A 57,671-nucleotide genomic window follows, 5' to 3' on the forward strand; every position below is an offset into this window, starting at 1 on the left:
TTCCAGATTTTTAAGAATAATTTATTTGCTGATGAGATGTTCATTTGTCCTGTTGTTTACTAAGCTGACCATGGTAGGTATGCTGTATGCCAACACCGTAACTGGCCAGGATCTGAACCGAAAGGTGGATCTGAAACTGGAAGGAGTTGGGGTAAAAGAAAGCCTGCTACATATAGAAGCCAAGACTGGCGTAAAGTTTCTGCTTCCACAGAAGGTGCTGGACATCAGTACCAAAAAAGTAAACCTGACCACAAATGACATGACCGTTGCGGAAGCCATTAAAAATGTGCTTTCCAATTCCGGTTTAAGGTATAAAGTGGTGGAGCATTATGTAGTGATTGAAGCCATCCCGGTTCAGCAGCGGATCACCGGCAGGGTAACTGACGCGGCAAACAAAGAAAGTTTACCAGGCGTATCTATTCAGATCAAAGGCCAGCAGCGCGGGACCTCCACAGATGTAGACGGTAATTTTAGCCTTACCATTAGCGAAGCAGAAGTGACCCTGGTATTCAGTTACATGGGGTACAATAGCAGGACCGTTAAAGTGGATAAGAATAGTGTGAACCTGAATATCGCCATGACTGCTTCCTCTAATGCCCTAAACGAGGTCACTGTGCAGGCCAGAAGAAAAGCGAATACAGAAGTTGCCGTATTGGACGAAAGAAAGAAATCTTCCGTGATCCAGGACGCGATTTCTTCTCAATTGATAGAACGTACCGGAAGTATCACTACTACGCAGGCTTTACAGCGCGTATCAGGGGTAACGGTAACCGATGATAAATATGTAGCCATCCGTGGTTTAGGAGATAGAAGTGTCATCGGACAGCTGAATGGTGTTCGCCTGGCTTCTTCAGATCCAGACCGCAGTACCATTCCTTTAGATTTAGTTCCCGCTTCCTTATTGGACAACATTACCATTTATAAAACAGTCACTCCAGATAAACCTGCAGACGCAGCAGCGGGTATCGTGGAACTGAAAACCAAATCTGTCCCTGAAAAGGAGACTTTTGAAATCATCGCCCAAAGCGGACTGAATTCAAATGTTGGTTTAAATGGACAATACAATAGCTTCTGGAACAGTGATATGGGGACTTTTGGTGGAAAGATCAAAGACAAGAACCTCAGCAATGATTTTAAAAACCTGGCCAGGCAATATCCTGATGGATTAGGTGCTATTCAAAGCATGATTGCCAATAGCAATTATAGCCCAACCGCTTACCAGGAGGTCAACCGCATCAATAAAATCATGCAGTCATTTGATCCGGTAATGACTACTCAATACAAAAAAGCACCTTTAAACCAGTTGTATTCGGCAACTTATGGCAACAGTTATGAGGTGTTTAAAAAACATAAAATAGGCTTGATCCTGGGGGGGAATTACTACCGCCGCATTACCGATATTTCAGGGGGAGATCTAACCCAATACAGTATTTATCAGGGGGTAGTAACCGGTAATCCGGATGTGTACAGCCCACGAAATATTCCAAACTACATCACGCCAAACAGTCTGTACATGGGTAAATACCAGACCTATAAAGAAAATACTGGTGTGGAAACGCTCAATTACGGTACGCTGGCAGGTTTAACCTATCGTTTCAACAGCAGAAACGAAATCAGTATGCAGTATCTGGGCAGCTGGGGCGGAGAAAGTAAGGCAACAAACCTATACGGCCGTTATGAATATACCGGCTTACCAGGAGAGGTATATACCACTACTTACTCCCTGAAACAGACTTTCCGCAACCTGAACACTTTCAACTTACAGGGAGAGCATAAATTTCTGGATACAGAAATGTCGCCCCGTTTAAGCTATAATGTGGCCAGCTCCAGGTCTAAACAAAACGATCCGGATTTCCGTTTCGCAAGTTTAGTAGACTATATGCCAAGAGGCGGTGGCTGGTATACGAGACCAGGAATTGGTGCCGGAAGCAGCGCTGAAGGCCCAACCTATACGAAACATCTTTACGCCTTAACCTCCGGTTATGTGAATGGATTTGGCCCTTATGGGATCATACAGGCCGAGCCAAACGGACGCAGATGGCGTAACCTGGATGAGAAAAATTACAACTATAAAGCAGATTTAAGCATCCCTTTTAAATTATTCGGACAAACACAGCAGTTTAAAACAGGGATCAACTATTTGTTCCGCGACCGTTCTTTCACAGAGAATCAGCTGTTCCTTCCAGGCTCTAACTTTACGACGAATAAATCTATCCCATTGTACGATGTGGAAGGCGACCTGAACCGACTGGTGAGCAGTCAGATCATCGGTGTAAAGGCACCTGCAGCCAATCAGGGCGAGGGCATGCTGCCTGTTGGTGGTTTCTTATACAACACCCAGAAATCCCCAAACAACTATACCGGCTATTTTGAAACCAATGCCCTCTACGGAATGGTAGATCTGAAAATCACAGAGAAACTTCGTGTAGCGGGTGGTGTACGTTTTGAAACCACCAATATCGGATCGAAAGTGGATACCGCAGGGGTATTTCTAGACCCTTCATTAACTGCCGGAGGTGCTGGTGGCGGAAGGATTCCATTGAATCCAATCAACCCGAATTCCGTGTACAAAACAGGTTTCAAACCTTATTACTCAGTCAACGCCACCTACGCCTTAAACGACAAAATGAATTTCCGTACGGCCTACAATACTACGTTAGCCCGTCCAGAGTTGAGGGAAATCACCAACGTGTTTGAATTCGATGCTTTCCAGATGGGATTGGTCGTAGGTAATCCAAACCTGAAAAACCAATCTACGCAAAACCTGGATTTCAGATGGGAATGGTTCCCGGAAAAAGGAGAGGTGCTAGCAGTTTCCGCCTTTGGAAAACGTATTGAAAACCAATTGGTAAAGGTGTTCAGCCTGCAAACCGCAGGCTTAGCGGCAACCTATCCGGAATTTCCAACCATCCAGTTTCAGAACGATCCTAACATCGGTAGAGTATGGGGATTGGAGTTAGAAGTAGTGAAAAGTCTGGGCTCTTTATATGATCCTTTGAAAAACTTCTATTTCGGTTCTAACTTATTGCTGGCACAGAGTGACATCAAGAAAACACCGGAACGTTATGAAGCGATTCGTTCACTGGATCGTTATACGCCAAAAAACTCTCCGCTTTTTGAGCAGGCACCTTATTCCATCAACCTTTGGTTAAACTATGAGAACCCAAAATCGGGGACTGATTTAACCATGACTTTTAACATGGTAGGAGAACGTTTGGTACAGATCAACCTAACCGGTGAACCTGATTTGTACACCCAGCCAGTACCCGTATTGGATTTTGTGTTCAGTCAGCGCATCACCAAAAGCGTGAAATTTAAAGGATACGCCAAAAATATCCTGAATCCGGATATCAAAACTGTTTACGCAAACCCGCAAACTGGTGGTAAATGGTACGGTAACGAATACATCAACCGCAGTTTTACCCGTGGTGCAGAAATTATGCTGGGCTTTACCTATAACCTTCTTAAATAATGAATAAGCTAAAATATAAATTCCTCCCCCTGTTTTTCCTGACCGCAACGCTCTTATTGCAGGCTTGTAAAAAGGATAAGCTGAATTTTGAGACGGATAACCGCGTTTTAACGGAAAATCGTGCAAATTCTACCGCCAGGGTGATCAATTTTGCCATGTATAATCAGGTGATTGCCAATGGAGATAGTCTGACCAGTTTCCTTACTCCAGCACCAACTCCGGGATCGCCGCCTAAATTACCAGGAACGGACTATTTTCCTGCCAACGGCTACCTGACTAAAATCTGGAATGTGCCCCAAGACCTTTTTAATGCACAGGAAGTGGTAAAACTGGACTTTATGACCAGGTCTTATCAAGCCACATTAGGTGCTGATATCAAAATCGAAATCAAAAATGATGACCATAACCCTACGGATTATTTCCTGATGCCCAGCTTTGCGATGGAAGGACAGCCGGATGTAGTTCCTGTGAAAAGAGGGGTTTCGGCACCTTCAAAACCGGATCATTTTAAAATCAGGATCGTCAACCTTTCCGGTAAAATTAAAAACCCGGCTTTCAACAGCAGTGGTGCCCTGGAAGATTTAGCGGGCCGTGTATCGCTGGCTTATTCAGATGGAACCTTAGTAAATACGCAGACCAGCAATATGAACTCCGTTGATGTGGCTTCTGAATATATAGAGCTGCCTTATGGTACTTACCAGTTCAAAGTACTGATGCAGGACGGCCGACAAATGCCTGCGCTAGGATCTGAATTGAACCAGTTCACCATCCTGGATCCACCAACCTCCACAATTCCAAGAACAATCAGCAATTCTACCGCTTTAGTTTATGCGCCGATTCAAACCTATCAGCCTGGAGGGATTTACACGATCTTAATCGCACCACAGCGTTTTAGTTATTTAATTAATGAGAATTCGGAAACCGCTGATACGTACCAGAATTCCTTCCAGATCCTGAATGACAATACGCCTGCCGTTAACAATACCTATTTCCGAGTACAAGGCGTGAATGCCTTGAACACTGAAAAAGTAAGCTTCAGAGTAGATGGCAAAACCATTTCAACAGATCTTGGCTTCGGCGCTGCTGGTGCCTATAGCAATTTCATTCAGGGAACACATACCATCGAAGCAGTAGATGCCTCAGGTAAGGTCATTGCATCTGGCTCACAAGTACTTCGCCCGGCGCAAAATTATACCGCCTGGTTATCTCCAGATGCTGCTGGAACGCCTAAATTATTAATAGTAGCCAACGATTTGAGTGGAGCAACTTATACTGGTGGCCCTGCACAGGAAGATGCTACTTATGCCAGAAATCAGTTCCGCTATTTCTTCTTTAAAAGGTTTTTAAACTTGTCGACCGGCAACCCGTACCTCACTTTTACGCTAAACAACGGACAGTCTATTTCCACTAACGAGGACAATCCCAATGCTGGTGTGAACCTGCAGCCTGGGATGCCAATTTTTGAACGTCCTTACCTGAGCAGCAGTTATGCACAAACTGCTTACGAAGTAATGGCTTACCGCTCTAAACCTAACGTGGTTCCAGGTATTTGGGCTAGCGATATAGAAGTACTGAAAAGCGAGGCTTTTATCGCCAATAAAGACTTGTATCTGAGGCCAGGAAGGGCATTGCCTGTACATGAGCCGGGCATTTACACGGTGAGTTTAATCGGGCAATCGGGAACAGGAGGCACGCCAGCTACCAAAGCAAAAATGATCATTGTCAAACATAACAAATAATGAAAGCAGCAAAAGCCCTAATGAATCCGCTGATGATCGCTTCATACGCTATAAAACAATATAATCTGATGAAAAAGAATAGATTATTTCAAATGAACAACACATTCGTCTGGCTGGTCGCTTGTAACTTCCTGCTATTGACCTCCGGTTGTGTAAAAGTCGAATACAGTAAAATTAAGGAGCCTGCTTACCTGCGCGTGTTCAATAACCTGAACTACGTGCAAACCCTGGGCAGCAAAGACAATAAAGTGCCATTTTTCTGTATGTTCATCAACCCGGTAGTCGATGCCAGCGGTATGCCCGTTAGTGCAGAAATTGTAGGTGATTTTCTAGATCAGCGGGATGCTTATGCACCGCCATATCCTTCACATATCGGAAACAGTACCTCGGTGAACAATCCAGAGTATCCTGGTAAAGAAAATGTATTGGTAGGGCCGATTTTAAACGGTTTTGATTTGAGTAGCTGGGCACAGGTGCCATCCGGGAAAGTGCGCATCATGTTCGCTTACCGACCTAAAAATACAGTGCCATTTTTCCAATTGGAAAACCACCTCAAAAAGGACATTCTGATCGATACCACCATCAATTTAACCAATCAGGAGGTGTATACACTGCACCTGCTGCAGAAAGATTTTGTGACTAAAAAAACTGGTATTCTACTGCGTCAGGAGATCTTCCATAAACTCCCGCTGTCTGACTCACTGGCTTATGTGAATTTCTATAACATGAGTGCGAAAGGATATTGGGAAGCCGACAAATCACTTAAAGAAGACAATTTCCTGCTGGCAAGTTTTCAGTGGGGAATGAAAGACGACATGAACGTTTACCTTTCACTGTTTGAAGATCAGAATGTACTGAGTGCACAAGGGGCTACCATACCAGGATTTAAAGGGAAATACTTCGCCAATGTGAAGTTAAATACCGAAAGTCCAGCAGTGAACCCTTATTCCAGCTTCCCGATCTGGGCCAGTAAATCATCAAATGGCATCAGGACAAACATCTGGCCGAGGTTCGACTTTTTTGTTCCGGGGATGGACATCACCACCAATCCATACTACAGCGGTTCTACGGATAATGGTGGAAACTGGGTTGCTGTGAATTGCCTGCAAAATGGTAAAATCAGGATGACGAGCAATGATAATGCGGCAATACTGCCTAACGTATTGGTCAACATCCACTCTGGCAAAAACAATCCAGCCACATTCGCAACGGTAAACACGATTGAAGTAGTAAATGGTAAGGTTTATTTAACCACCATTCAAAGGAAATATGCACCGCCAATTTATTAAGAATATGATTTTCATGGAAAAAAGAAAATATAGGAATAAAATGCTGATGATACTGGCCATAGGAATGCAAATCTTATTGCTGGCTTCCTGTAAGCATGAGGATTTAACGATTGCTGCACCTAATGAGAACATCCGTCCGGCAGGCGATTTTGTGAAGAACAATTATGAAATGCGCTTGTTTTACGCAGCCCTTTTAAAAACAGGATTTGCAGATCAGCTTAATGGAACCGGTCCATTTACCGTATTGGCACCTACCGATGAAGCCTTCAATAGGATGGGGGTTTATAATCCTTCAGATTTTAATAAAATGAACCTAGATAGCCTAAAAAAGGTGATCGGGTACCATTTAATGCCCCGTAAATTGAGGGTGAGCGATATTCCAAATAATGGAATAGACGTGCGTTATGCTACTTTATCGGATGCGGATCTTTATGTTTCCAGAGCCTCCACAAATCCAAATGGAGGTGCAGAAAATGAGCTGTATTTTTCTGGATCTGAGGTGACGCGACAAGATGTGGTGCTGGCCAATGGCAGCCTGCATGTGCTGGATAACGTGATGAAACCTAATTTCAATAAAACAGTACAAGCCTGGCTGGCCGGACATCCGGATTACAGCGTTTTTGTAAGTGGTTTAAAGAAGTTCAACCTATGGGATCAGCTCGCCGGAACAGCAGAATTCACTGTTTTTGCACCCAATAACGAAGCCCTTAAAAATGTAGGGATTACCGCCGCTTCCTTAAATGAAATGGATGCCAGCAAATACCTGGGAGATCTGCTTTTTGGAGTTTACCTTTTATACGACAGACACTTTTTTGTGTCCGATACGGAGGTGTTCGCCAGGATCAATTCGAATGGTGCATTTAACTATTTCCTAAAGAACAGCAGCTATTACATGACCTTCGGAGGTGGAAAACTATACCCCACTTTTAAGCTCGGTTATGGCTTAACCCTGCGTCCAGGCAATGGCCCTGCGGATAATCCGATAAAATCAGCGACTAGCAACATCGTCGCGAAAAATGACAATTTATGTAGCAATGGGCTTGTTCATCACCTGGCTGATGGAATGGTCACACCAGAACAAGCGATAAAAAAATAAGATATCATGATGAATATGAGAAATTTAAGGTCAGTGATTTTATGCTCAGGTCTGCTGCTGTTTGCCGCTTGTACCAAAAGCGAATTTTTACCTGATCCGGCAGGAAGCCAGGTTCCTTTTCAACCTGAAGCCACAAAAACTGTAGAAGAACTATTAGCCGCATCTCCGGCAAAACTTTACTACAGCGCCTGGCAAAAAAGTAATATCAAAACGATCCTGAAAGCAAAGAGCAGTAAATTGGTATATACCGTTTTCGCCCCGAATGATGCAGCGATGCAGGCTGCGGGTTTAACCGCCGATGCTATCGGTCAGATGCCCGTCGCAAAATTGGATAGCTTAATGATGTTTTACACTACCCTTGGATTCGTTACGGAGAGAGAATTGAAACAGCGAACTGACAATTTTGTGGTGAAAACCCTGCTGCAGCAACCAGGTCTTTACCTTCCTTATTTTGAAAATCCAAACTCAAATCAGTACGACCTCTATTACTATAGAAACTATGTAGGGTTGAAAGGAGAGTCCCTGCTGGTTAATGGCAAAAACTTAGGTAAACTGAACTATGCTCCGGCAGTTGATGGGGGGCTTTATATCCTGGAAAAAGCCATAGAAAAGCCAACCAAAACCATTTTAGAAGCTTTAACAGCAGATGGCAGATTTACCATATTCCTGGAATCTCAGCGCCTGGCCGATGAAAGTTATATCGAAGCAATGATCAATGATATGGAGCCGCTTTTCGGATATAGACCTGAGCCAGAAGAAGTGCTGATTTATATCACCAGTCGGAAGCTGTACACAGTTGGCTGGGGTATCAATGCGCCAATTTATCAAGGGTATATAGGACCAAATATCACAATATCTACACTATTTGCACCCACAGATGAGGCCTTTCATAAAGCAGGATTTCAAACGCTGGCCGATGTGATGAAATTTAATGAGCGAGGTGCGAGCTCAATTCATTTTGATGAGAGCTTGTTTACCGGAGTGGGTGGCTTTCCAATGGATACCGTGTACAACTTTCACCGCGACTGGGGAAGGATGTTCCAGCCGCAAACGACTGGTGGTGATAAAGCCCTTGCAAATACCACCATATTTTATGGCAATGTGCTCAATGCTGAGCTGAATGATTACATGGTGAATGTGGGCGGAAATGCTCCTGCAGAATTTGCCTATAAAATGCCAATCGAATTTTCATCAGTAAATAACAGCGTTCAGATGAAGGCAAAAGGTTCCAGCTATCCGGCAGCAACGGTTACAGAAACGGACATCAATACCTTAAACGGCCCCATCCATGTGGTTGATCGCCTGATTTTTCCTAAAGGATTTAAATTAAACTAAACATGGCAAATTTATATAAAAAGAACGCCTTACTTTCTTTGATGCTGATGACCATATTGGGCACATCATGCAGTAAAGATGACCAGCAGAATAGCGAATACGATAACAATAAAATCAACCTGGTCATTGCCGACAACTTTAATCTTTCGGCATTTAGTGCAGCCTTAAAACGCAGCGGATTAGACAAATCTTTACAGCAAGGTGCAGGTCCTTATACTGCTTTGGTCCCTTCAGACGCGGCATTTTCCGCTGCAGGGTATTCAGGTGCAATAGGGGTCATGACGGCCAATCCGACCATCATTTCCAGGATTGCCAATTACCATACCCTGGACGGAAAGTACGAACTGAACAAACTTCCTTTCCTGTTTAATCAGGAACTGCGCTCCCGCGGTGGTAAGTTATATGCCACACACTGGATCAAAGGGCAGGACACCATCCTGACCCTGAATGGTTCCAGAGTCATTTCGCAGAATATCCCCGCTTCCAATGGGTTGATCCAGGTGGTGAATCGTGTACTCAGCCCATATCTGCATGATTTATTGGGCGATGCCATCGCCGCAGAAGCCAATACCACGCTTTTTACCCAGGCTTTAAGAACTTCTGGTGTGTTAACCACTATTAATGAAGCAGGTCCTTACACGATTTTTGCCCCTGATAATGCCGCAATGCAGGCCATAGGTTATGGCAGTATCGAACAAATCAATAACACCGATCCGGCTGTTTTGAAGCGCTTTGTGAATTACCATATCCTGAAAGACAGAAGGTTTATTTACGACTATATCTTGAGTACCGGGCCCGCTAACATCAGCTTGCAAGCCATGCTGGACGGCAATTCTGTAACGATGAGCCTGGTGCCAGATGAAACTGCAGCAGGTAGTTTTAAAGGAATTACACTGAAGGGAATCGGAAATACCACTCAGATCAAATTGGTTAAACAGGATGTCCTTGCTGGAAATGGGGTATTACATATTATTGATGGCGCTTTGCGAATCACCCAATAAGACTTCGTAAAACAATTAAACTTAAAAAATGAAGAAAATATATTCAGTCGTTATGCTTTGCGCCCTGATGTTGGTGTCGTTTTATAGCATGGCGCAAGAAACAAGTGGTTCCTTAACCGGACAGGTGAAAGATGCCAAAGGTTTAGCGATCCCTGGTGCTACTGTGGTGGCTATCCACACGCCATCGGGTACCCGTTACGCCATGTCGGCGGATAAAGATGGCCGTTATTTCCTGAACAATCTCCGCATTGGAGCACCTTATCTGGTGACCGTTTCTACCATGGGGATGCAGAATGCAGTGCGGAACGACATCGCAATTCGTCTGGGCGGTAGTCAGCAGCTCAACTTTGTGCTGTTAGAAGATGCACAGGAGCTGAAAGGAGTAGAGGTTTCCGCAAGGAAAACGGTCCGCCAAAAAGCCGACAACTACGGAACAGGTAAAAATATCAGTGCTGAGCAGGTGAAAAACATGCCATCGATCAGCAGAAGTATTACTGACATTACCCGTTTGACGCCTCAGGGCAGCCGCGACAATAGTTTTGGCGGTACCAACTTCAGGTACAACAACGTGACTATTGATGGTGCCGTAAACAACGATGCCATTGGTTTTAGTCCTTCACAAGGCGGGCAAACCGGTACTTCAGGCATGAATGGCAGCAGTACCAGAACCAATCCGGTTTCTTTAGACGCCATTGAAGACATGCAGGTTTACCTGGCACCCTTTGACGTGAAAATCGGAAACTTTACCGGTGGATCGGTCAATGCCGTGACCCGCAGTGGTACCAATACGGTAACAGGTTCCGTGTACGGATTAGGAAGAAATGCCGCATTAACCAGCAAGGATCGCGTAGGTGGTCTGGGTAAAATGAACTCAGATTTTTATGATTATCAGGCTGGTTTTCGCGTCGGTTTCCCGATCATTAAAAACAAGCTTTTCTTTTTTAGCAACGAGGAGATCACCCGTCGCCAGGATCCCACACAATTGTCGGTAGGTACTGCAGAGACGGATGCTATTTTCAGTGTAGCAGACGCGCAGTCGATTGCCAATACGGTGAAAACCAGGTACGGAAGCATTTTCGATGCAGGTACTGCCGATGTATATACCAACTGGAGCAAATCGCAGAAGTTCTTTAACCGCTTAGACTGGAACATCAATGATAAACACCAGCTGGCGATCAGGAACAACACGATTTTCAGTAAAGCCACACACATGGACCGTGATCAGCAGGATTTCCGTTTCAGCAGCATGGCTTTCCTACAGGAAAACAACCAGACGAGTACGGTTGCCGAGCTGAAAAGCAGGTTCAATAATGAATTGTCTGGTAATTTGTTAGTCGGCTTTACCCATGTAAATGACAACAGGGATCCATTAAGTGACCCTACCTTGCCGCAAGTGCAGATTATGGGACGCACACCAGGAACTACCATTTATTTAGGTACAGATCGCGAAGCGAGTATTTTCAATATGAAACAGAAAACCTGGGAATTTACCGCAAACTTAAACTGGACAAAAGGTCGTCACAAGTTCTTAATCGGTACACATAATGAGCTCTATAACATTCAATATGGTTTCGTCAACTCCTGGAATGGTCGTGTAGATTATCAGAGTATCGAAGATTTCACCAACAACAATCCTTACCGGGTAAGAGGCAGTTACAATTATTTCAACAACAGCAGAGATTACCTTTTGGACAATCCGGCAGCAGATTTCAACGTCAATATGTACAGTTTATATGTGCAGGATGAAATCAGGATCAGTGATAGATTCCGCATCACGCCAGGATTACGTGCAGATTTCGTGAATTTACCTACCATGCCGACTTTAAGTGAAAAAGTCCGCGATATTCTCGCAGATCCAAATTTTGGTAATACCTACACATATACCCCATTGAACCGCATCAACAATAAGTTCTTAAACAAGGTGCAATTCTCGCCGCGTTTAGGTTTTAGATACGATGCCTTGGGTGATCAGAAGTTAATTTTAAGAGGGGGAGTAGGGATGTTTACCGGCCGTATTCCTTTTGCATGGTTAGCTTATGCTTATTACAACACCGGAAATTCTTTTGGAGCGATCGATCAGCGGGCAGATCAGCAGGCTTTCTTACCGGGTACAGATCCTATTAAACCCAGCCCGAATGGTATTGGTGGATTTATCGAGCAAAATGGAACGGTGATCAATAACCCTAATAGCGGTAAGACACAAGTCGACCTGGTAGATAATGGTTTTGAAATGCCGCAGGTATTGCGTGGAAGTTTAGGAATTGATTACGAAACTGAAAACAACTGGCGCTTTACTCTAGAAGGAATGTATACGAAAAACTTAAAAGACGTGTTGTTCCAGCAGTTGAATACCAAAGACAATCCGCTTTATTATGGTTACGATAAAGAGAAACAGCAGCCAGTTTATGGTGGCGCAGTGGATCCGCGTTTCTCTAATATCTACTTGCTGAGCAATACCAAAGAAGGTTATCGTTACAGCTTAACGGGTACTATTGCCAGAACATTTATCAATGCGCTGAATGTGAGTGCTTCTTATACCTACGGACAATCAAAAGATTTAAGTAACGGGGTACGTAACTCTATGGAAAGTAACTGGCAGTTAAACCAGGCTTTGATTCCAAACAACCCAACACTAAGTCCAAGTAATTTTGACATTCGCCACCGCATTGTATCCACCATCAGCTATAATTACGAATGGAACAGAGCGGGTAGAACGAACATCAGCTTGTTCTTTAGTGCACAGTCGGGCAGTCCTTTTACTTATGGAATTGTGAATGGAAATATCCAGGGCTTGCCACAGCAGGTGAGTTTAACCTACATCCCATTAAGAGAAGAAGCGATCCGTTATTTCAAAGACATTCCAACGGCAACTGCGGCGCAGCAGGCAGCCGCATTTAATCAGTTTATTGATGGAAATGAATACCTGAGCAGCAGAAGAGGCAGATATACAGCGCGTAACAAAGGAAGGACACCATGGAATGTTCAGGCAGATTTACACCTTTCCCATGAGCTGTTTGTGAACGCGGCGAAATCTCAGTCTTTGAGCTTTACAGTAGATGTGATGAATTTGACCAACCTGATCAGCAAGACCTGGGGGATTCAGTATTTCTCCGCAAACACGTTCAATTCTACGAGCAGTGTTGGCTTAACACCTTCGCTGTTCCCGCCGCAGCAAAATGAGGGTAATTATCCCGTGTTTACTTTTAATAACCCTGGTCAGCCATACAGCATCGATTATTTTGGATCGAGAGCGCAGATGCAGTTAGGATTGAGGTATACCTTTTAGTTCAAATAGATTAGAAATTAAGTCATAAAAAAGATGAATATTCAACACAAATGGAATTTTAGTATTGGCATCATGCTGTGCTTCCTGCTGTTTATTGGTGCTTGTAAAAAGGATAAGGTAGCCATACCAGATGTGCCTTTCAAAATAGACAGCTATTACCCGAATAGTGGGAATGCAGGAACCCTGGTTTCCATCGTTGGAGCCGGTTTTGGAACCGAACTTGGTAAGTATTCGGCAAGCATTTCCGGAAAAGCTGCTGAAGTCATCAGTGCTACGGAAAACACAATCGTCATCCGCATGCCGGAAGGTGGCGTAACAGGCGCCTTAGCCATTACGTATGATTCCAGAAATTTTGACCTCGGACCATATATTTATCAGGCATTAAGCGTGAAAACCGTATTCCCCGCCAATGGTCCTGCGGGCTCTCAAATTCGGATTACCGGAGCTGGTTTCAGTAGCACCACTGGACCGGCGACGGTTTTCATCAACGGAAAACCGGCATTGGTGGTGAGTGTATCTGATGAGATTATTGTGGCTGAAGTGCCAGCAGAGGCTGGTTTTGGTCCGATTACGGTAAAGGTGGATGGTAAAGAAGCCAAAGGTCAGAACTTCACTTACCAGGCAATTAGCAGCATCAAACCTTTAAGCGGTGGTAAAAACACAAAAGTGACGATCAATGGTGTTGGTTTTGAAGAATTAGCGGAAGGCAACTTAATCGAGTTCAACGGAACCAGCGCCATCGTTCTGGAAGCGACAAAAGAGAAATTGATTGTACAGGCACCTGATGGTGTCAATACTGGACCACTTTCTGTAAACATCAATGGGCAAAAAATACCTGGACCGGTATTTACGGTGGTAGCACCACCAACGATTCAAATTGTGACACCCTTGAGCGGTCCGAAAGGAGCAGAGATGACGATTTCTGGTGTTCAGTTCAGTGCGGTATTGGACGAAAATAAAGTATTCATTAACGGGCAGGAAATTCCTGTTCAATCGGCTACGGAAAGCCAGATCAAGCTATTGGTGCCAGGCGGTACAGGAACTGGATTGGTAAAAGTAGTGGTGAATGATCAGGCGACAAACGGGCCTCAGTTTAAAGACCAGACGCTTGGGATTACCTCGGTAAGCCCGGATAATGGGATTGCAGGAACAACCGTAACCATTAAAGGATCAGGCTTTAGCGCCAGCGCTGCAAATAACAAGGTATACTTTAATGGTTTACTGGCCAGCGTGAAAACCGCGACAGAAAACACGTTGGTATTAGACGCACCATCAGGATTAAGTACTGGTGATTTAAAAGTAGTAGTGGGCGGTCAGGAAGCATTGGCGCCACAGGACTTTAGAAGAGCTGGAATGGTCACCCTCGCAGGTGGTCCAAACAGTGATACATTTGGACGTTTTAATGTGGGCATAGCGGTAGACAATAGTGGTAACGTTTACATCGCAGACAGACTGAATCACCTGGTGAAAAAAGTCACGCCAACAGGTACCGTAAGTGTTTTACAATCCAATGGTGCTGATCTTGTTTTTGATACACCTTACGGAATTGTGATCGATAAACAGGATAATATTTTTGTGTCAGACATAGGTCGTAATCACATTAGAAAAATCACACCATCAGGACAAAATACGGTGTATGTTTCTGGTTTCGCACCAGGATTAATGACATTTGACAATGCAGGAAATATGTATGTGAACGTTGTAGCTGCTTATGGAGGAATGTACAAGGTGAATACAGTCGGCATTGCTACTAAAATAAACGGACCATCGTGGCCGATGTCCAAGCCTGTAGTAGATGCAGCTGGAAATCTTTACTATGTAGATTCTGGCTCAAGCAGTAACAATGCGATTTCACGGATCCCTGTTGGAGGTGGAAATGAAGGCTATTTTGTGGGCTCTTCTGATTCAGGATATCAGGACGGAACTGGGCTCGCTGTAAGGTTCAACAGTATTGCTGGTGGATTGGCCTTATATGGTACCGGAAAATTAATCGCAGGAGATAGGTACAATTATGCCTTGAGAGAGGTTGATGTTGCCAACAAAAAGGTTTCAACAATCATCAAACTAAGATCTGGTTTTGCTGACGGTGCATTCACTGATGCGAAACTCGGTTCAATGGAGGATATGGCCATCGATAAAAATGGAAATATTTACATTCTGGATGCCGAAAATAAGGCGATTAGAAAAGTGTTTCTGAAGTAATTTAAAGGATTGATACTCCTGATAAGTGAAAACGGCTGTTCATCGCAAGATGAGCAGCCGTTTTTTTATGAACAGTTATTTAATTTTGGCAACTTTGTTGCATTAGTCTTGCTTATTGCAAAATAATAATGCAACTTTGATGCAGTTGTGAGAAGAAGTAAAAAACAAATACAGATCAGATTAAAGCAGGGGGCATCCTTCCTGCTGCTGCTGTTGTTTTTAAGTATTGCTGCTGCTCCGGTTTTACACGATCACAACGAAGGTCATGTCAATCCTAAGGAACAACAGAAGGGAGCAAAACAGTCTGGTACGCAAGAACAGTTACAGCTGTCAGATAAATGTTCCATCTGCGATTATTACCATCATATCCAGGGCAAGCAAATCTTTTCCCATTACCTTTTGGAGCTTCCTGGAATTTTCTCAAAAGTAATCAGTACGAGTCCGCATCTCCTAACCGGAAACTATAAAATTACAGTTCAGGGTTTTACCAATAAAGGACCGCCTCCAGCTTTTTAAGCTTTTGACCGTTTGCTATGCGGTCATTTTACACCCAAATTTTACACCATCCGGATGATGAATTTCTATAGGCTCTTTACTGGGTTCTAAGACTTTGTGCATCCCTTTTTTCCAACATTTTAGATTCAATGAAGAAATTCTACAGGCTATCCTTTTGCCTTTTAACTTGCTGTGCCCCGGTTTTCGGGCAAAGCAATCCGGCTGTTCAAGATACTACACTTAACCCTAAAAAAGCCTCGCCAAAACAGCTTAAAGAAGTCGTGATTAAAGACCGCAGACCACAATTACGCAAGGCAGAGGAGGCCTTAAATATAGAAATTGTGAATAGCAGTTTTATACAGCGAAACCTGGGTGGGAGTCTAATGAAATCTCTGGAGCGATTGCCGGGCATTCAAACTATTGGCATAGGCTCGGGGCAGTCTAAACCATTGATCCGCGGACTAGGATTTAACCGGGTATTGGTGGTGGATCAGGGCTTGAAACATGAGGGGCAGCAATGGGGTGCAGATCATGGCTTAGAGATCGATCAATTTGCCATTGGCGAAGTAGAACTGATCAAAGGTGCCGCTTCATTTAGGTATGGATCTGATGCGATAGCAGGTGTGATCAACCTTAACCCTCAGCCCATTCCCGTTAAAAACTCCTTTGGCGGATCGGTAAATCTGTTGGGCAAGAGTAATAATGATTTGTACGGCAGCTCGATTAATTTGTACGGACGTCAGGAAAACTGGTTTTTTGATACCCGTTTTACCTATCAGAATTACGGCGATTATCGGGTGCCTGTAGACACCATATTCGTATATGATTATGCGGTAAAATTACATAACCGGCAATTGCGCAATACCGCGGGTAGGGAAACAGCCCTGCATTATACCACAGGCTATATCGGGAAGCGTTTTAAATCCCTGGTTTACCTGAGTAATGTGTACAGCAAAAGTGGTTTTTTTGCGAATGCACATGGTTTAGAGCCGAGAAATGTAGATGAAAAAATGCATGATGCTTCCAGTAGGGATATCCAGATGCCCAGTCAGGAAGTGAATCATTTTAAGCTGATCAGTCGTACGGAATATCAGGTCAATGCACATCAACTGGCCTTAGATCTAGGTTATCAGCGCAACTTCCGACAAGAGTTTAGCCAGTATGTGAATCATGGTTTTATGCCGCCTTTGTATCCAGATACCATGTCGGTTTCTCCAAATCTGGAAAGAGAGTTTGATAAACACGTGTACAGTGTCAACCTAAGAGACAAAATCCTGTTGGGGAAACACGAAATCACCGCAGGTTTAAGTGGAGAATATCAGCAAAACACCATCAATGGATGGACGTTTTTAGTGCCTTCTTTTCAGCAGGTTTCTGCAGGAATCTTTGCCTATGATAAATATAGGGTAAACGAAAATCTATTGCTTCATGCCGCCTTAAGATACGATTTCAGCCATATCCGGATGTTCAAATATACAGATTGGTTCGAATCTGAGCGAGGTACTCAGCCTACTGCTTCCTTTGAAAAACTGGTGCGTTCGGAAGACCTGAACCGGGCATTTAACAGCCTGGTTTGGTCGGCCGGATTGAATTACAATCTGGAACAGTTTTCCTTGAAAGCTAATGTGGGTAAAAGTTTCCGAATGCCAATTGCAAAGGAACTCGGTGCTAACGGGGTAAATTACCATTATTTCAGTTTTGAAAAAGGAGATCCGACATTGAATGCGGAACAGTCTTATCAGGCAGATTTAAGTCTGGGCTGGACTGCGGATCGCTGGTCTGTTTTACTCAGTCCATTTTACAATTATTTCCCGAATTACATTTACTTAAATCCGACTTCCGGTCATGATGATTACTATGGTGCCGGCAACCAGATTTTTCAATATGCGCAGAGTAAAGTGATGCGTTATGGAGGAGAATTGCAGCTTAAATTGAAATTGCTGGAAAGTCTGAGTACTTCCTTTTCCGGGGAGTATTTGTATGCCCGACAATTGTCGGGGGACAAGAAAGGTTACACTTTGCCATTTTCCCCGCCAGCCTCCGCATTATTTAACCTGAGCTGGTCGCCGGTCATCAATGAAAAGTTCCAGAAAACCTATTTTTCTATAGATTACCGGCTGACTTCCAGTCAGAATAACATCGTTCCACCAGAAAAGAAAACGCCAGGTTACGGCTTGATCGATCTGCAGATTGGTACGGAACTAAACTTTCAGAAACAAGCCCTACTGATCAGTCTGCAGGCGCAAAACCTGATGAATACGCGGTACTTAAATCATACCAGTTTTTACCGGTTAATTGGGCTGCCTGAATCCGGCAGGAACCTCATCCTTTCGATAAAAGTTCCTTTCCAGGTCCCATTGAAGAAATCATAAAATCGTCATACCCTCAATTCCTAAAATCACCATCATCCCCATTATAAAAACAACAGATGAACAGCAACAAAATCTTAAACACCAACAAATTATTAAACATGAAAACAACTAGAATGATGACCGTTCTGCTATTATTTTTCACTGCTTTTTCGGCATGTAAAAAAGAGGAGCGGATAGAATTGGCAAAGCCAACAGCCGACAATATTGAGATCGGCACTGCGAATAACAAACAAGCTTTAAAAGGAAGAGATTTCCATTTCAATGCTGACGTCGTTGCTGCCAGTAAAATAAAGTCGGTACAGCTTAGAATCCTGCAGAAAAGTACAGAAACCTATAGCAAGACCTGGAAACTGGAGCTCGACTGGCGGGAATACATCGGTGCAAAAAATACGAATGTGCACAAGCATTTTACCATGCCTGCGGATGCACCTGATGGAAAGTATGATTTCTATTTTATTGTACTTGATGAAAACGGAACGCAGCTGGAAATTAAGGAAGAAATTACCATTACCGATCCTGCAAATATGCCGGTAGATCCTGTCATCGGCCGCGATATGATCTCCCGCAATGAGACCATGATCTATTACATGGATACTTGGGTGGAGCAAGAATTGATCTTCAAAAAAGGAGATGAAATGACGGCCCATGCTCAGGTTTCCCAGCTAAAAGGCGACGGGATTCTATATACTTTATTGATCAAGAAAAGCGCTAATTATTACCCGGAATCTATTGATAAGCTTGATTTTAACAAAGTAATTGTGATTTCAAAAGTAGAGCATCAGGACTTACCAGCGGCTTCAAAAATTACTACACTAAAACAGGTAAATGGCGTTTATGGTGGAGAGAAAATTGTCATTGGGGCAGATAAAGATGGTCATGAGCCAGTTTCAAACCCGATCGGCGGACAAAAAGCATGGGAATCCGGTAAGTATAATCTGGTGATTTTATATAAAAATACCAGCTATAACAGAAGTGTGTACAAGGTGATTCCAATCACCATAGATTATAAATAAGATGAAAAAACTGAAAGTATTAGTCTGCTGTTTATTGCTGGTGACAGCTTTGAGCAATTGCAGTAAAGATAAGGCAGAGCCAATTGATACCACTTATCCTGAAATTAATACGGATATGGCGCAGGCATTTCCAAAACAATGCAGTGTATTAAAAAGAGGAGAGAAGTTCGTGTTTAAAGTATTGATAACTGATAACGCTCAATTGGGTTCTCTAAGTGTCGATATTCACCATAATTTTGACCACCATACCCACAGTACAGAGCTGGAAGAATGTGAGATGGCACCCATAAAACAAGCTGTAAAACCATTTTTGCTGATTAAAAATATTGCTATTCCTGCCGGGCTGAAATCTTATGAGGTCAATGCAGAGATAGAGGTTCCCGCAGATGTGGATCCTGGAGATTATCATTTTATGATTAGACTTACAGATAAGGAAGGCTGGCAAACGATCAAAGGATTGAGTATCAAAATTAATTAACAAGAGCAGATAGGGGGCTTTACCGTATGACTTAAGATTTGGCCCCCTGTTTTATTCTGTATTCATCCGGAGAAGCGCCTATTGCAGTCATATTTATGAGTTTTTCCAGTGTATTAGCTGTATGGGTAACCTGAATGGCCTTGCAGAAAGCGAGAAAGAACAAGCAGAAAAGAAGCATTACATGGCAGTTAAAGCGCGTTTCGGCCGGTTGAAGCAGATTATCATCAAAAAATAATCGCTCATGAAGAGGGAAGGATCGGCAACAAGGCTTTCAGGCGTATCGCAAAAGAATATGACGAGCTAAATAAAATAATCTGTACAGTTAAAAGACAGACTTTAATCTCTTGTCGTAAATGTAGCTCTTAAATAAGCCATGGTCCCTAAAAATGGAAGCCATACGATGATAGCAATCCAAACAATTTTATCCAGGAGGCTAAGTGTTTTGTTTTTTATCGCTTTAACAATGCCATAAACTAAAGAGAATAATGCTAATAACAATAATAGCGTTTCGAGAATCGTTATATACAAAGGTAATTATTTCATCACCTGATCACCTTCATTTTTTCTCTTGAAAAGTAAACCGCCTAAAGCAACGATTGTACAGGTCCACATCGTGAATACCATCGGATAAGCGGTGTTGTTATGGAGTAAACTTAAAACCGAAGTAATTAGAAATGCTGATAAATAGCTTAAGGAACCGATCAAGGCCGAGGCAGAACCTGAAAATGCAGGAAGTGTAGCCAGATATAAAGCGGTTGTATTTGGTAAAATAGGACCAAGCATCGACAGGAACAGAAAAGCAAAAGTCAGCAGCAGATAGAAAGGGCCATTAAAGTAAATCACTAAGATCATTGCGGCCCCGGTAATCAATTGAAAAATCAGCGCGTATTTGGTAATGACTTTGACTTCAAAGTATTTCAGTAACCGGGTGTTGATGATGCCTGTAAAAATAATCCCTACGGCCAGCATGGAAAATATAAATCCAAATTGCTTCTGGCTAACCGCGTAGATCTGAGTAAATACAAATGGAGAACCGGTGATCATCGCAAATGCTGCACTGTTACTCACTGCTCTGACTAAAGCATAGTTGACAAAGGAAGGGCTTTTTATACATTGGCTGTAAGCGTTTCGAATACCTTTGAAATTTAGTTGCTTGATGGCTGTACCGGGTTTCCCATCTGGCAGCACCGTTAAACAGCCTAGTAAACCCATTCCCGAAAGTATTGCCATAATCAGGAACAAGTACTTCCAGGTAGATGCATCGGAGAGCAGGCCGCCAACCATTGGGGCAAGAATGGGCGAGACCCCCATCAATATTTGCAGGAGTGTAAAAACGTGTGCCGCACGATTGCCCTGATACAGGTCATTTACCAATGCTCTGGAGATCACCTGACAAGCGCTTCCAGCCAGGCCCTGAATGAATCTTAAGGCCAGTAACAGCATGAAAGAGCTGGTCAGCATGCAAGCCACACTGCACAATATGTAAACCGACAGCCCTATTTTTAAAGGTAATTTTCTGCCCCATACATCAGATAGGGGGCCAATGAACAACTGACCAAAAGACATCCCGAAAAGAAATAGCGTTACGGTCGTTTCCATTCGCACCATCGGTACCTTAAAATACGAAGACATCACGCTGAAAGCAGGCAAATACATGTCTATGGAAATAGATCCTATGGCCGTTAAAATACCTAATGTGAGGGTAACGAGCAGCGGATGCAGTTTGCGCTTTTGCATGGTCAAATATTCATTTGTATTCTACAAAACTAAGCTTACATTGGTTCTGTAAAAAGAGCCATTATATAAGTAATTCATAGAGCCAATTTATGGGCAAAATATCACCTGAAATCCTGCTGACTTTCATCCATCTGGATCGCAGACTTAAAACACCGCTTTACATTCAGTTGTATGAGGCGATGAAGCAAGCCGTATTTGAGGGCATGCTGAAGCATGGCGATCGTATGCCATCTACCAGAAGTCTGGCTACAGAATTTAGTCTTTCCAGAAATTGTGTGTTACTGGCATTTGAACAGCTGACACTGGAAGGTTTTCTAAATGGTAAAACGGGTAATGGTACTTACGTTTCTGAACAAGTCAATGAGCTAAAACCCGATAACAGAAAATCCAGGAAACGCTTATCCCTGGAAGAAGAGGTCTTGAAGCCTATTGAGATGACTGATCTTCCTTCACATACAAAATATGTGGTCAATTATGTAGGGCAGGAAGCGATGCTGCCATTTCAACCCTCTATACCTTCGCTGGTTGATTTTCCATTCCAGATCTGGGCGAGAATTGCGGCCAATGTGTACCGGAATATTCATCAGTTACATTTGGGCTACGATAGTGCACAGGGTTATCTTCCGCTGAGGGAAGCCCTCACAGATTATCTTCGGATGAACCGCTCAATCAGCTGTACTGCGGATCAGATTGTGCTGGTCAATGGCTCTAGTCAGGCGATGCAGCTCATCGCAGAACTGCTGTTGAAAAAAGAAGATCAGTGCTGGATGGAAGATCCAGGCTATCTGCGGGCGAAATCTGCTTTTGCCCGTTTCGGTGCTCAAATCTGTCCGGTTCCTATAAAAGATTCAGGCATGGATCTGGATTACGCCATGCAGCATTTTCCAGCAGCAAAACTGGCGTATGTGACGCCCTCACATCAATATCCGTTGGGGGAGACCATGCCTTTAATGGAAAGAATAAAACTCCTGAAATGGGCTGCACAGCAGGATATGTGGGTGATAGAAGATGATTATGAAAGTGAATTTCGATATGTAAACAGACCAATACCGGCACTCAAAGGACTGGATACTTTTGGAAAAGTGATCTATGTGGGCACCTTCAACAAGACCTTATTTCCTGCACTAAGAATTGGATATATGGTACTGCCTTCAGCAGCCATTGCACAGCAATTTACCATTGCCAAAGCAGTGATTGATCGCCAGAGCCCGGTTATTGACCAGGCCATTTTAACCGGGTTTATTCTCGCAGGACATTATACCAGGCATTTACGAAGGATGAGGCTGGTGTATCGAAAAGCACAGGAAGAGTTAATTCTATTGTTGAAACAACACCTTGGGAATCAGCTTCGGATTGCATCAGCAGAAGCGGGAATGCACCTGGTGGCCTGGTTGATGAGCAATCAGGATGCCACAGCTATCGCACTAAAAGCAAGAGCAAGCGGTGTCTTTATCTATGCTGTGGATGAGCTGGCGATAGATTTTAAGCACCCCAAAGCCTTGATTATTGGTTTTACCGGATTTAGCCATCAGCTCATGGAAGCAGCAGTGCTGATGTTGAAAAGCATTTTGGAAGAAGAATAAATTCAACCATGATTTATTCCTAAATTATGTATAATATTGATTTCTCGTAAATTATCGATTAGCGCAATCAAATGAATAGAAGTCATTTTTTAGATTATTTAAAAGGCATAGCCATATTTTTAGTGGTTTGGGGCCACTCCATACAGCATTTTAGTACAGGTTACGAGACTTCGGAGAATGGCTTGTTTATGTTCATTTATTCCTTCCACATGCCTTTATTCATGACGATCAGCGGCTTTCTATTCGCTTTCAGTAAGAAAAGGAAGGAGCTGGAACTGATGGTCAAAACAAAAGCGACTCAGTTGTTGATCCCTGTATTCAGCTGGGCAATTCTTATGGTCGTGCTTTCCTATTATAAAGAGCTGTTTTCCACTGATCTGAAACATGGTGTCCTCCTTTTTATTAAATCTTATATCAGTATTCTTCCCTACTATCTATGGTTTTTATGGGCACTTTTTGTGATTTCCATATTAGTTTCAGTGATCGCCAGTAAGTTTAAGGATAGGGTCACCTTACATATTCTTGTATTTGGCTTGCTACTGTGTTTAACGGATCGATTTGGCCTGATGTACATCAAATTCATGTACCCATATTTTCTATTTGGCTATTTTTACAACCTGTACCGCGAGAAGTTTGTCGCCTGGGAAAAGCCGCTGACTTATTTGAGTTTTGTAGTCTTTCCTGTTTTATTGGTTTTCTTTTGGGCTAAAGAAGATCTGATCTATCAAAGTGGCATGTCTATATATAAGCCAGAAGTACTCAAAGTAGTCCTGATTTCATTGAAGCGATACGTGATTGGATTTACAGGTATGGTAGTGGTCGTAACGATTTTAAAGAGAGTGCTTTACTTCCCAAAATTCACCTTTATTACTAAAATGGGTACACTGAGTTTAGGGATCTATATTATTCAAACCATTCTCTTTCAAGGAATAGACATTTTTGCACCGGTCAGTACGATGAACGATTACCTCTATACTTTTGGGTATACGCTGGCATTGTCGGTAGTCATGGTTGTGATCTGTATGTACCTGACTTCGATCATCAGCAAAATTCCAGTGATTGGAAAAGCCTTATTTGGAGGGCGATATTAAATATAACCCCCAAATTAATACGGCTTATGGGTTATTTTTATGGAGCGGATTGAAAAACATTAAATGGGATAGACCTACCTTTTAGTTTTAAAGTAATTACACCATGTGCCGGAACTTCATAGCTCAATTGTTTGGATTTAGCTGTTGGTAAATCCTGGTGCTTCCATAAATCACGGACCTGATAAGGCTTCGAAGTATCGATTCCTAAACTATCCGGTTCAAAGCTAATGCTTGCCGACTGTTTGGACCTGTTGAATAGGGTTACCGCAACTTCTCCGCTCATGGTAGAAATCAATGGTTTTGCCCAAACTTCCAGATCTCCTGTTTTTTTCAACCTGCGGGATTGATAACCTAGTGGATCCTGATTGAGCGCGATGATCTCCTTATTGGTTACGAGTTTTAAACTTTCTTTAGACATCGTTCTTAAATCATTCCCTAACAATAGGGGAGAGTTGAGGATACACCACATGGTAAAGTGTGATTTGTCTTCTTCTGCACTCATGCCGCGGCCCACTTGCAGCATGTCCATATCATTGACATGCCCCGGAGAACTGTATTTCCATAAATCTGCATTTTTATCGATAATATGTAGAATGGATTCAAATTTATTGTCAATGTCTCCTGAAATACGCCATGAATCTGCGATATTCACTGCCCAGATTCCTGGAAACTGCCAGCGGCAGATGTTAAAAATAACCCCAGGTTTTATACTTTTAATATGGTTTGCAATTTGTGTGTAGCGGATCTCTTCATTTAATTTCAACTGCTCTCCACCACACCAATCGATTTTGATAAAATCATAACCCCAGGTGTTCAGCATCAGGTTTAAATCCCGTTCATCATGACCATACAATCCTGAACCTACGCCTACAGTATCTTTATCCCAGATGGACGCACAGGTGTTTATCCCTGCCTCCGCATAAATTCCTGCTTTCAAACCCTTGCTATGGATATAGTCGGCAACTGTTTTCATGCCATTAGGAAAACGTCCGGAATGAACCAATAATTCTCCTTTTTCATTTCTGCCTCCGAAAAAACCATCGTCAATATTTACAAAATGATACCCTGCTGCTTTAAGTCCGGTGGAGATCATGAAATCAGCCTGGGCTTTGATGATCTTTTCATCAATTGCGACACGGAAATTATTCCAGCTGGACCAGCCCATAATCGGTGCTGTCGGTTTTGAAGTTTTAGTTTGTGCAGTAAGATCTGTGCTAAAAAAAGAGAGTAAAAGAAGGAAAGAAAAAACTAAGGATAAAGGTTTACGCTGCATTGATGTAAAGGTTTATGAGGCTAATATAGAAATTAAAAGGATTTGATTTAAAAAGGGTGGTTTTTATACTAGTTCCGAAACTCAGAAAGGAAGTCAAACAGGCTTAGCTCTGCTGGAATTTGAAGCTTCTTCCTTAGTCGGTAGCGACTGATTTCAACCCCTCTTGGCGAGATCTTCATCAGTTGTGCAATTTCCTTGGTAGACAGCCCCAGTTTTAAATAGGCCGCTAATTTCAAGTCGTTATTGGTCAGGTTGCTGTATTCCGCTTTTAAATCCTCCAGGAAATTGGCATGTACCTTATCAAAGTAGATAGAGAACTGCTCCCAGCTTTCTCCGTTTTTTTCTTCGGAAGACAACAGCCTGATGATTTTTCTTAAATTATAAAGGTTCTCATCGGAAGGAATATTGGTATTTAATTTACTGAGGTCGTTTTTGATTTTCGTGATCAATTCCTGTTTTTGAACCAGGTGCATAGAAGTAGAGGCCAGTTCAGAATTTTTGATCTCTATTTCCGTGATCAGCCTTTCATTTTTAAGTTTAATAATCTCCTGTTCAGATTTATCGATTTCCAGCTGGTGCAGGTATTTCATTCTGTCCTGTTCTTTCAGGAATTCCTCCCGCTGTTTTAAAAACTTCTTTTGCTGTCTTTTATAGATTAAAAAGATCAGCCATACCGCAAGTGCAGCATAAAATAAGTAGGCATAAATGGTTTGATACCAGGGTGGTAGAATCACAAATTCGTAGTTCGTAACCGCAGATTCTTCCCCGAAATTATTCCGGGCCTTTACCTGAAAAGTATAACTGCCATAGGGTAAATTGGTATAGTCTTTTTCCGTTTTTCTACTATACTCAGACCATTTACTATCGAATCCTTTCAGGTAATAACTGTAGGTAATATTGGTCTGGTTTTTCTGCAATACTGCTGCAAATTCAAAATGGAAAGAATTGGAACTGTATTTAATTTCCGGGATATGCTGCTGTGTTTTCAGGTCGTTCACTTCTCCGTAATAACCGGCAAAAAGCAGGCTGTCGGTCTTGCCAATGGCTTTTACCACATTGATGCGGACTACTGGTTTACTGAGGCCTTTTAAGTACTTTTCATAATTGATGTGGTAAAATCCCTTCTGTGAACCCACCAGAATATTGTTTTTATTGATCGGGTTGACATGCTCAAATCCGCTCACCAGTTTCCCATTCATTTCCGGAATATAGATGAGCTTCGGTTTGCCGGAAGAGAAATCACAGACCCCTAATTTCTTGTCCTGCACAAACCAGACATTCCCATCTGGATCTTCTTTTAAATAGCGGATGTATAAGTCGCCGAAAACGGAATTGAACAATGGGGAGGGTTCAAAACGGTCGCTTTTCTTATTGTATTCATAAATGCCTTTTTCTGTGCTGACAACTACACGGCCTTTCACTCGGTAAACATGGTTATTATAAGTAGAAGGGAGCTGATCTGCCTGGGTGTACAGCTTGATTTTCGGTGCATTTGCTGTGCTCAGGTCAATTCGGTATACGCCTTTATAGGGTTGTGAAGCCCAGATCACCTGATCTTTGTCTACAGTGGTAAACCTCGCTGATTCATTAAAACCTTCAATTTTTCCGATCGGGGATAAGGCTTCATTAAAAATATCGATGCCATTGTAATTGCCCGCCAATATGACCGGCTTTCCTTGAAGCTGGTAGCTCAAAAAGTTCCAGTAACCTTTGCCCTCCGCGAATTTAACAGCGCTATTGCCTTTAACCTCAAAAGCACCTTCGTGTTTTCCAAGCAGCAGGCGATCATTTACGATATTCATGCCCCAGGCTTGTCCTTCAGAATGCTCCAGGAATTTAAAATTATCTTGCAGCAAGCTGATGTCGGCACCAGGTTTTACCGGGATTTTAAAGAGTGAACCGGAAAGGCCAAGGTAAAGGTTGTCCTGGTACAGCATGGAAGTATGGCCTACACCTTCACTGAAAACCTCTGGATTCAGGTGCCTGATCGCATCATTATTTGCGATGAAATCAATGCCATTGTTCAGTCCGAGCCAAATGTTTTGCTGCTTGTCTTTCAGCATACTCAAGATCACATTACTCTGGAGACCTAGTTTTCTGGAAAAATTATAAAGAATGTCGCCTCTTTTGTTGACGATGTAACAGCCGCTGATATTGGTGGCCACCACCAGCATGTCGTTATTCAAACGGAAGGCTTTGGCGACTTGTTTGTTGCTGTATTTTTCCGACTTATAGCCCGGTAATTTGCTTAAAGTATTGTTGCTGATGGTGTATAGTCCATGCTGCCAGCTGGACAATAACAGCGTATCTGGCGTGTAAGCAGATATAGAGGTCGCCCAAAATCCCCCTTCAGGGATCGCATTATTTAAAAAAGGAAGCCATTGCTGGTCTTTATATTGCAGCAGTCCTTTCTTTTTATCCTGTGCGATAATGGTTTTATTGGCCATTCCCAGGAAGATCCATTCCGATTCATTTGGGTAGACCGTGATTTTATTTCCAGCCAATTTGAAGATGCGTTTTCCGGAGCGGAAGAACACTTCATTGTTGAGGGCCACGATGTCCCAGATGTCGGCAAAAGATCGGTCGGCAACAGGAATTTTATCAATCAGGCTGTGGTATTGCAATTTCCCATTCTCCGCAGGAGAAAAATACCCGAAATCACCTTGTGCACCAACGTATATTTTATGGTCGTCCGCAATAGCGAGGGAGCGGACGATTGTTTTATTGGAGATGGGATAGGTCTTCCAGTACGTTCCATCAAAGCTGAGCAGCCCTTCATTATTGGCAAAATAAAGCATGCCATTCCGGTCCTGCTGGATCGCCCAGTTTTGAGTGCCCGCACTGTAAGCCGTTTTTTCATAATGACTGATATCCGGTAAGCCAATTGGATTTTGTCCGAATGAAAAGCTGCTGAAAAGAAAAAAAAGGAAAGTGAATAGCTGGTTTAGTTTGGTCATAATGGTCGAAATAAAAATAGCTATAAATTGTAGAGTTTTCTTGGTTTAGGAAAAAAAACCTTGTTTCTAGCTATTTTATCGAGGTATGATGTAGTATTGATGTACCCCTAAAAACACTGTGGAAAGGAACACTTGATACCTTTACCCTTCAACAAACCAAATATAAACTTTATGAAATTTCTAAAATCTTCGTACCAGGTGAAGACCTTGTACCTGCCGGTTTTGCTGGCTTCGTTTTTAATTTTCGGCTGTAAGAAAAAAGAAGGAGAACTTGGAGAAGCGGCAAAAGCTTCCTTTAAGGTGACTCAGGTTACAGGCAAAGCGAATACCTTTTTACTGCAAAGTACTTCAGAAAACGCTTACCGGTATCAATGGGATCTGGGCGATGGACAAGGGCTTTCGGCGGGTACTGCAAATAAGGAAGCTTACTTCTTAAAAAAGGGGGATTATAATGTGAAACTCTATGCTTATGGTCAGGGTGGTTATGATATCGCTACGGCAAAAGTTACGGTGGCTAATGATGACCTTTCTCCAATTTTAAACAGTGAGACCTTTAAAAAACTGATCGCTCATTCCTGGAAATTGGATCCAAATTCCCTGGCGCCAATTACGGTAGGTACGGAGAACAATCCTGCAGAATATTTTGGTGGTGGTTCATTAGCGGCTTGTCAGGCAGATGATGTTTATACTTTCTCTTTTGTAAACAATGATTTTAAGATTACTTACAATGCGAATGGGGCAACCTTTAATGCGGGAAATGTGCAGCCGAATTATGCCTGCGGCGCTGACCGTTCTTACAGCAATGTTTCCTTTAACTATTCTACGGTAGTTGCAGGTGCTGGTTTAGCGACGATTACCCTTCCGGGAGCTGTTCCTACTCAATTTATCGGTGTCACTGATGTGAGTTCGAATAATTATAGGATCATCTCGATCACAGATACAGAAATGGTCCTTAGAGGTGGAAAAGCCAATGAAACCGTGTTTCAGTTCCGCTTTGTGAAGCAATAACCCCTTTTGTTTAAGTTTTAAAAATAAAGAAATGAGAAGAATTATACAATTAATAGTCTTTTTGATCGGTACCTGTTTTTTGCAGGAGGCTAATGCCCAGCGTTGGTCTGTATCTGGAAAGGTAACCGACCCAACCGGCGTTCCTATGCCCGGTGTATCTGTATTGCTGAAAGGCTCAACTGTAGCCACTTTATCCGATGGAAATGGCAGCTATACCCTAAGTATTCCTGAAAAAAGTTCCATCCTGGTCTTTAGCTATATCGGCTCGAAAACCAAAGAAGTAGTGGTTTCAAAAGCAGGAGTGTACAATGTGACGATGGAAGATGCCGCAAACGACCTGAATGAACTGGTGGTAGTCGGCTATGGTAGTCAGCGGAAATCAAGTGTAACCGGATCTATCTCCACACTGAACGACAAGGAATTATTACAGAGCCCGGTGGGCGATTTAAGTAATGCATTAGCCGGGCGTGTTCCGGGGGTAATTACCAAGCAGCCAGCAGGTGAGCCTGGTGCAGATGCAGCGCAGATTTACATCAGGGGTAACGCCACTTTCGGCAATGCCACAATGGAGCCATTATTTGTGATCGATGGTATCGTGCGTTCCTTCCGTGATTTTTCACAAATGGATGCGAATGAAATTGAATCGGTGAACGTCTTAAAAGATGCCTCTTCTGCTGCAATTTTCGGTGTGAAAGGTGCGAATGGGGTGGTGTTAGTGACTACTAAGCGTGGTAAAATAGGTAAAGTGAGTGCCAGTTATACCATGAATTATGGGGTGTCGCAAGTGACCAGACTGCCTAAAAATCTAGGCTCTTATGAGTACGCGGTTTTGTTTAACGAGGCAAAACTGAACGACAATCCAAATGCAACTCCTGAGTTTTCTCTGGAAAGACTGGATGGTTTTAGAACAGGTTCAGATCCTGAATTGTATCCAAATACCAATTGGATGGATTTAGTACTTGGTGGAACTGCACCAAGAATGCAGCATAACGTTTCCCTGAGCGGTGGTACAGAAAAGGTGAAATATTTCACTTCATTGGGGTATTTGAATGAAGATGGTTTGTATAAATCATTGAATTACAAACGCTATAACGTGCGGTCTAATTTAGATATTCAGGTGACCAATACGACTCGTTTCTCTGTGGATTTGTCTGGCAGAATGGAAAACAGACAAGCACCGCCTTCAGGTGGAATATTTGAACACACTTTGCGTAATCCGCCGATTTACCTGGCAAAATTCGCAGACGGACGTTTAGCTAGCCCGGGCTCTTACCCAAATCCATTGGCAATGATCTCTGAAGAAAGCGGTTACAACAGAACTTCCAGCAATTACCTGCTGAGTAATTTTCAATTGGTTCAGGACATTCCTGGCGTAAAAGGATTGTCTGTAAAAGGGGTGATGGCATTTGACCGCAACTTCAGCTACAACAAAACCTGGAATGCATTCGTGCCTTTATATGTGAAAAATGCAGACGGAACTTTTGAGAGTTCTGCACCTTCAAAATCTTCTCTTTCTAAAGATTTTGGTGAGGGACAAGCCTTAGAATTTCAGGCACATTTAAACTATGAAAACCGTTTCGGTAAACATGGAATTTCTGCCCTTGCTTTATTCCTGCAAAAGGAAAATCAGAGCAGCGGTTTGCGTGGCGCCAGAAACTCTTATACCAGTTCTGCATTGGAGCTGATCAATTTTGGCCCGGCAGAGAATGAAGTGCTTTCTGATCGTGAAGATAAAACAGGTTTAAGAAGTGCGGCAGTACGTGTGAATTATGATTACGACAATAAATACTTTATCCAGGGTAGTTTAAGACGCGATGAGTCCGAAAACTTTGCTCCTGGTAAAAGAACAGGTTATTTCCCGGCAGTATCTGCAGGTTGGTTAGTAACGGCAGAGGATTTCATGAAAGGGATTAAAGCAATTGATTACTTAAAAATCAGGGGATCTTATGGTCAGCTGGGCAGTGATCGTATCCCTAGTCGATTTGGGTATTACAACAGGTATGATCTAGTGCCAAATAATTATCCTTTTGGCGGTACGCTATCCAATGGCTTAATGCCAGGTGCTGTAGCCAACGCCGATGTAACCTGGGAGACTTCCACTAAAACAGATATTGGTTTTGAAACCAGGTTCCTGAACAACCTGATCGGTGTGGATTTCACTTATTTCAATGAAGAACGTAAAAACATTCTGGCCACAAGAAGTTTATCCGTGCCCTTGTCTTTTGGAGCGAACCTGCCTACGGAGAATATTGGAAAAGTACGGAATAGGGGTGTCGAATTGGTGTTGAGCCATAACAACAGGCTATCCAATAACTGGTCATACTTCCTGAGCGGTAATTTGACTTATGCAAAGAATAAGATTATTGAAGCCGCAGAAGCTTCGAATGTTCCTCCAGGGAAGAAAATAACTGGTCGCCCGAACGGTGGTCAGTATGGCTATAAAGCAATTGGCATTTTTAAAGATATGGAGGATTACAACAACTCTCCTAAAACCAGTGCCTTTATGTCTTCGACCGGGCCTGGCGACATCAAATATCAGGACATCAGTGGCCCGAATGGTGTTCCAGACGGTATCATCGACGATTTTGATGTGACATATTTAGGAGGAGGCTCTCTACCTGAAATCATGTACGGTATCAGTGGAGGTGTGAATTACAAAGGTTTTGAGGTCAGCTTTTTATTACAGGGTGCGGCAAGATCTCAGCAGATGCTGACCCAGAATTCTGCATGGGCATTTTATAATAGCGGAACGGTAACGGAAGAATGGCTGGACAGATGGACGCCTGATAATACCAATGCCAGCTTACCAAGGTTGGGACTCAATGCCAATGGAAACAATTATGTAACCAGCAGCTTCTGGTTAAAAAATGCAAGTTACCTGAGGTTAAAGAACGTAGAAGTTGCTTATACCTTCAAGAATGAGTTTTTAGCGAAGCTGAAATTAACCGGGGTAAGGGTGTATGCAAATGGACAAAACCTGTTTACCATCACGGATATGAAGAATGTGGATCCTGAAAATACCAGCAGTTTAGGTTGGTACTATCCACAGCAAAAGATCTTCAATTTTGGGTTAAATGTTCAGTTCTAAGCCCTGCGGTATAAATAATAATTCATATTAAATCAGCATATATTATGATGACTAGAAAAATAAAATGGCTAATCTGCTTCGCATTTGTCGCTTCAGTAGCCTATTCCTGTAAAAATGTATTAGATGTAAAGCCTACCAATTTCGTGTCTGATGAAGCTGTTTTTAAAGACATTACTTTAACCAATCAGTTTGTCACCAATATTTATTCGAGTTTATTGAGCGGTTTCGACCGCCGTGATGCCGGATTGGGACAGGATTGGTCGGTCGGTTTTGGCTTGCTGGATATGGCAACCGACGACATTGAAGGGCATGCTTCCCTAAATGTAAACCTGATCCAGGCCGGAGATTTGAACAGCTCTAATTTTAACTTCTCTACAGAAATGTGGCAGGCCAATTATGTGCTGATCAGAAAGGCAAATATCTTATTGGCTAGAATTGACGCAGTGCCGACAACAGAGACGGCATTGAAAGCCAGATTAAAGGCTGAAGGACGTTTCCTGCGTGCTTTTGGTTATGCAGAGCTGATCAAAGCATTTGGCGGCGTACCTTTAATTGTCACAGAGCAAAAGATTTCTGAGGATCTGGAAGTACCGAGAAATTCTTATGAAGAATGTGTTAAATTTATTGTAGCAGAATGCGATGCTGCGGCGGCTGATTTGCTCCCTATCTATGGTGAATCTGACCTGGGCCGTGCTACTAAAGGTGCCGCATTGGCACTTAAAGCAAGGGTTTTACTCTATTATGCAAGCCCGCTGAACAATCCTGCAAACGACCAGACGCGCTGGGCAGATGCCGCTAAAGCAGCAAAAGAGGTGATGAATCTGAATGTGTATGATACCCATCCTGACTTCTATCGTCTTTTTATGGACAAGCAAGGGAATAAGGAAGTGATTTTTGCCAAAAAATATGGCAGACCGGGCAGGATTCATGAAACTGCCTGGAAACTGGCGATGAGTATTGAAGCGCCTTCTGTAATTGGTGGCGCCTGGGGTGGTTTTCATGCCACTCAAAATCTGGTTGATTGTTATGAGATGAAAGATGGTAAATCCATCAATGATCCTTCCAGCAGCTATGTGAAAAATGACCCATATAAGGACCGCGATAGCCGTTTGGACAAATCCATATTGAGAAATGGATCAAGCTGGAAAGGGGTAACCGTAGAAACGTTTGAAGGTGGAAACGCCAATAAAGTCTCTAACGGCGACCGTACCAAAACCGGTTATGGCTTGAAGAAGTTCATTGATGAGAAGTATGTGACTGCTGCTGATGTATACCAAGGTGCGGATAACGACTGGATATTTATGCGTTATGCAGAGATCTTATTGATTTATGCAGAAGCACAAAATGAAGCTGTAGGTCCTGATGGAACAGTATTGGAAGCGATCAATAAGGTGAGAAAAAGAGCGGGACAGCCAGACCTGACCGCAATGAGTAAAACTCAGATGAGAGAAAAAATCATCAATGAGAGAAGAGTGGAACTGGCTTTTGAAGAACACCGTTTTTATGATGTGCGCAGGTGGAAACTAGGATCTACTTATTTCAATCAGCCAGTAAGGAAAGTGAAAATCATTAAAAATAACGATGGCAGCTTTGTGTATACAGATGAGATTTTGGAAAACAGACAGTTCAAAGAGCACTATAACCTGCTGCCAATTCCTCAGATTGAATTGGAGAGAAACAGAAAATTAGTGCAGAATAAAGATTATTAACCATTAATTGGATATCATGTTTAGAAAAAGATTAGCTGTTGTATTATGCTTCGCTTTCCCCTTTATCGCCGCAGCTCAGGATGTAAAATCCGGGGCTGCGATTAAAGTGGCAGTGAAAAAGGAAGGAGCTGGATATCAGCTGATGCGTGATGGGAAACCGTATTATATAAAAGGAGCAGGGGGAACGGGCTATATGAGCCGCATTGTCGCTTATGGAGGGAACTCTGTGCGAACCTGGGATACCAAAAACGGGAAGCAGATTTTAGATTCTGCACAGAAATATGGACTTACGGTATTGATGGGTTTGCCGGTTACCGCAGAGCGTCACGGTTTTAATTACGATGATCCGGCAGCAGTAAAAAAACAGTTTGAAAAGGTTCGTGCGGAAGTGCTGAAGTTCAAAGATCATCCGGCATTATTGGCCTGGGGGATTGGCAATGAGCTGAACCTTTCTTACAAAAACCTGAAGGTTTGGGATGCCGTGAATGAGATCGCTAAAATGATCCATAAAGAAGATCCGAATCACCCGGCCAGTACGGTATTGGCAGGCATCAATAAAAAAGAAGTGGACTATATTAAGGAGAATGCCAAAGCGGTTGACATTTTATCCATCAACACTTATGCTGGCCTGACAGAACTCCCTCAGCAAATTGCTAAGCTGGGTTGGGAAGGTCCGTATATGGTGACAGAATGGGGGCCGACTGGTCATTGGGAAGGTTTAGAGACTTCCTGGAAAGCACCGATAGAAGAATCGAGCAGCGAGAAAGCCGCGGTTTATAAAAGAAAGTACTTGTATGGGATCGCAAATGACAAAGAAAAATGCCTGGGTTCTTACGTATTTTTATGGGGACAGAAGCAGGAAAGAACACCTACCTGGTACGGAGTTTTCACAGAAAAAGGGGAAGAATCTGAGGTGGTAGATGTGATGCAATTCCTGTGGTCGGGGCATTATCCGACAAACAAAGCGCCTCATATTTATGCTTTTCAACTGGATGGCCAAATGGCACTGAACAGCGTGCATTTAAAGGCTGGTGGAAGTTATGAAGCGGTAGTGGATGCCATAGATCCAGATAAAGATCAATTGACGTACCGCTATGAAATGCTGCCAGAGGCGACAAAAGTAGGAGAAGGTGGAGATTATGAAGAAAGGCCTTCCGCAGTTTCCGCTGACCTTAAACCAATGGGAAATGGAAAGGTTCAGGTGACTGCACCTGCCGGGAAGGGCGCTTACCGTCTTTTTGTTTATGTGACCGATGGCCACAATAATGTTGGTACAGCAAATATTCCTTTTTATGTCAACTAATAAACTATTAAATTCAAGCGTATGAAACCTTTATTCAATAAATACAGCTGGCTGCTGGTCTTCCTGATTCCTTTAATGGTCTATTGTAAAAAGCCAGATAAACCTGTTGTTTTGTCGAACTTACAGTTGTCGGTGGAATTGCAGAATGATGGTTCAGGATTGGTTAAAGTGACGGCTACTGCGGAGCAGGCAGACCGTTATTATTTTAGCTTCGGCATTAGTGATAACGAAGAAGCCGTTCGTACGACCGATGGAAAAGCCAGTTTTACCTACACAGCCAGTGGTGCTTATGTGGTAAAGGTGACCGCTTATGGCCCAAATAACAGCTCTGCTGTAGTCACGAAAAACATTGATGTAGTGGTTGCCAATGGCGATGCAGGTTATGTGACACCAGAAAGTTATCCGGGAATGAAGCTGTCCTGGAAGGATGAGTTTACCGGTACTGCATTGAATACCGCAGACTGGACACAAGAGATTGGCAATGGCACCGATGGCTGGGGTAATGCAGAACTCCAATATTACCGAAAGGAAAATACCAGCATTGCCGATGGTTACCTGACGATTACTGCAAAAAAAGAAGCTTTTGGCGGTTTTCAGTATACCTCTTCAAGGTTGAAAACTCAGTACAACAAGAGCTTTAAATACGGAAGGTTAGACATCCGCGCGAAGCTTCCAAAAGGGCAGGGGATCTGGCCTGCAATCTGGATGCTAGGTGCCAATATTGACGAGAAAAAATGGCCGTATTCCGGCGAAATTGACATTATGGAATTAGTGGGCGGAGGGCCAGGAAAAGACAATACGGTATATGGTACGATTCATTACGACAATGATGGGACTTATGCACATATAACCAAATCTTACGCTTTGCCGAAAGGTGATTTCTCTGAAAAGTTCCATGTGTTTTCATTGTTGTGGGATGAAACAAAACTAACCTGGTTGGTGGATGATGTGGCCTTTTATACGCAGGACATTACCGCTGCAACATTCAATGAATTTCATGAGCCGTTTTTTATCCTGCTGAACGTAGCAGTGGGTGGAAGATGGCCGGGAAGCCCTGATTCTGCTACTTCATTCCCTCAAAAGATGATGGTAGATTATGTGAGGGTCTTTCAAAAACAATAATTATTTGACTGAATGATACAATGTAGCTATTCGCCAGTTCTTTGAATCGTAGTTTGTAAACTTGAAGTCGCAAAATGCGACATCAAGCTGAGGAGAGAGCAGAAAAAAAATGCCCCCGGAAAGCAGTTAACTTTCTAGGGGCATTGGCAAAATAACACCCGTTTTACATTAAAAACAGGAATGATTATTTTGCTTTACTGGAGTTTTCGAGTGCGTCTTTGTAATAATTTGCGTTCCACAGTTGATAACGGTTAAACTGCTGTTTCAGGCGATTCTGAAATGAGGTCCAATCTCTGCTTTCCTTGCTGCTCCAAACTACTTCACTTAAAGCAGACATCCTTGGGAAGATCATATACTCTATTTTGGAAGGGTTGTTCATATACTCCGTCCACACATTGGCTTGTGCACCAAGAATATATTTTCTGGATTCAGCAGGCAGAGCAGCAGGAATAGGCTCATAGCTGTACACTTTTTCTAAAGTAGTCAAACCTGGCATCGTTAAGGAGTCTCTTTTGGCCGTTTGGGCGTAATCAAAATACATATAATTTCCAGGGGTCATGATCGCATAATGGTTTTGTTTGGCTGCTTCAATTCCTCCTTCTTCACCGCGCCAGCTCATTACTGTTGCATTAGGAGCAAGGCCACCTTCTAAAATCTCGTCCCAACCGATAATGCTTTTCCCTTTTTTATTGATGTATTTCTCCATGCGCTGTACAAAATAGCTTTGTAATTCATGCTCGTCTTTCAGCTGATGGTCTTTCATGCGCTGCTGACATTTCGGGCATTTCTTCCAGCTGGTTTTCGGACATTCATCACCACCGATGTGAATGTATTTGGCTGGGAAAAGTGCCGCTACTTCGTCCATGACATCCTGAAAGAAGGTAAAAGTCTGCTCATTTCCTGCACAGAAAACTTCGTCAAAAACACCAAAGGTTTCCTGAACTTTGTATGGTCCGCCGGTACAACCTAAATAACTGTAGGCGGTTAATGCTGCCGAAGCATGACCTGGCATTTCAATTTCAGGAATCACCGTAATGTATCGGTCAGCAGCATATTTAACTACAGCTTTGATTTCCTCCTGGGTGTAAAATCCTCCGTGAGGGATATTGGTATTTCCATTGCCTGGCAGGAAACCCGTGATGGTTCCTTTACGTTTCGAGCCTATTTCCGTCAACTTTGGATACTTTTTAATTTCAATTCTCCAGCCCTGATCGTCTGTTAAATGCCAGTGGAAATAGTTCATCTTGTGCAGCGCCAGGTAATCAATGTATTTTTTTACAAAAGACACTGAAGAAAAATGACGGGCTACATCCAGGTGCATCCCTCGGTATTGGAATCTTGGTTCATCTTTGATTTTCACAAAAGGAACCACTAAAGTTTTGCCTTTTCCGTTCGGATCAAGCAACTGAATCAAGGTCTGAACGCCGTAAAAAATACCTTCTTCGGTAGCCGCGCTAATGAAAACACCTTCCTTTTTTACTTCAAGAGAGTAGTTTCCAGTAGTTTGATTAGTTTCAGCAGGTTTACTGCTTTCAGCGACTTTGCTGGTTTCACCTGTTTTTCCGGTTTTATGGTTCAGCGCAAGGTAGATGCCTGGTGTGGCATTTGTCTTACTTTGTTTCAAACTAAACCCATAAAACTGGCTTAAATAAGCATTTAAAAAGGAGGCTGATTTTTCTAAACCTTGCTGCTTAAAGACCACAGGAGTTTTGTCAGACAAATTAAAAGCACCCTTGGAAGTACTATTGACTTCCAGGGGTTGAGGTATGATATTAAATTGGGCATGTAGTTCTGCTTTTAACAGCAGCAATGTAAAAAGGCAAAGCAGGAATTTGTTCATTTGTGTGTGTTTAACGCTATTGAATTATAATTTATTAAAGTAAAAGTCATCGCCATAAGCGGTTCCGGCAACTGGCTTGTACATGTAAACGGTGACTGACGAATTGGTGGCACCTGTAGTGAAAGTCACGGAAGAATTGGTATAGCTCGTAGCGGTAATTGCCGTGTTTACGGCAGCACCACCATAGTTTTTAACACCGAACATCGCAGATTGTCCTGCAGTACTTACCTTTCCATAACCTCCAAAAACGTAAGTCGTATTAGGGCTCAGACCGGTAATCACTTGTTCCAATGAAGTTTCGCCACCTTGCTGTCTGATCGCTTTAGCACCAGATCTGAAATTGGTCGTCACTACAGCGGTATTGCCTGCTGGATTCCAGTTGCCCCATGGTGCCAGCGCAGCATCCTCAAAACCAGGATTACCAAGCACAGGGACTTCCTTATACACCCGGATATAATCTACATTCATGTTAAAAGGAAGATCCGCATTGGTAATGGCTCCAGGCCATCCTGCACCACCAGATTGATTTAAAATCAGGTAAAACGGCTTGTCGAACGGCCATTGTGAAGAGGTCGCACCGGCAGCTCTGTTATAGGTATACTGCAGGACATTGTTCACATAAAACTGAATGGATGAAGGGCTCCAGATGATGCCATAAATGTTATAATCTGCAGTGTTGTAAGCCGTCGTTTTGGTTGCGGAACTGCCGCCTGATGGTCCGGTAACTGATCCATTGTGAATCGTTTGGTGAACCGAATTCTCATAGTTTACATGTTCCATGATGTCTATTTCACCACTGTTTGGCCAGTCGCCATAAGAAACCGGTGTTTCCGGCATCATCCAGATCGCCGGCCATGAACCTTGTCCTTGTTTAAACTTTGCCCTGACTTCCACTTTTCCATATAAGAAGCTGAACTTTGTGGAAGTCTGAATACCTCCTGAATGGTAGGGAACCGGATCGCCGGGGATCACCGCATTGTCCATTCTCAATACCAGATCGGTTCCATTCTGAGCCACATAATCTGACGTTGAGGTCAGGTATTTTGCCCATGCTGGAGACCACCTCGGACTATAAGTCCATTTGCTGGCATCGAAACTGCCAGTACTGTTGAATTCATCAGAAAAAACAAGGTCCCAGGAAGAGCTTAGGGTAGCAAGTGCGGCTGTATTTTGTACAGCAACAGTGCTTGCCTGGTTTTTACTAGCGGGTAGATCCGGACTTTGCTGCAGCGCTTTTGAACAGGAAAACAGTAGGATGGAGCTGCCCATCAGGAGGTTCATCATTTTCATAATTCTAGGTTTAAGGTTTATATTGATTTATGGTTTATTTAATGATAGGCAATGGCGACCAGTAAAATTCATGTGTCAAATCGTTTGGTTTACCTTTTAATGGCAGCTCTGAAGGATCACGATCTGCGGCAGCTTTGGCTACAGTCTCCGTTCTGATCAGGTCAAACCATCTGGCAGCAGGCTCCGGACCGGCAAATTCCCAGCCTTTTTCTGCGACTACTGCATTTCTAAAATCTGCTTGGTTTAATCCTTTAGCTAATTCTCCTAAACCTGCTCTGTTTCTGACTTCATTGACAGCCTGGTAAGCGGTCTCATCTGGTCCTCCAGACGACATTGCTTTTGCTTCTGCATAAGTTAACAGTACTTCCGCATAGCGAATCATGTACACCGTTGCACTTCCCCACCAATCCTTCAGTTTATGGGTAGCCGGATCATAAGACTCATCATCTCTGTATTTTAAGAAATAAGGATGCTTGTGCGTCAGTTTAGTATAATCTACTGCTTTAGCTGGATCATTACCTAAGAAGTAAACCATTTGGTAAGTGGCCTCTTTTCTTGGGCCTGCAGGGAATTTATTGTAGAATGCGATCTCTCCGAAAGCCTCGTCCCATCCACCTTCTTCACCAGGGGCAAAGTTCGGAGGTCCCATCTGACTGCCATTACCCCAGTTGTCCCCGTAATCCCAGATGCTCGGCATGTTTTTATTGTAGTAACAGGCAAATACCGCTTCTTTATTGAACCTGGAATCTTTATCCCAAAGGTCTGAATACGCATTAACAAGTCCATAACCCCAGGTTGCTTTACCATCTATCACTTCTTTGGCTTTTTTAGCGGCGAGGTCATATTTATCGGTTTGTTTCAATGGCCAGCCAGCCATAGTCAGGTATACATTGGCCAGCAATGCTTTCGCGGAACCTCTTGTAGGCAGAATATCCGTGCTGCCTTGTCGTCTTGGACCCGACCAGGCATCTGGCAGCATCGTTTCTGCTTTCTGCAGATCTGCAATCACTACATTATAGATTTCCTGTGGAGAAGCATTGTTTTGCGGCTCCAGATTTGCCTGCAGCGGCATCGGTACTGCACCCCAGGTACGGGTCAGGAAAAAATACGACATGGCGCGATAAAAATAACCTACACCAGCTGAGTTGTTCCGCTGTACTTCAGTAGCTTCTGTTGCTTTTGGGTAATTCTCAATCAGAGAATTGGAAGATTTGATGGTTTTATAAAAATAGCTCCACCAGATGGACATCCTGTCGTTGGAAGAGTTGGCCTGAAAGGTATCAAAATTAGAGAAACCCATTTTATTCCCACCGGCATGGGTAGTGATGTCATCACTGCCAAAGGTAGTGGCCAGTCCGCCGGTTTGATTCCAGGCCAGGTTATACGTTAAGGAAATACCCAGAGTGGCAGAATTCAGGTCTTCAGCAGTCTTGTAAAAAGTTTGAGGAGTGATGCTCCCTTTCGGATCTTCCTTTAAGAAATCTTTCTTGCAGGAGGAGACAAGCATTGCTGGTAGCAGGAGGGTAACTATGTATTTTTTCATTGGAATGGTTTAAAAGGTTAGATTAAGCATAATGGTGAAGGTTTTTGGAGAAGGGTAGGCCCCTAAATCAATACCAGCATCTGAATCGCTATTCGCGGCAGTTGAACTGGCCTCAGGGTCAAATCCTTTGTATTTAGTGATGGTAAATAAGTTCTGACCACTTAGTGTAAGTTTTGCATTGCCAAATTTCATCATGCTTTTAGGGAAATTATAGGATAAGCTGACGTTCTTCAATCGGGCGTAAGCTGCGTTTTGAAGGAACTGCGTAGATTCGATGTATTCTTTTGCAGTACTCGTCGGATTTGCCCAAACGGAACCTGTATTTTGAGGTGTCCAGTAATCGGCTGCTGCGGCAAGTGTTGGATAGGCGACATCGCTGGTGGCAATTGCTGACGCTGCATAGGTAGCATTGAACATTTTATGGCCATAAGCACCTTGGATAAATACATTCAATTCAAGATTCTTATATCCAAAATTATTGTTGAAGCCCCATTGTACTTTTGGCATGGCATTTCCTGAGATCACCATATCTTCAAAGCCAATCGTCCCATTTCCACTCACATCAGTGTATTTATAATCACCTGCTTTATGTCCATTCTCATTATTTTGGTACACACCTTCCCATGGAATCAGGTAAAATGAACCCAATGGCTGTCCGACCTGGATCACCTGGATAGGGGAATTAATTAAACCACCACCGATTTGGGCGCGTCTGATCATGGTTTGATCACCAAGGCTGACCACCTTATTCTTATTCAGGGCAGCATTAAAGCTGGTGTTCCATTTGAAGTCGGTATGGTCAATGGCATTGAAATCTACCATAAATTCAAAACCTTTGTTGTTCACTGCACCAATGTTTTTTAACAGCGTGCCACCTCCAAGATAATTGTCGATCGGGGTAAACAGCAGCAGATCTGTGGTGTTTTTATTGTAGTAATCCGCTGTGATGTTCAATCTCCTGTTGAAAAAGCTCATATCAACACCGATATCAGTCTGTTTTGTCGTTTCCCATTTGATATCTGGTGTATTTGGATTACCCAGCGTATAACCCTGAAAAGAGGTCGTACTGCCGTAAGAATAATTTACCGGACTCAATAAACCCAAAGTACTGTAAGGGGCAATAGATTGATTTCCAGTTACTCCCCAGCCTGCTCTAAGTTTAAGAGCAGAAAAAACATTGAGTTTTTTGATGAAGGATTCTTCAGATAGGTTCCAGCCTAAACTTGCTGAAGGGAAGTTACTCCATTTATTGTCTCCCTGAAACTTGGAAGATCCATCTCTTCTAATGGTTACTGTGGCCATGTATTTTCCATCATAACTGTAGGCAGCTCTACCCATAAACGATAGGATGGACCATTGAGAATAACCGGATGAAATACTTTGAGCGGTGTTCAAACCCAGGTTATAATATCCGTTGGAAGTAGTGCTTAAACCAGATCCGTTTGCACTAAAGCTACTGGATGTGTTTTGCGTACTCTCTTCCACAGCGGTGATGGTAAGGTCATGTTTTTCATTAATGACTTTATGGAAGGTCAGGACATTGTTGTTCTGGAAGTTGTAATTTTCGGAGAAACTCTGTGCGGATTTCATGTTTCCCTGGGAAATCCAGTTGTTGGTAAGAGAAGCTGCTTTTGACAGGTTCAGGTCTAATCCAAAAGTAGAAGTAAAGGTCAACCAGTCGGTAATGTTATACTTTAGGTTGGCGTTCATAGTGGCCACATTAGCAAACACATTATTGTCGCTTTCCATGCTGGTCATATATGGGTTTGGCCAGATAGGGGACAATCCGTTTCGGTTGTATTGTTTGGTCGCCTCGTCATCATAAACTGGCTCTGTAGGTGCCCAGGCGATGGAAGCCATCACCGGATTCGCTTTCGAAGTTTGCAGTCCGTTGTTTTTTGAATTGATGCGCTGTGCAAAAAGGTTGACTCCCAGGGAGATTTTACTGTTTAACTTCGCCTCCAGATTGGTACGTAATCCAAATTTCTTTTGGTTGGTATTCACCAGTAATCCATCCTGATCAGTATAAAAACCGGAAACATAATATTTTACGTTTTCAGATCCTCCATTTACAGAAAGCTGATGATTTTGGGTGATGGCATCTTTAAAAAGCAGGTCTTGCCAATCTGTTGTTTTACCAGCGTAGGATTCTGGGTTGGGAATTACCGGAGAACCTGCCGCAAGGTTGGCCATATTGGCATAAGTCACCGCATCCATGAGTTTGTATCTTTTCATCGGACTGCTGAAGTTGACGAAACTGTTGTAGGCCACTTTTACGGCACCCGATTTCCCCTTTTTAGTAGTCACAATGACAACGCCATTTGCGCCTCTTGACCCATATATTGCCGTAGCTGAGGCATCTTTTAACACGTCCATCGCTTCAATGTCGTTTACATTGAGGTCCTGGATACCGATACTGCCCAGCGCGACACCGTCTACAATATATAAAGGTTCATTGCTGCCGCCGATAGAATTGGCGCCTCTGATCCTGATTTTTGCTTGTCCACCAGGTGCTCCAGAGCTTTGCGTAACGGATACACCTGCTACTCTTCCTTGTAATGCACTGGCTGCATTGAGCACAGGCTGATCTTTATAAGCGTCAGCTTTTAGGGTGGCAATAGATCCGGTCAGGTCTTTACGTTTTTGTGTACCATAACCGATAACGGCAACGGCATCCAGCGTTTTTACATCGGATTCTAAAGCTACTGTAATGACTTTTTGGTTGTTTACAGGCACTTGCTTTTCTTTCATCCCCACATAATTGAAAATTAACGTCGCATCCGCAGGCGCATTGATCGAAAATTTACCTTCAGGGTTTGTTTGTGTAGATATGGAAGCTCCTTTTACCCGCACCACAGCTCCAGGTAAAGGGGCGCCTTCATTGGTGACTATTCCGGTGATGACCTGCTGGGCATAGGCGGCGGTAAAGCCAGTGCAAATAAGGAGCAGGAGCAAGGTTAGTCGGAGCGTTACCGGATGTTTAAAAAAATAACAAGGGTGTAGTCGTTTGATCATAATTGATTTGGTTGTTTTTTTGAATAAAGAATTCGGGTTTTTGTTGGGTTTATAAGGATGGTGTCTGGTTTTTTAGATTGCCTTCGGTTTTTGAGGCCTGTCTTTATGCCGAGCCTGGATGGGCTCAGAATAAAACAGCGCGTGATCAGGCTGGTGTTTTCATGATATTTGGTTTAAGTGAGGTAATTAGCGATAAAATGTGCTCAACCGCTTTGCTAAGGTATATAGGAATAGCAGCCTGAAAAGGGGGTGAAGTAATTAAAAAAGGGGGGTAAACTCGGTAGGTTCACTATATAAAACACAAATAATACTTACATTCAGCCCTAGAAATCATATTCCTCTACCTCCACATGTTTAATCAACTTAAAAGTATTGCCATCACTGTTTCATTGTTATGGATCACCTTACCTTCATCTGCATTTGATTTTTCTTCGGTATTCTATTTAGGCATTGAAAATGGGCTTTCTAATAATGAAGTGAATTGTATTTTTCAGAGCAGGAATGGATTTATGTGGTTTGGCACTTTTGATGGTTTAAACCGTTATGATGGCTACAGTTTCAAGATTTTCAGGAAAAAGCTGAAGGATGGGAATTCGCTCCTCAACAACAGGGTGCAATGCCTGGCTGAAGATGAAGTTGGAAACCTTTGGGTTGGTACGATGGGCGGGGTCTCCATTTATAATGAGGCAAAGGATAGCTTTACTACGCTGTACTTTAACCCAGTTTCAAAATCTGGAACACAGCGGGTCGACAATACTACGGTATTAAAAAAAGAAGGCAATAATGATATGCTGATCGGCACCGCCAAAGATGGGCTGCTGCTGTATACAAAAGAAACCGGAAAGACCATTCAGATTCCGCTTTTATCCGCCGGAGTGTCAAAACGCGTTTCCTACCAGGTAACGGCTATAGAAAGGGATAGAAATAACCAGGTTTGGTTGTTTATTGAAGGCGTCGGTTTATGCAGATACGATAGGAAAACACAGGCGGTTGCTGTTTTGGACAAAACGCTGAAATATGCCTCCTGCATTAAAGCAGATCGCTCAGGAAACTTATGGCTGGGCACAAGCTCAGGGATCTATAATTATATCGTATCGGCTGGAAAATTCTCTTATAAAACCTTGCCCCGGGCAGTGACGAGTTTGTATTTGGACAATCCTGAACACCTTTACATCACCACTGATGGTGGGGGCATTTTCATGATGAATATCAAGTACCAAAAGATCAGCCAACCTTTAAAGGGCAATGGAGAGGAGATCTTTACCAGCTCTGCGATCAAGGGAATGCTGAAAGATCGTCAGGGCAGGGTCTGGGTGGCCACTTTAAGAGGAGGAATCAACATCATAGATGATCAGCGGTACCGCTTTAAAACCCTTAATCCTGGTCCTTCGGAAAAGAACAGTTACCACAACTATTTTATCTCCTCTTTCGCTGAGGATGCTGCCCGTCACATCTGGATCGGGACGGATGGGAATGGACTGAACCGTTGGGACCGAACCAGGAATTTATATGTAAACTATAAAAAGGAAGGCAGAAATGGCTTGAGCAGTAATAACATCACGACCATTTTAAATGACCAGCAAAACACCATTTGGGTGGCTACATGGGGTGGCGGTATTAACCGCTTCAATTCATCAAAAGGGACTTTTGAGCATTTTAGCTGTATCCATCCTGTCAATGGTCTGGAGTTCAAAAACATATGGAACTTATATGAAGACAAACAGCATAATTTATGGGCAAGTACATTCGATAATGGTGGATTATACCGGTTCAATCCAGGGCTGAAACGCTTTGAGTTGTTTGATGATGCGATTGGAAACATACTTTGCTTTATGGAGGACCGTAAAGGTAATTTATGGGCGGGTACGGATAGTAAATTAATCCGCATCGATAAGGGCTTAAAAAGACACCTGGTTTACCACATTGGACATCGGGTAAGGGCTATTCTGGAAGATAAAGGCGATCTATTCTGGCTTGGAACGGAGGGCGGTGGACTACTCTCTTTAAATACCAGCAGCAGGAAGTACAGGCGATTTACGGAAAGCGATGGCCTACCGAATAATGCAGTGTTGAATATCCTGTCTGATCAGGAGGGCTCACTTTGGCTGAGTACTTTTTATGGGCTTTCGAAATTCAATCCGACTACTAAAAAGTTTCATAATTTCTTTGCTTCTGATGGCTTGCAAAGCAACCAATTCAGTTATCTGGCAGCTGCCAAATTAAAATCCGGGGAACTGATATTTGGAGGGATCAAAGGTTTCAATGTATTTTCAGCAGAGAAAATCAGCTTCTCCCGGGATAAACAGCAGATCTTGCTGACAGAGGTAAGTATAGATAATAAGCCGGTTAGCGATAGTTTAAATACAGATTTTGTTAAAAAAAATGCTGCCGGATTAATTGATGAACTGGTGGTCCCTTACCATAAAGCCTCGCTGTCCTTTGGGTTCATTAGTCTGGAATACTCTAAACCTGATAAAATTAATTATGCCTATTTTTTGGAAGGATGGGATAACAATTGGATCAATGCAGGAAAAGTAAGGACTGCAAATTATAGCAGGTTAAAAGAAGGAAGGTATACGTTTCATATTAAAGCAAGTAATAGCGAAGGGGAATGGGGAGATGAAAAGTTAGTCAGCATTGTGGTGCTGCCACCCTGGCAGCGAACCTGGTGGGCTTATTCCTTGTATGCCTTGGTGACGGGCCTGGGTGTTTATTTGTATGTGCGGTATAAACGGCAGCAGCTGGATTTGAACTATAAAGTGCGTCTGGCACAAATGGAAACTGAAAAGGAAAAAGAACTCAATGAGAAGAAGCTTTCCTTTTTTACCAACATTACCCATGAATTGAGAACCCCGCTTACTTTAATTGTGAACCCGGTGAAGGAACTCATGGCCAAAACAGAAGATGCCTTAAAGCAGGAACTGACTGTCATCTACAGAAATGCGAGCCGTTTATTGACTTTAGTGGATCAGCTGATGCTGTTCAGGACAACAGATCAGGAAACGATGAAGGTTCAGCTCAGTGAACTGAATCTTTACCAGCTGTGTAAAGATACTTTTGAAAGCTATCAGAAAATTGCTTTGAGCAAGCACATCCATTATGAGTTTGAGTGTGCGAATCATGACCTGATGATTTTTGGGGATTACGAGAAATTAGAAATCATTTTTTTTAACCTCCTTTCCAATGCTTTTAAATTTACTCCTCCAAATGGCAGTATCTTATTTAAGGTGGAAGAAAATGAAGCTGAGGTGAGGATTTTTATCAACGATACCGGATGTGGGATCAATGAAAATGTTAAGAATAAACTCTTTGAAAAGTATTATCAGGAAAAGAACAATTCAAATAATAAGGAGATCGGCTTTGGCATTGGTTTATATCTGGCAAAGCAATTTATCGATTGCCATCAGGGAGAATTGAGCTATTCCAGCGAGCCGGGTACCGGTACCTCATTTCAAATTAAACTGAAAAAAGGAATGTGGTTTGATCCCGCTACCAGGGCAGCAGCGCAGCCGGAAAATAAGGTGCTGCAGCGCCCAGAGCAGATTCCAGCCGAAGAAATTACTGAGGTTCCCAATATCAATACACTGGAAGTTACTGAAAAAAGATCCTTACTGATCGTCGATGATAATATGGAACTCAGACAGTACCTGAAGAAGATCTTTAGTCGGCAGTTTGTAGTTTATGAAGCCGAAAACGGTCTGTCAGGCTTTGAACTGGCACAAAAACAGCTGCCGGATCTGGTGATCAGTGATGTGCTGATGGAAGAAGGCAATGGGGTGGAACTCTGTAAAAAGATAAAAACTGATCCTATGCTGAACCATATTCCTGTGATCCTTTTATCTGGCCTCAGCTCTGCGGAAAGTAAATTGAAGGGGATTGAAAGTGGGGCGGATGATTACATCATCAAGCCTTTTGATAAGGACTTGCTGCTGGCCAAAATCAATGCAGTATTGGATAACAGGGACACTTTGCACCAATATTTTAGGGACAACATCACCCTCCGGAATAACAACCAGAAAATATCTGCCACCTACAAAGCTTTTCTGGAGAAATGTATTGCTATTGTAGAGGAGAATTTAAGCAATGAAGATTTCAATGCGCAATGGCTGGCCAGGTCTTGTAATTTAAGCTATTCCATCCTCTATAAAAAAGTAAAATCCATTTCTGGCTTGTCTTTAAATGCATTTATACGGTCTATTAGGTTGCGTAAGGCAGCATTGTTAATGCTGAGCACCAATACCAATGTGAATGAAGCCGCATTTCAGGTAGGGATTTATGACATCAAGTTTTTCAGGCTTCAATTCAAGAAGCTTTATGGGATGAATCCTTCGGATTATATTAAGAAATACCGAAATTCATTTAGTAAAGAATTTAATCTGATCAAATAGGCGGTAGGGTTTTTATATTAGCTTCAGATCTGCTAATGGGAATGCTTATGAAATGCCGGAAGTATTGCGGATAAGTTTTAATAATAAATCAACTCAAAATGGATGCACAAATTAAACATTATGAAAACAAACTGGCCTTTGAAATGGATCCTTCAGATTTGTTTGAAGCCTTAAAGAATGGCGAAAAAGTAATTGCATTGGATGCCAGGAAGGCTTTTGGCTTTGAAGCAGAACACATTCCGAATGCCATCAATATTCCTCATGCAGAGATGAATAGAGAGAGTACAAAACATCTAGATAGGGATTTTACGTATGTCACCTATTGCGATGGAATCGGCTGCAATGCTTCCACAAAAGGCGCTTTGAATATGGTGAGGCTTGGTTTTAAAGCCAAAGAGTTGATCGGTGGCCTGGAATGGTGGAAGTTTGATGGCTATGCAACAGCTGGGACAAAAGCGGGTGCTGCTGGTGAGGATATTCAATGCGCTTGCTAAAATTTCTATATTTGATTAATTTCATGTATTTAGCTAAAGATTAAAAAGAGAAGAAGGATGACAACTCATAAAACCGAGCAGCAAGCTGAGACCTATTACCATGGAACTAAGGCAGACCTTCAAATAGGATCGCTGATTGAAACTGGCTTTAATTCTAATTATGGCAAGAGAAAAAAGGCAAAATATATCTATCTGACTGCGACTTTAGATGCTGCGGTTTGGGGTGCCGAATTGGCGCTGGGTGATGGTCGGGGTAGGATTTACATCGTGGAGCCAAGGGGTTCCATTGAAGATGATCCCAACCTGACCGACAAGAAATTTCCTGGAAATCCAACAAAGTCTTATCGTTCGGTGTCAGCACTTCGCATAATAGGAGAGGTCAAGGATTGGCAGGGCCATTCGCCAGAGCAGTTAAAAGCAATGAAAGACCATGTTCAAAAAATGAAGGAGCTAGGGATTGAGGCGATAGCGGATTAAGTTAAGCCCGAAGTCGCTGCCTCTTTATTATACTTGCCGCGGTATTCCAATGGGGAGATTCCTGTGATTTTTCTAAAGACTTCCCGGAATGCCTTGGTGTCTGAGTAACCAACCGCATACATGACTTCATTAATTGTTTTCCGGGTAGTTTCAAATTCCTTTTTTGCAAATTCAATCTTGACGCGCTGCGTATACTCGACTGGGGTATTGCCGGTCGCTTTTATAAACCTCCTGTCAAAATTTCTTCTCCCTATAGCGAATCTCGAAGACAAAGCTTCCATTGAAATTTTATCCTCCAGGTTGCTTTCAATATAGGCTTGTGCTTTTTTTACCATCTCATCGCTGTGATGCTTTTGCCCTGCAAATATGATAAATGCCGACTGACTTTGTCTGTCAATTTCAATCTGGAAGATTTTGGAGCAATAAATAGCAGTCTGCCGGTCGTAATATTTTTCTACCAGGTAGATAACCAGATTGAGAAAAGAATAGCCACCACCATTGGTATAAATTCGGTGTTCGTCCGTTATTAATTGCTCAACCTGCAGGTTTACTTTGGGGAACTTTTTCTGGAAAGCATCCGCGAAACACCAATGGGTAGCACAGTTTTTTCCATCCAGTAAACCCGCTGATGCCAATACAAATGCCGCACTGCACATGCTGGCTATTTCGGCACCTTTGAGATATTGTGTGTTGATCCAATCCAGCATTGCCCGACTTTCCTGATCATTTTCTTCCTCCTTATGATTAAGGGAAGGAATCAGAATCAGGTCTGTCTTTTTTATAGCAGAAATGTTCTTCTCTGTTTTTAAAGTGAGTAATCCTTTCATGATCTCCGCGCGAGGGGACAGCCCCGCCATTTCAATTTCATATAACTGCTGCTTCCCAATTCCTACCCAGTAATTATTGGCGGCCGTCAGTATTTCATAAGCACCTATGATACAGGCCATGCTGTTGATATTGGTTTTTCCGCCAGGAATTAAAATCGTGATGTGTTTCATCGCTTTCTTTTTTAATAAAAATAAGGGAAATCTGCGTCTAAATCAACCCATTGAAAAGTCCAATTGGCACCGCATCAGCAAGGGGAATGTCCCGTAACTTTGATTTGTTCTCTTCAATATTTGAGTGCTTCTCTTCAATAAATGAATTAATAACAGTTAAACCTACAATGAAACAAGCTATGGAAAATAAAAACTTTACTGCAACACTATTGGTCGATCAAACTCCGGAACAAGTGTTTAATGCCGTTAAAAATGTACGTGGATGGTGGTCAGAGAATATTGAAGGAGGTACCGAAAACTTAAATGATGTATTTAAGTATCATTATGAAGACATACACCTCGCAAAAATTAAGCTGACAGAGGTGCTGCCCAACAAGAAAATTGTTTGGTATGTGATCGAAAACAGGTTCAATTTCACCAAGGATCAAGAGGAATGGACAGGCGATCAAATGATTTTTGAGATTACTGAAAAGGGCAATCAGACGCAGCTGCAATTTACGCAGGTAGGCCTGGTTCCCGAGTATGAATGTTACGAGATCTGTTTCAGTTCCTGGAATCATTATATTTTGGATAGTCTGCAAAGTTTAATCACTACGGGCAAAGGATTGCCAACTATTAAGGAAGGAAAAGGAAAATCGCTATCTTCATGAAATAATTGAAACCATGAATCTCCCTCAAAATCTTGCACTAAAACTCAGTTGCTCCTTTCTTTTACTCAGTACACATCTTTTCGCCCAGCTGCCGGAAGAGATCAGCTGGAAGCATTTGCGGAAGACCTATAACAAGGATAGTACTGAAATGGTGCTTTCCCTGAATGATAAATTATTGGAAGGCCAATATAAAATCCCTTCAGATGAAGGAGGCTTCGCTTTGTACACCATTAAAAAAGGGAAGATTACAGGCGAAGCTTTTTGGTATACGCAGGGTGGAAGAATGGAATGTAAACTGCATTTTAAGGATGGCGTACGTAATGGCTTAAAGGAAAATTACGACAATGATGATCAGGTTTGGCTGCGCCAGGATTATAAAGACGGCAAGCAGGATGGGATCAGTGAAATGTACAAAAGCGGTAAAGTCATTAATAAATCGAACTATAAGGCAGGTAAAAAAGACGGTCTGTCTTTAACGTATTCTGGTGAACAGCTGAGTACCGAAGCCAATTATGAAAATGATAAAAGGAATGGCATTTTTCGGGTGTATCAAAATGGCCAGATCATCACAGAAAATAATTACAAAGACGATTTACAACACGGTGTTTCTACCACCTACCTTTCCGGTAAAAAGAACATGTCTTCTACTTACGAAAATGGCAAAAGACATGGTGTTTCTTATATGTACAAGCCCGATGGAACTGTTCTTTTTGAAAGCTATTACCTGCTTGGAGATAAGGTGAGCAAGGATGCTTTTGAAAAATACCAGGAAAATCATCAGAAGTAAAGCTGCTTAGCAAGTTTCGGGTTTTTTGAAATTCAGGTTTATCTGAACTTTGTTTCCAATTTAAAAAACAAAGGAAATGGAAAAGCTGCAAAATAAAGAAGCCTTAGTGATGAATCCGGTAGATTGGCCTACCGTAACAGAAAAAATGCATAAAAAAGGGTATGCCCTGGTCCCGGAATTTCTATCAAATGAACAATGCGGGGAATTGATCAATGGTTACCATCAGCCGGATGCTTACCGAAAAACAGTGCTGATGGAACGCTATCGTTTTGGATTTGGTGAGTATAAATATTTCAATTATCCATTGCCGGATCTTATCCAGAACATAAGAACGCAGCTATATCCAAAGTTGGCAGTCATTGCAAATGCCTGGATGAAAGTACTGAATATAGCGACAGTTTTTCCAGCTGAACACCAAGAGCTGATACAGCAGTGTAACGAGAAGAACCAAACAAAAGCAACCGTGCTGATCTTAAAATATGCTGAAGGGGGATTCAATACCTTACATCAGGATTTGTATGGGGAGGTCTATTTTCCGATCCAGTGTGTATTGTTTTTAAATGAACCAGGACAGGATTTTACTGGCGGTGAGTTTGTGTTAATAGAACAAATACCAAGAGCACAGTCAAAAGCTATCGTTTTACAACCAAAAAAAGGAGATATGTTGATCTTTACCTCGAATTTCAGACCAGTTAAAGGGAGTAAAGGGTATTATCGCGTCAATATGAAACACGGAGTGACTGAAGTTCATACAGGAACACGTCATACAATGGGCATCATTTTTCATGATGCTTTAAGTTAAAAAATGATCAGACATCCCGAGATTAATGGTCCTGATTTCAGAAGGAAATTACGGCAAAAAGAGATTTGTTTCGCTGGAAACAGAAAACTGAAAATATACGGAACCCTAAAGTGCAAATCTGGTAAGCGAATGAAAAAAGAAAACAGGGTTTTCTTTAGTTCCGAAGCAAAAGCTGTTGAGCATGGTTTTCGGCCCTGCGGACACTGCATGAAAGGCGAATACAAGCGTTACCTCTTAGCCAAAGTTGGAATGAACTAATTGCTGCTCATTATTTTTATAGTACGGTTCAATAAAGCCATGGCAAATTCTGTTTTCTGAAGCGTACTGAAAATCTGTACTTCTTCTAAAAGAGTAGATTCATTGTCCAGGAATTTCAGGATTTTCCTGGCGCTGTTTTTCTTGAACATTCTGGCGAAGATTTCTTCACCGGAAATGCGTTCAGAATCGAGCAAATGTAAAAGCGTGGCATCATAGAGGCCAAACCTTGGCGATGAAATTACTGGAATGTTGGGATGCCCGGATTCCATCAGCTGTTTCACAATTGCTGCGGTATGCTTTTGGATAAATCGAAAGGTATAACCGGTAGAGCCTTTAGTAAATCCTCCTGCCGTACCGAGATAAATAATGCGCTCTTGCTGTCGTTTTACAGGGTGGTCAGTCATTGGAATCACGCCATGTTCCCGTTCTTTGATGATGTAGTGTTCACATTTTAGCTGCTCCCTGATGTATTGCTGCAATGCGGCCCTATAATCTTCTGGAGCCAATTCTTGCTTAGAGAAAAGCGTATATTCCACTAAAGCAGAGTTCGCACTGAGCGGCAATACATAAACAAATGAGGTACCCGCTTGCTGTGAGGTGTTGAAATCCATCAGTGTCGCACATTCAGGATCGAAGATATTACCTTCCGTTTCTATCACCCAGCCTTCAAAATGCTGCAGGAAATATTGGTAGCGACCCGGTTTTTTCTCCTGGACCTGAGGAATACTGCTGAATACATAATCAGCGCTGAAAGTCTTGCCATCAATCACCACATAAGCCTGATCTTTTTCCGTATACTGCTTTTCTACCTTTCCTTGCAAACGGATCAACTGTGTCTGATCTGCTAATAATTGATCGGTATGCGCATAAAAATCCAGCCCACGGATCATTTTATATTCATAGGGCTCTATGTCTAATTCTTTGCTCAGGAACTTGCTGGCAAATGATAAGCGGTTCCACTTCCGATATACGGCAGGTTCAAATACATCGGGATTTTCTTCCCAAAAACACCAGGTTCTGTCGTTGGTTTTTTTCTCTGCATAGTCTACCAGTAATGCCCGCTTATTGCTGGCCTGGAGATAGGGCAGCATCCTTACCGCAAGGCTTCTTCCTGCACATCCGCCTCCGGCGATGATGTAATCAAAGTGCTCCATGCTTCTTCTTTTGAGAATGTTGCCAGTATTTTCTTGCTGCGAACAACATGCCAAAGGATTCTCCATGATGCCTGTCGAGGTGCTTATGGTGCATTTTATGGGCTCTTTTAATCGTTTTTATGTACGTGTTGTCGCTCCTTGAAAACCACTTGAAACGTTGATGGATCACCACATCATGGATCATGAAATAAGCGATTCCATAAAGTAAGATTCCTAGTCCCACGTAAAACATCCAGTTGAATCCTTGTTCCGCGCCGAAAAAGAACAATAGAATGCTGGGAGTAGCGAATATTAAGAAGAAGGCGTCATTCTTTTCAAAGAAATGTGGTTTTTTCTGATGGTGGTCCTTATGCAATACCCATAATAGTCCGTGCATTACATATTTGTGTGTAAACCAGGCAACTCCCTCCATGAAGACAAAAGTACCCATGGTAATCAATAAATAAATCATCCAGTTATCCATTGTTGTGCTTTAATAGTTCCAAATCTAATGCTTTCTTTTCTTCTGCAGTACAATACTTAGATGTCGACAAGTATTTTACGATGTTTTGCTTCAGTGTTTTGTCTTTTGTAGTTTTTAAATGAGTTAACACAAACTTCTTATCATTTTGGATCTCGTCATTGTAGTTCAGGAAAGCAGGTAGATTCGTTTGAATAGCGAATCTTAAGAATCTTATTTCCAGATGATCCGGTGCTTTTTTGACCGCTGTTTCTATCAGACGTTTTCCGGTGTTAAATCGCTTAACTTTAGCGACTGGACTCCATGCATACTTGGCCTGCATCATTTCTGCAGCTCCTTTATAACTAATTAATAGCGGACTGGAGGACTCCGTAACGTCTGCCAGCAGCTTTAAAAGCTGATTTGCTGCGGATTTACTTTTCGCAGAGGCTTGGAACAGCTGTTTTATTTCCTGAATTTCTGGTTCTGCCGCATGGATATTACTGAACAGCAGCATGAACATCAAAAAAACTGTTTTCTTCATATCGTATTCGTTTTGTAACGGATGATGGAGTCGAACATCAATCCAAATTTATGGGCATTGGAAATTCTGATCCTTTGCGTCATGACTTTCTCAGCGGTACTGCTTTTAATCTTTTGAAACAGTTTTTTATAATAAACATACGCCAGGTAAACACCGTTCTTGGAAGAAGCCGGTAGTTGTCGGATGCCAATTAGCGCCAGTTTGAATTCTTCTTCTATTTCCTCTTCAATCATCTTTTTTTCCGTGTTGGAGAAGGCCGATAAATTTACATTAGGGAAATAGCTGCGGCTTAAAGTATAATAATCGGCATTGATATCCCTGAGGAAGTTTACCTTTTGAAAGGCAGAGCCCAACTGCATCGCCGAATCTTTTAGTTTTTCATATTGTGCTTTATCACCTTCTGTAAATACCTGGAGACACATTAAGCCGACTACCTGAGCAGATCCAAGGATGTATTCATTGTATTTTTCAGGGGTGTAAAGTGCTTGTTCCAGGTCCATTTCCATGCTTCGAAGGAACAACTCTATCAGCTCTTTATCAATGTTATATTTGTTGACTACTTGCTGGAAAGAGTTGAGTACAGGGTTCAGGCTAATTCCATCTTCAATCGCTTCAAAGCAATCTCTTTTGAATTTGGAGAGTAAAATAGGCTTGTCATAATCATGGAAACTGTCTACAATTTCATCAGCCAACCGTACAAAACCATAAATGGCATATATTGGGTGACGCAGCTTTTCCTCTAAGAAATAGATGCCTAATGAAAAGCTAGTACTGTAACGCTTGGTGATCATTTCGCTGCAGGCTGCCGACAGCTTGTCGTATATCTCTTTCATAGCTATTTGTTTAGGTGCTTTATTAGTTGTTGAGCGGCAAGGTTTCCAGAAATAATTGACGGGGGAACTCCTGGTCCCGGTACAGTAAGTTGTCCGGCATAAAAAAGGTTGTTGATTTTTTTATTTTTAAGGGTTGGTTTCAGGTTTGCAGTCTGCATCAGTGTGTTTGCTAAGCCATACGCATTTCCTTTAAAAGAGTTGTAATCCGTGATAAAATCACTGACACAATAGCTTTTCTTATAATCCAGGTGTTTGCGTATTGGCGTTCCGGTATAGGCTTCCAGTCGGTCCATAATTAAATCAAAATATTGCTCTCGGATAGCCTCTGGATCTTTGATGTCAGTGGCAAGCGGCATCAATACAAATAAATTCTCATGACCAGCTGGTGCAACCGACGGATCGGTGACGCTTGGACAGCAGACATAGAATAATGGTTTTGTGGGCCATTGCGCTTGTTTGTAGATTTCCTGTGAATGCTGTTTTAAATCCTCATCAAAGAATAAAGTATGGTGATTTAAGCGCGCTACCCTAGTATTTACCCCTAAATAGAAAATGAGGCAGGAGGGGGCAAGTACTCTGTTGTCCCAATATTTTTCTGAGTAATTTCTCTGTGCAGTATTTAACAGTTTCTCTTCTACGTGGTGGTAGTCTGCAGCAGCGATCAGGCCATCATAATGATGAGTTCCTTTATCCGAAGCTAAACCGACTACTTGATTTTCCTTTACCTCGATTTTTGTTACCGCCGCATTGGTATGAAATTTAGCACCCTGCATTTCCGCAATGGTTTTCATGGCTTTGATCACTTTTCCAAAGCCCCCTTTTGGGTACCAGGTACCTAATTTTAGTCCTGCGTAATTCATCAGGCTGTACAGTGCGGGTGTATCTTCTGGCATTGCACCAAGAAAGAGCACCGGGAATTCCATTAATGCAATGAGCCTGGGATCTTTAAAATATTTTTTAACGTGCTCACTGAAAGAAGTAAATACCTGTAATTTAAACAAGCCCTTGATCAGGTCTGCATCAGCAAATTCCATTAAGGAAAGTCCGGGTTTGTACACCAGTTTGCCCATGCCTATATTGTATTTATAGGCTGCTTCGGCTAAAAATGCCTTTAGTTTTTTAGCGCTCCCCGTTTCTATGGATTCAAATAACTGGCACAATTCTTCGAAATTTGCCGGAATATTTAATACGTCATCACTGCCAAAAACTACACTAAAACCAGGATCAAGCAATTGCAGCTCATAAAAATCTGCTGCTTTATAGCCGAAATCATTGAAAAATTTTTCAAAGACCTCGGGCATCCAATACCAGCTTGGGCCCATGTCAAAAAGATAGCCGTTTTCCGTAATCAGCTGACGTGCCCTTCCACCGATGTCTGCATTTTTTTCATAAACATCCACCTGGTAACCTTGCTTTGATAGGTAGGCTGCTGCACTGATTCCCGCAAAACCTGCACCAATGATGGCGATTTTAGTTTGAACTTTATTTGTTGTCGTTGACATGATGGTTG

Annotated in this window: 40 protein-coding genes; 26 read left to right on the top strand and 14 right to left on the bottom strand. The window is 42.5% G+C overall.

Going from position 1 to position 57,671, the window contains the following annotated elements; translation table 11 throughout:
- Positions 1-31: 31 nt before the first annotated feature.
- The 12 genes from K7X70_RS17055 (at position 32) to K7X70_RS17110 (ending at position 19,778) form a co-directional block, all read left to right on the top strand.
- Positions 32-3,472, top strand: a complete 3,441-nt coding sequence (locus K7X70_RS17055; protein ID WP_222538180.1) for a TonB-dependent receptor — start codon at positions 32-34, stop codon at positions 3,470-3,472.
- Positions 3,472-5,211, top strand: a complete 1,740-nt coding sequence (locus tag K7X70_RS17060) for a DUF4397 domain-containing protein (protein WP_222538181.1) — start codon at positions 3,472-3,474, stop codon at positions 5,209-5,211. The genes K7X70_RS17055 and K7X70_RS17060 overlap by 1 nt, the downstream gene beginning before the upstream one ends.
- A gap of 68 nt (positions 5,212-5,279) precedes the next feature.
- Positions 5,280-6,500 (top strand): hypothetical protein, encoded by a 1,221-nt coding sequence (locus tag K7X70_RS17065; protein WP_255607343.1) that lies wholly within the window; start codon positions 5,280-5,282, stop codon positions 6,498-6,500.
- Between the two features lie 13 nt (positions 6,501-6,513).
- Positions 6,514-7,596 (top strand): fasciclin domain-containing protein, encoded by a 1,083-nt coding sequence (locus tag K7X70_RS17070; RefSeq protein ID WP_222538182.1) that lies wholly within the window; start codon positions 6,514-6,516, stop codon positions 7,594-7,596.
- Positions 7,597-7,602: 6 nt separating this feature from the next.
- Complete coding sequence (locus K7X70_RS17075) at positions 7,603-8,931, top strand: fasciclin domain-containing protein (RefSeq protein ID WP_222538183.1); 1,329 nt, start codon at positions 7,603-7,605, stop codon at positions 8,929-8,931.
- A gap of 2 nt (positions 8,932-8,933) precedes the next feature.
- The gene (locus K7X70_RS17080; protein WP_255607344.1) at positions 8,934-9,932 is read left to right on the top strand and encodes a fasciclin domain-containing protein; all 999 of its coding nucleotides are present in this window, start codon (positions 8,934-8,936) and stop codon (positions 9,930-9,932) included.
- Positions 9,933-9,960: 28 nt separating this feature from the next.
- Entirely contained in the window at positions 9,961-13,218 is a 3,258-nt protein-coding gene (locus K7X70_RS17085; protein WP_222538184.1) for a TonB-dependent receptor, read from the top strand.
- A gap of 33 nt (positions 13,219-13,251) precedes the next feature.
- On the top strand, positions 13,252-15,420 hold the full coding sequence (locus tag K7X70_RS17090) for an IPT/TIG domain-containing protein (protein WP_222538185.1): 2,169 nt from the start codon (positions 13,252-13,254) through the stop codon (positions 15,418-15,420).
- 147 nt (positions 15,421-15,567) lie between these two features.
- Positions 15,568-15,936 (top strand): hypothetical protein, encoded by a 369-nt coding sequence (locus K7X70_RS17095; RefSeq protein ID WP_222538186.1) that lies wholly within the window; start codon positions 15,568-15,570, stop codon positions 15,934-15,936.
- Positions 15,937-16,064: 128 nt separating this feature from the next.
- Complete coding sequence (locus tag K7X70_RS17100; protein WP_222538187.1) at positions 16,065-18,287, top strand: TonB-dependent receptor; 2,223 nt, start codon at positions 16,065-16,067, stop codon at positions 18,285-18,287.
- Positions 18,288-18,385: 98 nt separating this feature from the next.
- Positions 18,386-19,300, top strand: a complete 915-nt coding sequence (locus K7X70_RS17105; RefSeq protein ID WP_222538188.1) for a DUF4625 domain-containing protein — start codon at positions 18,386-18,388, stop codon at positions 19,298-19,300.
- A 1-nt stretch (position 19,301) separates the two neighbouring features.
- Positions 19,302-19,778 (top strand): DUF4625 domain-containing protein, encoded by a 477-nt coding sequence (locus K7X70_RS17110; RefSeq protein ID WP_222538189.1) that lies wholly within the window; start codon positions 19,302-19,304, stop codon positions 19,776-19,778.
- A 336-nt stretch (positions 19,779-20,114) separates the two neighbouring features.
- On the opposite strand, the gene K7X70_RS24565 is transcribed toward K7X70_RS17110, so the two are convergent.
- Positions 20,115-20,306 (bottom strand): PLDc N-terminal domain-containing protein, encoded by a 192-nt coding sequence (locus K7X70_RS24565; RefSeq protein WP_368388862.1) that lies wholly within the window; start codon positions 20,304-20,306, stop codon positions 20,115-20,117.
- Positions 20,307-20,312: 6 nt separating this feature from the next.
- Positions 20,313-21,515 (bottom strand): multidrug effflux MFS transporter, encoded by a 1,203-nt coding sequence (locus tag K7X70_RS17120; RefSeq protein WP_222538191.1) that lies wholly within the window; start codon positions 21,513-21,515, stop codon positions 20,313-20,315.
- 89 nt (positions 21,516-21,604) lie between these two features.
- On the opposite strand from K7X70_RS17120, the gene pdxR reads away from it, so the two are divergent.
- Positions 21,605-23,098 carry a MocR-like pyridoxine biosynthesis transcription factor PdxR gene (gene pdxR / locus K7X70_RS17125; RefSeq protein WP_222538192.1) on the top strand — a complete coding sequence of 498 codons (1,494 nt, stop codon included), beginning with the start codon at positions 21,605-21,607 and terminating at the stop codon, positions 23,096-23,098.
- Between the two features lie 71 nt (positions 23,099-23,169).
- On the top strand, positions 23,170-24,189 hold the full coding sequence (locus tag K7X70_RS17130) for an acyltransferase family protein (RefSeq protein WP_222538193.1): 1,020 nt from the start codon (positions 23,170-23,172) through the stop codon (positions 24,187-24,189).
- A 37-nt stretch (positions 24,190-24,226) separates the two neighbouring features.
- Here the strand turns inward: K7X70_RS17130 and K7X70_RS17135 are convergent, their stop codons facing one another.
- Both K7X70_RS17135 and K7X70_RS17140 read right to left on the bottom strand, forming a co-directional pair.
- The gene (locus K7X70_RS17135; protein ID WP_222538194.1) at positions 24,227-25,462 is read right to left on the bottom strand and encodes a glycoside hydrolase family 27 protein; all 1,236 of its coding nucleotides are present in this window, start codon (positions 25,460-25,462) and stop codon (positions 24,227-24,229) included.
- Between the two features lie 68 nt (positions 25,463-25,530).
- On the bottom strand, positions 25,531-28,419 hold the full coding sequence (locus K7X70_RS17140) for a ligand-binding sensor domain-containing protein (RefSeq protein WP_222538195.1): 2,889 nt from the start codon (positions 28,417-28,419) through the stop codon (positions 25,531-25,533).
- Positions 28,420-28,590: 171 nt separating this feature from the next.
- Here K7X70_RS17140 and K7X70_RS17145 point away from each other — a divergent pair, with 171 nt between their 5' ends.
- From K7X70_RS17145 to K7X70_RS17165, 5 genes are read left to right on the top strand one after another with little or no spacing between them, the layout of a single operon-like run.
- Positions 28,591-29,427 carry a PKD domain-containing protein gene (locus K7X70_RS17145; RefSeq protein WP_222538196.1) on the top strand — a complete coding sequence of 279 codons (837 nt, stop codon included), beginning with the start codon at positions 28,591-28,593 and terminating at the stop codon, positions 29,425-29,427.
- 31 nt (positions 29,428-29,458) lie between these two features.
- Positions 29,459-32,515 carry a SusC/RagA family TonB-linked outer membrane protein gene (locus K7X70_RS17150; protein WP_222538197.1) on the top strand — a complete coding sequence of 1,019 codons (3,057 nt, stop codon included), beginning with the start codon at positions 29,459-29,461 and terminating at the stop codon, positions 32,513-32,515.
- Positions 32,516-32,559: 44 nt separating this feature from the next.
- Positions 32,560-34,224, top strand: coding sequence for a RagB/SusD family nutrient uptake outer membrane protein (locus K7X70_RS17155; protein WP_222538198.1), 1,665 nt, complete (start codon positions 32,560-32,562; stop codon positions 34,222-34,224).
- A 16-nt stretch (positions 34,225-34,240) separates the two neighbouring features.
- Positions 34,241-35,527 (top strand): glycoside hydrolase family 2 TIM barrel-domain containing protein, encoded by a 1,287-nt coding sequence (locus tag K7X70_RS17160; RefSeq protein ID WP_222538199.1) that lies wholly within the window; start codon positions 34,241-34,243, stop codon positions 35,525-35,527.
- Positions 35,528-35,548: 21 nt separating this feature from the next.
- Positions 35,549-36,649: a family 16 glycosylhydrolase gene (locus K7X70_RS17165; RefSeq protein WP_222538200.1), complete on the top strand. Its 1,101-nt coding sequence runs from the start codon at positions 35,549-35,551 to the stop codon at positions 36,647-36,649.
- 184 nt (positions 36,650-36,833) lie between these two features.
- On the opposite strand, the gene K7X70_RS17170 is transcribed toward K7X70_RS17165, so the two are convergent.
- Genes K7X70_RS17170 through K7X70_RS17185 form a run of 4 tightly spaced genes read right to left on the bottom strand, consistent with a single transcriptional unit; the run spans position 36,834 to position 44,337 of the window.
- Positions 36,834-38,489: a beta-N-acetylhexosaminidase gene (locus K7X70_RS17170; protein ID WP_222538201.1), complete on the bottom strand. Its 1,656-nt coding sequence runs from the start codon at positions 38,487-38,489 to the stop codon at positions 36,834-36,836.
- A 24-nt stretch (positions 38,490-38,513) separates the two neighbouring features.
- Positions 38,514-39,779, bottom strand: a complete 1,266-nt coding sequence (locus K7X70_RS17175; protein WP_222538202.1) for a family 16 glycosylhydrolase — start codon at positions 39,777-39,779, stop codon at positions 38,514-38,516.
- Positions 39,780-39,813: 34 nt separating this feature from the next.
- Complete coding sequence (locus K7X70_RS17180) at positions 39,814-41,322, bottom strand: RagB/SusD family nutrient uptake outer membrane protein (protein ID WP_222538203.1); 1,509 nt, start codon at positions 41,320-41,322, stop codon at positions 39,814-39,816.
- Positions 41,323-41,331: 9 nt separating this feature from the next.
- Positions 41,332-44,337 (bottom strand): SusC/RagA family TonB-linked outer membrane protein, encoded by a 3,006-nt coding sequence (locus K7X70_RS17185; protein WP_222538204.1) that lies wholly within the window; start codon positions 44,335-44,337, stop codon positions 41,332-41,334.
- A gap of 350 nt (positions 44,338-44,687) precedes the next feature.
- Between K7X70_RS17185 and K7X70_RS17190 the strand changes: the two genes are divergently transcribed.
- From K7X70_RS17190 to arr, 3 genes are all read left to right on the top strand, one after another.
- Positions 44,688-48,725: a hybrid sensor histidine kinase/response regulator transcription factor gene (locus K7X70_RS17190; protein WP_222538205.1), complete on the top strand. Its 4,038-nt coding sequence runs from the start codon at positions 44,688-44,690 to the stop codon at positions 48,723-48,725.
- A gap of 98 nt (positions 48,726-48,823) precedes the next feature.
- A complete protein-coding gene (locus K7X70_RS17195; protein ID WP_222538206.1) occupies positions 48,824-49,219 on the top strand; it encodes a rhodanese-like domain-containing protein in 396 nt (131 codons plus the stop codon).
- A 57-nt stretch (positions 49,220-49,276) separates the two neighbouring features.
- Entirely contained in the window at positions 49,277-49,696 is a 420-nt protein-coding gene (gene arr, locus K7X70_RS17200) for an NAD(+)--rifampin ADP-ribosyltransferase (protein WP_222538207.1), read from the top strand.
- On the opposite strand, the gene K7X70_RS17205 is transcribed toward arr, so the two are convergent.
- Positions 49,693-50,694: a GlxA family transcriptional regulator gene (locus K7X70_RS17205; protein ID WP_222538208.1), complete on the bottom strand. Its 1,002-nt coding sequence runs from the start codon at positions 50,692-50,694 to the stop codon at positions 49,693-49,695. The genes arr and K7X70_RS17205 overlap by 4 nt on opposite strands.
- A 167-nt stretch (positions 50,695-50,861) precedes the next feature.
- Between K7X70_RS17205 and K7X70_RS17210 the strand changes: the two genes are divergently transcribed.
- From K7X70_RS17210 to K7X70_RS17225, 4 genes are all read left to right on the top strand, one after another.
- Complete coding sequence (locus K7X70_RS17210) at positions 50,862-51,344, top strand: SRPBCC family protein (protein WP_255607345.1); 483 nt, start codon at positions 50,862-50,864, stop codon at positions 51,342-51,344.
- Positions 51,345-51,357: 13 nt separating this feature from the next.
- Positions 51,358-52,131, top strand: coding sequence for a toxin-antitoxin system YwqK family antitoxin (locus tag K7X70_RS17215; RefSeq protein ID WP_222538209.1), 774 nt, complete (start codon positions 51,358-51,360; stop codon positions 52,129-52,131).
- Positions 52,132-52,207: 76 nt separating this feature from the next.
- The gene (locus K7X70_RS17220) at positions 52,208-52,933 is read left to right on the top strand and encodes a 2OG-Fe(II) oxygenase (protein ID WP_222538210.1); all 726 of its coding nucleotides are present in this window, start codon (positions 52,208-52,210) and stop codon (positions 52,931-52,933) included.
- A gap of 3 nt (positions 52,934-52,936) precedes the next feature.
- The gene (locus K7X70_RS17225; RefSeq protein WP_222538211.1) at positions 52,937-53,191 is read left to right on the top strand and encodes an Ada metal-binding domain-containing protein; all 255 of its coding nucleotides are present in this window, start codon (positions 52,937-52,939) and stop codon (positions 53,189-53,191) included.
- Here the strand turns inward: K7X70_RS17225 and K7X70_RS17230 are convergent.
- The 5 genes from K7X70_RS17230 to crtID are packed head-to-tail and all read right to left on the bottom strand — an operon-like array spanning position 53,188 to position 57,663.
- Complete coding sequence (locus tag K7X70_RS17230) at positions 53,188-54,345, bottom strand: lycopene cyclase family protein (RefSeq protein ID WP_222538212.1); 1,158 nt, start codon at positions 54,343-54,345, stop codon at positions 53,188-53,190. The genes K7X70_RS17225 and K7X70_RS17230 overlap by 4 nt on opposite strands.
- Positions 54,332-54,808 carry a sterol desaturase family protein gene (locus tag K7X70_RS17235; protein ID WP_222538213.1) on the bottom strand — a complete coding sequence of 159 codons (477 nt, stop codon included), beginning with the start codon at positions 54,806-54,808 and terminating at the stop codon, positions 54,332-54,334. Before K7X70_RS17235 ends, K7X70_RS17230 begins: the two co-directional genes overlap by 14 nt.
- A complete protein-coding gene (locus K7X70_RS17240; RefSeq protein ID WP_222538214.1) occupies positions 54,801-55,328 on the bottom strand; it encodes a hypothetical protein in 528 nt (175 codons plus the stop codon). The genes K7X70_RS17235 and K7X70_RS17240 overlap by 8 nt, the downstream gene beginning before the upstream one ends.
- The gene (locus tag K7X70_RS17245) at positions 55,325-56,161 is read right to left on the bottom strand and encodes a phytoene/squalene synthase family protein (protein WP_222538215.1); all 837 of its coding nucleotides are present in this window, start codon (positions 56,159-56,161) and stop codon (positions 55,325-55,327) included. The genes K7X70_RS17240 and K7X70_RS17245 overlap by 4 nt, the downstream gene beginning before the upstream one ends.
- A 2-nt stretch (positions 56,162-56,163) precedes the next feature.
- Positions 56,164-57,663: a bifunctional phytoene desaturase/3,4-desaturase gene (gene crtID / locus K7X70_RS17250; protein WP_222538216.1), complete on the bottom strand. Its 1,500-nt coding sequence runs from the start codon at positions 57,661-57,663 to the stop codon at positions 56,164-56,166.
- Positions 57,664-57,671 lie beyond the last annotated feature (8 nt).

The organism is Pedobacter polysacchareus (genome assembly GCF_019802255.1).
In the GTDB taxonomy this organism is placed as follows: domain Bacteria; phylum Bacteroidota; class Bacteroidia; order Sphingobacteriales; family Sphingobacteriaceae; genus Pedobacter; species Pedobacter polysacchareus.

Excerpts from the sequence above, each read along its gene's own strand:
- K7X70_RS17055 (WP_222538180.1), top strand. The coding sequence starts at position 32 with ATGAGATGTTCATTTGTCCTGTTGTTTACTAAGCTGACCATGGTAGGT.
- K7X70_RS17060 (WP_222538181.1), top strand. The coding sequence starts at position 3,472 with ATGAATAAGCTAAAATATAAATTCCTCCCCCTGTTTTTCCTGACCGCA.
- K7X70_RS17065 (WP_255607343.1), top strand. The coding sequence starts at position 5,280 with ATGAAAAAGAATAGATTATTTCAAATGAACAACACATTCGTCTGGCTG.
- K7X70_RS17070 (WP_222538182.1), top strand. The coding sequence starts at position 6,514 with ATGGAAAAAAGAAAATATAGGAATAAAATGCTGATGATACTGGCCATA.
- K7X70_RS17075 (WP_222538183.1), top strand. The coding sequence starts at position 7,603 with ATGATGAATATGAGAAATTTAAGGTCAGTGATTTTATGCTCAGGTCTG.
- K7X70_RS17080 (WP_255607344.1), top strand. The coding sequence starts at position 8,934 with ATGGCAAATTTATATAAAAAGAACGCCTTACTTTCTTTGATGCTGATG.
- K7X70_RS17085 (WP_222538184.1), top strand. The coding sequence starts at position 9,961 with ATGAAGAAAATATATTCAGTCGTTATGCTTTGCGCCCTGATGTTGGTG.
- K7X70_RS17090 (WP_222538185.1), top strand. The coding sequence starts at position 13,252 with ATGAATATTCAACACAAATGGAATTTTAGTATTGGCATCATGCTGTGC.
- K7X70_RS17100 (WP_222538187.1), top strand. The coding sequence starts at position 16,065 with ATGAAGAAATTCTACAGGCTATCCTTTTGCCTTTTAACTTGCTGTGCC.
- K7X70_RS17105 (WP_222538188.1), top strand. The coding sequence starts at position 18,386 with ATGAAAACAACTAGAATGATGACCGTTCTGCTATTATTTTTCACTGCT.
- K7X70_RS17110 (WP_222538189.1), top strand. The coding sequence starts at position 19,302 with ATGAAAAAACTGAAAGTATTAGTCTGCTGTTTATTGCTGGTGACAGCT.
- K7X70_RS17120 (WP_222538191.1), bottom strand. The coding sequence starts at position 21,515 with ATGCAAAAGCGCAAACTGCATCCGCTGCTCGTTACCCTCACATTAGGT.
- pdxR (WP_222538192.1), top strand. The coding sequence starts at position 21,605 with ATGGGCAAAATATCACCTGAAATCCTGCTGACTTTCATCCATCTGGAT.
- K7X70_RS17130 (WP_222538193.1), top strand. The coding sequence starts at position 23,170 with ATGAATAGAAGTCATTTTTTAGATTATTTAAAAGGCATAGCCATATTT.
- K7X70_RS17135 (WP_222538194.1), bottom strand. The coding sequence starts at position 25,462 with ATGCAGCGTAAACCTTTATCCTTAGTTTTTTCTTTCCTTCTTTTACTC.
- K7X70_RS17140 (WP_222538195.1), bottom strand. The coding sequence starts at position 28,419 with ATGACCAAACTAAACCAGCTATTCACTTTCCTTTTTTTTCTTTTCAGC.
- K7X70_RS17145 (WP_222538196.1), top strand. The coding sequence starts at position 28,591 with ATGAAATTTCTAAAATCTTCGTACCAGGTGAAGACCTTGTACCTGCCG.
- K7X70_RS17150 (WP_222538197.1), top strand. The coding sequence starts at position 29,459 with ATGAGAAGAATTATACAATTAATAGTCTTTTTGATCGGTACCTGTTTT.
- K7X70_RS17155 (WP_222538198.1), top strand. The coding sequence starts at position 32,560 with ATGATGACTAGAAAAATAAAATGGCTAATCTGCTTCGCATTTGTCGCT.
- K7X70_RS17160 (WP_222538199.1), top strand. The coding sequence starts at position 34,241 with ATGTTTAGAAAAAGATTAGCTGTTGTATTATGCTTCGCTTTCCCCTTT.
- K7X70_RS17165 (WP_222538200.1), top strand. The coding sequence starts at position 35,549 with ATGAAACCTTTATTCAATAAATACAGCTGGCTGCTGGTCTTCCTGATT.
- K7X70_RS17170 (WP_222538201.1), bottom strand. The coding sequence starts at position 38,489 with ATGAACAAATTCCTGCTTTGCCTTTTTACATTGCTGCTGTTAAAAGCA.
- K7X70_RS17175 (WP_222538202.1), bottom strand. The coding sequence starts at position 39,779 with ATGAAAATGATGAACCTCCTGATGGGCAGCTCCATCCTACTGTTTTCC.
- K7X70_RS17180 (WP_222538203.1), bottom strand. The coding sequence starts at position 41,322 with ATGAAAAAATACATAGTTACCCTCCTGCTACCAGCAATGCTTGTCTCC.
- K7X70_RS17185 (WP_222538204.1), bottom strand. The coding sequence starts at position 44,337 with ATGATCAAACGACTACACCCTTGTTATTTTTTTAAACATCCGGTAACG.
- K7X70_RS17190 (WP_222538205.1), top strand. The coding sequence starts at position 44,688 with ATGTTTAATCAACTTAAAAGTATTGCCATCACTGTTTCATTGTTATGG.
- K7X70_RS17195 (WP_222538206.1), top strand. The coding sequence starts at position 48,824 with ATGGATGCACAAATTAAACATTATGAAAACAAACTGGCCTTTGAAATG.
- arr (WP_222538207.1), top strand. The coding sequence starts at position 49,277 with ATGACAACTCATAAAACCGAGCAGCAAGCTGAGACCTATTACCATGGA.
- K7X70_RS17205 (WP_222538208.1), bottom strand. The coding sequence starts at position 50,694 with ATGAAACACATCACGATTTTAATTCCTGGCGGAAAAACCAATATCAAC.
- K7X70_RS17210 (WP_255607345.1), top strand. The coding sequence starts at position 50,862 with ATGAAACAAGCTATGGAAAATAAAAACTTTACTGCAACACTATTGGTC.
- K7X70_RS17215 (WP_222538209.1), top strand. The coding sequence starts at position 51,358 with ATGAATCTCCCTCAAAATCTTGCACTAAAACTCAGTTGCTCCTTTCTT.
- K7X70_RS17220 (WP_222538210.1), top strand. The coding sequence starts at position 52,208 with ATGGAAAAGCTGCAAAATAAAGAAGCCTTAGTGATGAATCCGGTAGAT.
- K7X70_RS17225 (WP_222538211.1), top strand. The coding sequence starts at position 52,937 with ATGATCAGACATCCCGAGATTAATGGTCCTGATTTCAGAAGGAAATTA.
- K7X70_RS17230 (WP_222538212.1), bottom strand. The coding sequence starts at position 54,345 with ATGGAGCACTTTGATTACATCATCGCCGGAGGCGGATGTGCAGGAAGA.
- K7X70_RS17235 (WP_222538213.1), bottom strand. The coding sequence starts at position 54,808 with ATGGATAACTGGATGATTTATTTATTGATTACCATGGGTACTTTTGTC.
- K7X70_RS17240 (WP_222538214.1), bottom strand. The coding sequence starts at position 55,328 with ATGAAGAAAACAGTTTTTTTGATGTTCATGCTGCTGTTCAGTAATATC.
- K7X70_RS17245 (WP_222538215.1), bottom strand. The coding sequence starts at position 56,161 with ATGAAAGAGATATACGACAAGCTGTCGGCAGCCTGCAGCGAAATGATC.
- crtID (WP_222538216.1), bottom strand. The coding sequence starts at position 57,663 with ATGTCAACGACAACAAATAAAGTTCAAACTAAAATCGCCATCATTGGT.